Annotated in this window: 52 protein-coding genes (2 of these 52 only partly in view); 18 read left to right on the top strand and 34 right to left on the bottom strand. The window is 64.8% G+C overall.

All coding sequences use genetic code 11. From position 1 onward, the window contains the following. From FB597_RS19045 to FB597_RS19035, 3 genes are all read right to left on the bottom strand, one after another. Positions 1–1,793 carry the 5' portion of an ATP-binding cassette domain-containing protein gene (locus tag FB597_RS19045; RefSeq protein ID WP_144770394.1) on the bottom strand. The gene continues 790 nt to the left of window position 1, outside the view, so the window shows 1,793 of its 2,583 coding nt (coding positions 1–1,793); the start codon lies at positions 1,791–1,793; its stop codon lies beyond the left edge, outside the window. Beyond that, positions 1,790–2,668: a branched-chain amino acid ABC transporter permease gene (locus FB597_RS19040; protein WP_141911534.1), complete on the bottom strand. Its 879-nt coding sequence runs from the start codon at positions 2,666–2,668 to the stop codon at positions 1,790–1,792. Before FB597_RS19040 ends, FB597_RS19045 begins: the two co-directional genes overlap by 4 nt. Positions 2,669–2,807: 139 nt before the next feature. After that, positions 2,808–3,995, bottom strand: coding sequence for an ABC transporter substrate-binding protein (locus FB597_RS19035; RefSeq protein ID WP_144770393.1), 1,188 nt, complete (start codon positions 3,993–3,995; stop codon positions 2,808–2,810). Between the two features lie 278 nt (positions 3,996–4,273). Between FB597_RS19035 and FB597_RS19030 the strand changes: the two genes are divergently transcribed. From FB597_RS19030 to FB597_RS19020, 3 genes are all read left to right on the top strand, one after another. Further along, positions 4,274–5,245 (top strand): polysaccharide deacetylase family protein, encoded by a 972-nt coding sequence (locus tag FB597_RS19030; RefSeq protein ID WP_141911528.1) that lies wholly within the window; start codon positions 4,274–4,276, stop codon positions 5,243–5,245. Positions 5,246–5,260: 15 nt separating this feature from the next. Continuing rightward, complete coding sequence (locus tag FB597_RS19025; protein WP_255517216.1) at positions 5,261–6,481, top strand: amidase; 1,221 nt, start codon at positions 5,261–5,263, stop codon at positions 6,479–6,481. A gap of 80 nt (positions 6,482–6,561) precedes the next feature. Further along, complete coding sequence (locus FB597_RS19020; RefSeq protein WP_144770391.1) at positions 6,562–7,449, top strand: GntR family transcriptional regulator; 888 nt, start codon at positions 6,562–6,564, stop codon at positions 7,447–7,449. Positions 7,450–7,555: 106 nt separating this feature from the next. On the opposite strand, the gene FB597_RS19015 is transcribed toward FB597_RS19020, so the two are convergent. From FB597_RS19015 to FB597_RS19000, 4 genes are all read right to left on the bottom strand, one after another. Beyond that, on the bottom strand, positions 7,556–8,566 hold the full coding sequence (locus FB597_RS19015) for an LLM class flavin-dependent oxidoreductase (protein WP_141911524.1): 1,011 nt from the start codon (positions 8,564–8,566) through the stop codon (positions 7,556–7,558). A 78-nt stretch (positions 8,567–8,644) separates the two neighbouring features. After that, on the bottom strand, positions 8,645–9,673 hold the full coding sequence (locus FB597_RS19010) for an NADP-dependent oxidoreductase (RefSeq protein WP_144770390.1): 1,029 nt from the start codon (positions 9,671–9,673) through the stop codon (positions 8,645–8,647). Between the two features lie 69 nt (positions 9,674–9,742). Then, complete coding sequence (locus FB597_RS19005; RefSeq protein ID WP_144770389.1) at positions 9,743–10,342, bottom strand: TetR/AcrR family transcriptional regulator; 600 nt, start codon at positions 10,340–10,342, stop codon at positions 9,743–9,745. Between the two features lie 224 nt (positions 10,343–10,566). After that, entirely contained in the window at positions 10,567–11,838 is a 1,272-nt protein-coding gene (locus FB597_RS19000; protein WP_144770388.1) for an MFS transporter, read from the bottom strand. 99 nt (positions 11,839–11,937) lie between these two features. On the opposite strand from FB597_RS19000, the gene FB597_RS18995 reads away from it, so the two are divergent. Further along, positions 11,938–12,918 (top strand): GlxA family transcriptional regulator, encoded by a 981-nt coding sequence (locus tag FB597_RS18995; RefSeq protein WP_141911513.1) that lies wholly within the window; start codon positions 11,938–11,940, stop codon positions 12,916–12,918. A 26-nt stretch (positions 12,919–12,944) separates the two neighbouring features. On the opposite strand, the gene FB597_RS18990 is transcribed toward FB597_RS18995, so the two are convergent. Both FB597_RS18990 and FB597_RS20350 read right to left on the bottom strand, forming a co-directional pair. Continuing rightward, positions 12,945–14,102: a metallophosphoesterase gene (locus tag FB597_RS18990; protein WP_141911511.1), complete on the bottom strand. Its 1,158-nt coding sequence runs from the start codon at positions 14,100–14,102 to the stop codon at positions 12,945–12,947. 118 nt (positions 14,103–14,220) lie between these two features. Continuing rightward, positions 14,221–14,394 (bottom strand): hypothetical protein, encoded by a 174-nt coding sequence (locus tag FB597_RS20350; protein WP_183405779.1) that lies wholly within the window; start codon positions 14,392–14,394, stop codon positions 14,221–14,223. A gap of 55 nt (positions 14,395–14,449) precedes the next feature. Between FB597_RS20350 and FB597_RS18985 the strand changes: the two genes are divergently transcribed. Further along, entirely contained in the window at positions 14,450–14,992 is a 543-nt protein-coding gene (locus tag FB597_RS18985; protein WP_141911508.1) for a hypothetical protein, read from the top strand. Positions 14,993–15,095: 103 nt separating this feature from the next. Here FB597_RS18985 and ppk2 read toward each other — a convergent pair whose 3' ends face one another. Continuing rightward, positions 15,096–16,007, bottom strand: coding sequence for a polyphosphate kinase 2 (ppk2, locus tag FB597_RS18980; protein WP_141911505.1), 912 nt, complete (start codon positions 16,005–16,007; stop codon positions 15,096–15,098). Between the two features lie 195 nt (positions 16,008–16,202). Between ppk2 and FB597_RS18975 the strand changes: the two genes are divergently transcribed. Next, a complete protein-coding gene (locus FB597_RS18975; RefSeq protein WP_141911503.1) occupies positions 16,203–17,150 on the top strand; it encodes a LysR substrate-binding domain-containing protein in 948 nt (315 codons plus the stop codon). A 148-nt stretch (positions 17,151–17,298) separates the two neighbouring features. Here FB597_RS18975 and FB597_RS18970 read toward each other — a convergent pair whose 3' ends face one another. The 4 genes from FB597_RS18970 to ugpB all read right to left on the bottom strand — a co-directional run bounded on the left by FB597_RS18970 (position 17,299) and on the right by ugpB (position 21,591). Next, complete coding sequence (locus FB597_RS18970; RefSeq protein ID WP_141911501.1) at positions 17,299–18,387, bottom strand: sn-glycerol-3-phosphate import ATP-binding protein UgpC; 1,089 nt, start codon at positions 18,385–18,387, stop codon at positions 17,299–17,301. A 17-nt stretch (positions 18,388–18,404) separates the two neighbouring features. Beyond that, positions 18,405–19,256 carry a sn-glycerol-3-phosphate ABC transporter permease UgpE gene (gene ugpE, locus FB597_RS18965; protein WP_141911498.1) on the bottom strand — a complete coding sequence of 284 codons (852 nt, stop codon included), beginning with the start codon at positions 19,254–19,256 and terminating at the stop codon, positions 18,405–18,407. After that, the gene (gene ugpA / locus FB597_RS18960) at positions 19,253–20,137 is read right to left on the bottom strand and encodes a sn-glycerol-3-phosphate ABC transporter permease UgpA (protein WP_141911495.1); all 885 of its coding nucleotides are present in this window, start codon (positions 20,135–20,137) and stop codon (positions 19,253–19,255) included. Before ugpA ends, ugpE begins: the two co-directional genes overlap by 4 nt. 134 nt (positions 20,138–20,271) lie before the next feature. Continuing rightward, entirely contained in the window at positions 20,272–21,591 is a 1,320-nt protein-coding gene (ugpB, locus tag FB597_RS18955) for a sn-glycerol-3-phosphate ABC transporter substrate-binding protein UgpB (protein ID WP_370454732.1), read from the bottom strand. Between the two features lie 249 nt (positions 21,592–21,840). Between ugpB and ubiA the strand changes: the two genes are divergently transcribed. Both ubiA and FB597_RS18945 read left to right on the top strand, forming a co-directional pair. After that, positions 21,841–22,695, top strand: coding sequence for a 4-hydroxybenzoate octaprenyltransferase (gene ubiA, locus FB597_RS18950; protein ID WP_144770387.1), 855 nt, complete (start codon positions 21,841–21,843; stop codon positions 22,693–22,695). Positions 22,696–22,742: 47 nt separating this feature from the next. Continuing rightward, entirely contained in the window at positions 22,743–23,402 is a 660-nt protein-coding gene (locus FB597_RS18945; protein ID WP_141911490.1) for a thiopurine S-methyltransferase, read from the top strand. A gap of 384 nt (positions 23,403–23,786) precedes the next feature. Here FB597_RS18945 and FB597_RS18940 read toward each other — a convergent pair whose 3' ends face one another. The 4 genes from FB597_RS18940 to FB597_RS18925 form a co-directional block, all read right to left on the bottom strand. Continuing rightward, positions 23,787–24,014: a hypothetical protein gene (locus FB597_RS18940; protein WP_144770386.1), complete on the bottom strand. Its 228-nt coding sequence runs from the start codon at positions 24,012–24,014 to the stop codon at positions 23,787–23,789. A 17-nt stretch (positions 24,015–24,031) separates the two neighbouring features. Next, positions 24,032–24,772, bottom strand: coding sequence for a peptidoglycan DD-metalloendopeptidase family protein (locus FB597_RS18935; RefSeq protein WP_144770385.1), 741 nt, complete (start codon positions 24,770–24,772; stop codon positions 24,032–24,034). Then, positions 24,772–25,584: a pyrroline-5-carboxylate reductase gene (proC, locus tag FB597_RS18930; protein WP_144770384.1), complete on the bottom strand. Its 813-nt coding sequence runs from the start codon at positions 25,582–25,584 to the stop codon at positions 24,772–24,774. The genes FB597_RS18935 and proC overlap by 1 nt, the downstream gene beginning before the upstream one ends. Before the next feature lie 68 nt (positions 25,585–25,652). Continuing rightward, the gene (locus FB597_RS18925; protein ID WP_144770383.1) at positions 25,653–26,354 is read right to left on the bottom strand and encodes a YggS family pyridoxal phosphate-dependent enzyme; all 702 of its coding nucleotides are present in this window, start codon (positions 26,352–26,354) and stop codon (positions 25,653–25,655) included. Positions 26,355–26,429: 75 nt separating this feature from the next. Here FB597_RS18925 and FB597_RS18920 point away from each other — a divergent pair, with 75 nt between their 5' ends. Together FB597_RS18920 and FB597_RS18915 are read left to right on the top strand one after the other, a co-directional pair. After that, the gene (locus FB597_RS18920) at positions 26,430–27,473 is read left to right on the top strand and encodes a type IV pilus twitching motility protein PilT (protein WP_144770382.1); all 1,044 of its coding nucleotides are present in this window, start codon (positions 26,430–26,432) and stop codon (positions 27,471–27,473) included. Positions 27,474–27,521: 48 nt separating this feature from the next. Continuing rightward, positions 27,522–28,007 (top strand): glutathione peroxidase, encoded by a 486-nt coding sequence (locus tag FB597_RS18915; protein WP_141911477.1) that lies wholly within the window; start codon positions 27,522–27,524, stop codon positions 28,005–28,007. Positions 28,008–28,056: 49 nt separating this feature from the next. On the opposite strand, the gene FB597_RS18910 is transcribed toward FB597_RS18915, so the two are convergent. The 3 genes from FB597_RS18910 to FB597_RS18900 all read right to left on the bottom strand — a co-directional run bounded on the left by FB597_RS18910 (position 28,057) and on the right by FB597_RS18900 (position 31,569). Continuing rightward, a complete protein-coding gene (locus FB597_RS18910) occupies positions 28,057–28,701 on the bottom strand; it encodes a glutathione S-transferase (protein ID WP_144770381.1) in 645 nt (214 codons plus the stop codon). 578 nt (positions 28,702–29,279) lie between these two features. Next, positions 29,280–30,296: a ketol-acid reductoisomerase gene (gene ilvC / locus FB597_RS18905; RefSeq protein WP_141911472.1), complete on the bottom strand. Its 1,017-nt coding sequence runs from the start codon at positions 30,294–30,296 to the stop codon at positions 29,280–29,282. Between the two features lie 154 nt (positions 30,297–30,450). Beyond that, complete coding sequence (locus FB597_RS18900; protein ID WP_144770380.1) at positions 30,451–31,569, bottom strand: sigma-54-dependent Fis family transcriptional regulator; 1,119 nt, start codon at positions 31,567–31,569, stop codon at positions 30,451–30,453. 175 nt (positions 31,570–31,744) lie between these two features. Between FB597_RS18900 and FB597_RS18895 the strand changes: the two genes are divergently transcribed. Beyond that, entirely contained in the window at positions 31,745–32,647 is a 903-nt protein-coding gene (locus FB597_RS18895; RefSeq protein ID WP_144770379.1) for a LysR family transcriptional regulator, read from the top strand. A gap of 435 nt (positions 32,648–33,082) precedes the next feature. On the opposite strand, the gene FB597_RS18890 is transcribed toward FB597_RS18895, so the two are convergent. The 4 genes from FB597_RS18890 to FB597_RS18875 all read right to left on the bottom strand — a co-directional run bounded on the left by FB597_RS18890 (position 33,083) and on the right by FB597_RS18875 (position 37,713). Continuing rightward, on the bottom strand, positions 33,083–33,880 hold the full coding sequence (locus FB597_RS18890; RefSeq protein ID WP_141911465.1) for an SDR family NAD(P)-dependent oxidoreductase: 798 nt from the start codon (positions 33,878–33,880) through the stop codon (positions 33,083–33,085). 14 nt (positions 33,881–33,894) lie between these two features. Further along, positions 33,895–34,665 carry an SDR family NAD(P)-dependent oxidoreductase gene (locus FB597_RS18885; protein WP_144770378.1) on the bottom strand — a complete coding sequence of 257 codons (771 nt, stop codon included), beginning with the start codon at positions 34,663–34,665 and terminating at the stop codon, positions 33,895–33,897. A 100-nt stretch (positions 34,666–34,765) separates the two neighbouring features. Further along, positions 34,766–36,649, bottom strand: a complete 1,884-nt coding sequence (locus FB597_RS18880; RefSeq protein ID WP_141911461.1) for a TRAP transporter large permease subunit — start codon at positions 36,647–36,649, stop codon at positions 34,766–34,768. A gap of 29 nt (positions 36,650–36,678) precedes the next feature. Beyond that, positions 36,679–37,713, bottom strand: coding sequence for a TRAP transporter substrate-binding protein (locus tag FB597_RS18875; RefSeq protein WP_141911459.1), 1,035 nt, complete (start codon positions 37,711–37,713; stop codon positions 36,679–36,681). Between the two features lie 515 nt (positions 37,714–38,228). Between FB597_RS18875 and FB597_RS18870 the strand changes: the two genes are divergently transcribed. From FB597_RS18870 to FB597_RS18855, 4 genes are all read left to right on the top strand, one after another. Continuing rightward, on the top strand, positions 38,229–39,410 hold the full coding sequence (locus tag FB597_RS18870; RefSeq protein WP_141911456.1) for an acetyl-CoA acetyltransferase: 1,182 nt from the start codon (positions 38,229–38,231) through the stop codon (positions 39,408–39,410). A 106-nt stretch (positions 39,411–39,516) separates the two neighbouring features. After that, entirely contained in the window at positions 39,517–41,139 is a 1,623-nt protein-coding gene (locus tag FB597_RS18865; protein ID WP_141911454.1) for an acyl-CoA synthetase, read from the top strand. Then, positions 41,136–41,702: a PCC domain-containing protein gene (locus FB597_RS18860; protein ID WP_141911452.1), complete on the top strand. Its 567-nt coding sequence runs from the start codon at positions 41,136–41,138 to the stop codon at positions 41,700–41,702. Before FB597_RS18865 ends, FB597_RS18860 begins: the two co-directional genes overlap by 4 nt. Further along, positions 41,699–42,154, top strand: coding sequence for a PPC domain-containing DNA-binding protein (locus FB597_RS18855; protein WP_370454731.1), 456 nt, complete (start codon positions 41,699–41,701; stop codon positions 42,152–42,154). The genes FB597_RS18860 and FB597_RS18855 overlap by 4 nt, the downstream gene beginning before the upstream one ends. A 106-nt stretch (positions 42,155–42,260) precedes the next feature. Here FB597_RS18855 and FB597_RS18850 read toward each other — a convergent pair whose 3' ends face one another. The 6 genes from FB597_RS18850 to FB597_RS18825 all read right to left on the bottom strand — a co-directional run bounded on the left by FB597_RS18850 (position 42,261) and on the right by FB597_RS18825 (position 50,480). Continuing rightward, positions 42,261–43,550, bottom strand: a complete 1,290-nt coding sequence (locus FB597_RS18850) for a dicarboxylate/amino acid:cation symporter (RefSeq protein WP_141911449.1) — start codon at positions 43,548–43,550, stop codon at positions 42,261–42,263. 330 nt (positions 43,551–43,880) lie between these two features. Continuing rightward, on the bottom strand, positions 43,881–45,125 hold the full coding sequence (glcF, locus tag FB597_RS18845; RefSeq protein ID WP_144770377.1) for a glycolate oxidase subunit GlcF: 1,245 nt from the start codon (positions 45,123–45,125) through the stop codon (positions 43,881–43,883). A 21-nt stretch (positions 45,126–45,146) separates the two neighbouring features. Further along, positions 45,147–46,220 (bottom strand): glycolate oxidase subunit GlcE, encoded by a 1,074-nt coding sequence (glcE, locus tag FB597_RS18840; RefSeq protein WP_144770376.1) that lies wholly within the window; start codon positions 46,218–46,220, stop codon positions 45,147–45,149. Between the two features lies 1 nt (position 46,221). Then, positions 46,222–47,709 carry an FAD-linked oxidase C-terminal domain-containing protein gene (locus tag FB597_RS18835; RefSeq protein ID WP_144770375.1) on the bottom strand — a complete coding sequence of 496 codons (1,488 nt, stop codon included), beginning with the start codon at positions 47,707–47,709 and terminating at the stop codon, positions 46,222–46,224. Between the two features lie 366 nt (positions 47,710–48,075). After that, the gene (locus FB597_RS18830) at positions 48,076–48,966 is read right to left on the bottom strand and encodes a LysR substrate-binding domain-containing protein (protein WP_141911439.1); all 891 of its coding nucleotides are present in this window, start codon (positions 48,964–48,966) and stop codon (positions 48,076–48,078) included. A 98-nt stretch (positions 48,967–49,064) separates the two neighbouring features. After that, positions 49,065–50,480 carry an FAD-binding oxidoreductase gene (locus FB597_RS18825; protein WP_141911437.1) on the bottom strand — a complete coding sequence of 472 codons (1,416 nt, stop codon included), beginning with the start codon at positions 50,478–50,480 and terminating at the stop codon, positions 49,065–49,067. A 293-nt stretch (positions 50,481–50,773) separates the two neighbouring features. On the opposite strand from FB597_RS18825, the gene FB597_RS18820 reads away from it, so the two are divergent. Further along, positions 50,774–51,331, top strand: a complete 558-nt coding sequence (locus tag FB597_RS18820) for a cob(I)yrinic acid a,c-diamide adenosyltransferase (protein ID WP_144770374.1) — start codon at positions 50,774–50,776, stop codon at positions 51,329–51,331. Positions 51,332–51,404: 73 nt separating this feature from the next. Here the strand turns inward: FB597_RS18820 and dxs are convergent, their stop codons facing one another. The 3 genes from dxs to FB597_RS18805 all read right to left on the bottom strand — a co-directional run bounded on the left by dxs (position 51,405) and on the right by FB597_RS18805 (position 54,555). Next, positions 51,405–53,270 (bottom strand): 1-deoxy-D-xylulose-5-phosphate synthase, encoded by a 1,866-nt coding sequence (gene dxs / locus FB597_RS18815; protein ID WP_144770373.1) that lies wholly within the window; start codon positions 53,268–53,270, stop codon positions 51,405–51,407. A 92-nt stretch (positions 53,271–53,362) separates the two neighbouring features. Further along, positions 53,363–54,295, bottom strand: a complete 933-nt coding sequence (locus FB597_RS18810) for a polyprenyl synthetase family protein (RefSeq protein WP_144770372.1) — start codon at positions 54,293–54,295, stop codon at positions 53,363–53,365. Continuing rightward, positions 54,295–54,555 (bottom strand): exodeoxyribonuclease VII small subunit, encoded by a 261-nt coding sequence (locus FB597_RS18805; protein ID WP_144770371.1) that lies wholly within the window; start codon positions 54,553–54,555, stop codon positions 54,295–54,297. Before FB597_RS18805 ends, FB597_RS18810 begins: the two co-directional genes overlap by 1 nt. A 267-nt stretch (positions 54,556–54,822) precedes the next feature. On the opposite strand from FB597_RS18805, the gene FB597_RS18800 reads away from it, so the two are divergent. After that, positions 54,823–55,941 (top strand): aromatic ring-hydroxylating dioxygenase subunit alpha, encoded by a 1,119-nt coding sequence (locus FB597_RS18800; RefSeq protein WP_144770370.1) that lies wholly within the window; start codon positions 54,823–54,825, stop codon positions 55,939–55,941. Positions 55,942–56,233: 292 nt separating this feature from the next. Continuing rightward, positions 56,234–56,767 carry the 5' portion of a DMT family transporter gene (locus tag FB597_RS18795; protein ID WP_141911422.1) on the top strand. The gene runs 384 nt beyond the window's last position, so only the first 534 of its 918 coding nucleotides appear in the window; the start codon lies at positions 56,234–56,236; its stop codon lies off the right edge, out of view.

Genomic DNA, 56,767 nt, shown 5'->3' with positions numbered 1-56,767 from the left:
TCGTTCTGCACCTCTTGCGGAGTGCCGATGGCCAGGCGCTGGCCGGCGTCCAGCACCACGATGCGGCTGGAGATCTGCATCACCAGCTCCATGTCGTGCTCGACCACCACCACGCTGATGCCCGCGGCGGCGATCTTTTGCAGCAGGCGCGCCAGCATCGACTTGTCCTCGCGCGACAGGCCGGCGGCCGGCTCGTCCAGCAACAGCACATCCGGATCGGCGGCCAGGGCGCGCGCGATTTCCACCAGGCGGCGGTCGACGTGCGCCAGGTCGGCCGCGGCGATATCGATGGCGCCGCGGTAACCGCAATACGCCAGCAGGCTGGCGCAGCGCGCACGCACCGCGGCATCGCCGAAACCGCGCGCCGACAGCAGCCCGCCCAGGCGGCCGCGGCCGCAGGCCAGCGCGACGTTGTCGGCCACGCTGAGGCTGCCGAACAGTTGCGAGGTCTGGTAGGTGCGCGCCACCCCGTGGCGGGCGATGCGAAAGGCCGGCAAGCCCGCCAGCGCCACCCCGCCCAGCGCGAAGCTGCCGGAGGTCGGGCGGTAGAAGCCGGAAAGCATGTTCAGCGCCGTGGTCTTGCCGGCGCCGTTGGGGCCGATCAGGCTGGTGACGGCCGCTGCCGGCACTTCGAATCCCAGGTTGCCGACCGCGCGCACGCCGCCGAACACCATGGTCAGGCCGTCGGCCGAGAGGGTGCGGCGGGTGCGCATTGGCAGCGCCGCCTCATCGCCTGCCGGCGCCAGCGGAGGAATGGCCGCGGCTGGCTGGCGCAATGCGGCCACCAGCTTGCGCAACAGGCCGGTCACGCCGTCCGGCGCGATCCACAGCACCAGCAGCAGGAGCGCGCCGAAGAACAGCAGGCGATAGTCCTCCATGCTGGATAGCAGTTCGGGCAGCGCGCCGACGATCACCGCGCCGACCACCGGCCCCATGATGGAACCGGCGCCGCCGATCACCACCACCAGCACGAACAGGATGGATTGCATGAAACTGAATGTGTCCGGCGTGACGAAGGTCGACAACGGCGCGAACAATCCGCCGGCCAGGCCGGCCAGGGCGGCCGAGATGGCGAAGGCGGCAGCCTTGACCACCAGCGGGTTCAGGCCGATCGATTCGGACGCGGTCTCGCTGTCGCGCACCGCGCGCATGGCAGCGCCCCAGCTGCCGCGCGAGAGCCAGCAGTAGCCGGCCAGCACCACCGCCACCGACGCCAGCCCCAGGATGGCGATGGCGCGCTCGCCCTGCAGCCCGAGGAAGGCGGGAGCGGCCAGGCCCATGATGCCGTTCTGGCCGCCGGTCACATCCCGCATCTCGATGATGGCGTGCTGCACGATGAAGCTGAAGGCGATGGTGATCATGGCCAGGTAGGGACCCTTCACGCGCAGCGCCGGCAAGGCCAGCAGCACGCCCAGCGCCCCCGCGGCCAGCGCCGCCAGCGGCCACGCCAGCCAGAACGAGAAGCCGGCCTTGGTGGTCAGGATGGCGACCGTATAGGCGCCGATGGCGTAGAAGCCGATATGGCCGAACGAGACCTGCCCGGTCAGGCCGATCAGCACGTTCAGGCCGATGCCGACGATGGCCACCAGCGCGATGCCGGCCAGCACGAAGACGTAATAGCTGTTGACCGACAGCGCCAGCGTGGCGGCGGCGATGAAGCCGAGCACGCACCAGGCCAGCGCGGCCGGCGTGCCCAGCCCCAGGCGCACCTGGGCGCGCGGGGCGGCGGCCGGCGGCGCGGGTTGGGTCGCGCGGCGCAGCGCCGCGGTCACGGAATGCGGAAGATTGTTCATACCTTTTTCACCTGTGCGCGGCCGAACAGGCCGTTGGGACGAATCGCCAATACCGCGATCACCAGCGCGAAGGTGATGATCTGGGTATAGCCGGAACCGAGGGTGGCGGTGATCAGCGCCTCGGCGATGCCGAACAGCAGGCCGGCGATCATCACGCCCCAGGCGCTGGTGATGCCGCCCAGGATGGCCACGGCGAAGGCCTTCAGGCCGAACAGCGTGCCCATGTCGGCGTTGACGTTGAACAGCGGCGCGATCAGCACGCCGGCCACGCCGGCCAGCAGGGTCGACAGCGCGAAGGCGGCGGCGATGGCGCGGGTGATGGGGATGCCCATCAGGCGCGCGGCGTCGCGGTTCTGCACCACCGCCAGCAAGGCCGTGCCCCAGCGGGTGCGGCGCGAGACGGTATGCAGCAGCGCCGCCAGCGCCAGGCCGACGGCGGGGATCAGCAGGTGCAGCGGATACACGCCCAGGCCGATGCCGCCCACTTCGATGGACGACAGCGCCAGCGGCGACGGCAGGCTGCGCGGTTCCTTGCCGAAGGTGTGCATGACCAGGTTGTCCAGCACGATGCCCAGCGCCACGGTGGACATCAGCCAAGCGTTCGAACCCTGCCGGGCGAAGGGGCGCACCGCCAGCACTTCGACCAGCACGCCATAGGCGGCGCACAAGGCCAGCGCCAGCACGACGGCCAGCCACATCGGCCAGCCCAGCGTCTGGGCGAAGGTGAAGCACAGCACGGCGCCCAGCATCATGGAGCTGCCCTGCGCGAAATTGACGGTACCGGAGACGGCATACGTCATGTAGAAACCGAGCGCCATCAGACCGTACATGCTGCCCAGTCCGAATCCGCTGATGAGTGCCGACAGCAGCAACATCGTGTTCTCCCTGCCCCGCCGCGTTGCCGGCGGCGGCTGTTGATCGTTGGTATTGCGCTGATGCGTTGCCCGCATTGCGCATGGATTGGCCGCCGCGCAAACCGCTGCTCCCGGCCGGCGCGGCGCTGCCGGGGCGGCCTTATTGCGCCAGGCCTACCGGCAGGATGCGGTTGTCGATGAACTGCGCCCAGACGTAGTCGTCGGCCTGCAGCGCATCGTGCACGGCCGGGCTGAACGGCTTGACGTAGGTCTTGATCAGGCCTTCGTAGCGGTCGATCTTGTAGAAGCCCTCACGCACCGCGTCGCCGTTGGTGGAACCTGCCTTGGCGATGGCCAGCGCGGCCAGCTGCATGCCGTCATAGGCGTTGGCCACGCCGACGGCCGGGGTGATGTCGTCCGGCCCCTTGATCGCGGGGTACTTGGCCTTGAGCTCGCTCACTACCTTCTCGCCCACCGGCGAGAGCTTGCCGAAGAAGCTGAAGGTCTGGATGAAGTGCACGTTCCTGGCGTTGGGGCCGGCCAGTTCGGTGAAGCGGCCGCCGGCCGGGCCCCAGTGCGACACCACCGGCACCTTCCAGCCCATGCGGTCGAGCGACTTGACCACCTGCGCCGAGGGGCCGACGTTGCCGACCAGGTACAAGGTGTCGGCGCCGGCGGCCTTCAGGCGCGTGAGCTGCGGCACAATGTCGACGTCGCTGCCTTCGAACTTCTCCACCCCGGCCGGCTTCAAGCCCTTCTCTGCCAGCGCGGCGACGATGCCCTTCTCGTTGGATTCGCCCCAGGGATTGTTGACCAGGATCAGGCCGGCCTTGCTGCTCTTGAAGGTCTTCTGCGCGTAGTTCAGCATGGCCTTGTCGACCAGTTCATCCACCGCCGACACGCGGAACACGTAGTTCGGGTTGGCGCCGTTCTTGGTCACTCCGGTGCCGGCCGCCCACGGGCCGACGAAGGGCACCTTCTCCTGGTTGACGATGGGCACGATGGCCATCGACACCGGGGTGTCCAGGCCGCCGAACAGCACCGCCACCTTTTCCTTGAAGATCAGTTCGCGCGCGGCCACTACGCCCTTGGCCGGATTGCCTTCGTCGTCGCGGCGCACCAGCTCCAGCTTGCGCCCGCCCAACAGGCCGCCCTTGGCGTTGATCTCGTCGATGGCGATGGACATGCCGCGGGTCAGCGCCTCGCCGGCTTGCGCCGACTGGCCCGACAGCGCGGTGACCAGGCCGATCTTGATGGGGTCGGCGGCCAGGGCCGGCGAGGCAAAGGTAGCAGCGGCGACGGTGGCGGCTGCGGCGGCAATCAGGGTACGGCGGGTGAAACGGATCATGGTGGCTTCCCTCCAGGTTGGCTAAGAGACGGTTGGCATTGTTCCCGGCATGACTTATGCAAGGGCTATGCCAAGCGCCGCATGCGAAGATAATTTTTGCCGACAATATTTACCTTATATAGGCAGCAAATATCTTCATTTATTGCCGCTGATAACCAATCAAGTTTGCAGCCAATAACGCACGACTCTTGTGCAGAAGATGGAGAAAATGATGCACGCCGCACCATCATCAACCACGATCCAGGGCGCCGGCCTGGCCGCATCGTGAGGGAACCGGCATGAACCAGCCCACCCTCCCGCCCACCGTCCCCGCCGTCGAAGGCATCGCCCGCCCCTTCGGCCCGCTGCCCGGCCACGGCCGCTTCGGCTATTCGGCCATCCACCGCCGCCCCGGCTATCGCTGGCCCAACGGCGCGCGGCTGGCGGTCTACCTCGGCTTCAACATCGAGCACTTCGCCTTCGGATCGGGCCTGGGCGCGCGCCTGGGCCCGGCCTGCCCCGAGCCCGACGTGCTCAACTATGCCTGGCGCGAATACGGCAACCGCGTCGGCGCCTGGCGCTGCCTGGAACTATTCGAACAGCTGGCGCTGCCGGCCGGCGTGCTGGTCAACACCGCGCTGTACGACCATTGCCCGGAACTGGTGGCCGCCTTCGCCGCGCGCGGCGACGAGATCATCGGCCACGGCCACAGCAATTCGCAACAGCAGGGCACGCTGCCGGAAAGCGCCGAACTGGCGCTGCTGCGCCACTGCCGCGACCGCATCGCCGCCGAAAGCGGAGCGGCGCCGGCCGGCTGGCTTTCGCCGTGGATCTCGGAAAGCCTGCTCACCCCCGACCTGCTGCGCGAATCGGGTTACCGCTACAACCTGAACTGGGCGCACGACGACCAGCCGGTGCGCATGCGCACGCGCGACGGCGGCAGCCTGTGGTCGATCCCCTATCCGCAAGAACTCAACGACATCCCGATGATCGTGGCGCGCCAGATGGACGGGAAGGATTTCGCGCAGATGATCGTCGACAACTTCGACGAGATGCTGGAGCAATCGACGCGGCAGCCGCTGGTGATGGGTATCGCCCTGCATCCTTACCTGGTGGGCCAGCCCTATCGTCTGCGCCACTTGCGCCGCGCGCTGCAACACCTGGCCGCGGCGCGCGACCGCGGCCAGGTCTGGTTCACCACGCCGGGCGCCATCTGCGCGCACGTGGATGCGCTGGAAGAATTGCAGCAGCCTCCTGCGCTGCTGCCCTGACCATTGGAGAACCGCTTGAACCATCCCCGCTTCGCTCCCGTCCCGGACGGTATCGGCGCCTTCGTGCCGCACGGGCGCTTTCGCATCGCCGGCGCGGCCGCCGGCCCGCTGGCCGGCCTCACCTTCGGCGCCAAGGACCTGTTCGACGTGGCCGGCCACGTCACCGGCGCCGGCAATCCGGACTGGCTGCGCACGCATGCCCCGGCCACCGCCACCAGCCCGCTGGTGACGGCCCTGCTCAACGCCGGCGCCACCCTGGTGGGCAAGACCCTGACCGACGAGATCGCCTACAGCATCCACGGCGACAACCACCACTACGGCACCCCCATCAACCCGGCCGCGCCGGGCCGCGTGCCGGGCGGCTCCTCCAGCGGTTCGGCGGCGGCGGTGGCGGCGCGCCTGTGCGACTTCGCGCTGGGCACCGACACCGGCGGCTCGACCCGGGTGCCGGCCAGCTACTGCGGCATCTGGGGCCTGCGCACCACGCACGGCCTGCTGTCCTGCGAGGCCATGGCGCCGCTCTCCCCCAGTTTCGATACCGCCACCTGGCTCGCGCACGAGGCCGGCGCCTTCGCCCGCGTGGGCGAGGTACTGCTGCCGCAGACCGCCGGCCGCGACTTGCGGCACGTCCTGCTGCCCCTGGATGCGCTGGAGCAGGCCGACCCGGTGTTCCAGCCGGCCGTGCAGCGCGTCTACCAGGCGCTGTGCGCGCGCATGCAGGGCCGGCACTGCCGCCTGTCCGGCGACGCCCCGGATGCACTGGAACAATGGCGCCGCGCCTACGTCGTGGCCTCGGCACACGAGGCCTGGCAAACCCACCGCGACTGGATCGAGCGCGAAACGCCGCGCTTCGGCCCCGCCGTGCAGGGCCGCTGGGACATCGCGCGCGCCATCGACATCCAGGCCGAACGCCAGGCGCGCGAGCGCCAGCAGGTGGTGCGCCGCCAGGTGCATGCGCTGCTGGGCGATGACGCGGTGGCGGTGATCCCGTCCGCGGCCAGCGTGGCGCCGCCACTGGACGCCGCCCCCGGCGAGGTCGACCTGGTGCGCGCACGCACCTTCCGCATCACCTGCATCGCCGGCCTGTGCGGTTTGCCGCAGGTCAGCATCCCGCTGGCCACGCCCGCCGGGCTGCCGATCGGCGTATCATTGCTGGGGCCCGCGGGCAGCGACCTGTCCCTGATCAGGCTGGCCGCCGAGGTATGGCGCATGCTGCAGCAGGGCGCGCCGCACTGACCCGCAACGCATGCCCAACCGGGCGCCGCGCCTTCCGCGCCAAAGGAAGCGCGGCGCGATGAGACACCAAGCACAAGACGATGAGCGAAACCTCCCCCCGCAACGCGGGCAAGCGCACCGCCGGCACGGCCGCCAAGCCGGCGACCAAGAGCGCCAAGAACGCCAAGAGCACCAGGGGCGCGACCGCGCGCCATGCCGACGATGCCCCGGCACCAGCCCGCCAACAGCGCGCCGGCCGCCCGCGCGTGCGCCACGACACGCTGGCCGATGCGCCGGCCCTGCAGCTCGACGCCGAGGCCGGCGACGACATCATCGGCCGCATCTATGCCACCGTCTTCGACAGCGTAATGAGCCAGCGCCTGGCGCCCGGCACCAAGCTGCCCGAGGCGGCCCTGTGCGAATTGTTCGGCGTGGGCCGCACGGTGGTGCAGAAGGCACTGCAAAAGCTGGCGCACGAACACATCGTCGAGCTGCGCCCGAACCGCGGCGCGGTGGTGGCCATGCCGACGCCGGAAGAAACGCGCGAGATCTTCGAGGCGCGACGTTCGCTGGAAGCCGCCATCATGCGGCTGGCGGTACGCAACGCCACGCGCGCCGACCTGGCCCGGCTGCGCCGCCAACTCAAGGAAGAACACCAGGCAATGCACAGCTACGCGCAGACGCGCTGGGCGCGGCTGGCCTCATCCTTCCATATGCAGGTGGCCGAACTGGCGCGCAACGCCACGCTGCAGCGCTACCTGGGCGAACTGGTGTCGCGCTGCTCGCTGATCGTGGCGCTGCACGAACCGGCCGGCTACGCCTCCTGCGAGCATGAGGAACACACCCGCATCGTCGACCTGATCGAGCGCGGCGATACCGAAGGCGCGGTGGCGGCGATGGAGTCGCACCTGGTGACGCTGGAGGAACACATCCACCTGGTCAGCGGCAAGAGCGGGAACAACCTGGCGCGCATGCTGGGGATGGAATAGGGATTTCTCTTCCTCAAAGAAAAAACGGCATTGCCTGTTGCGGGCAATGCCGTTTTTCTTGTCGTGTTCCTTGTCGTTTTCTTTTATCGGAGCCTGAACAGCGAACTCAGATCGCCACCCGGCCCTCCAGCTCCTGGCGCACCTCGGCCACGATTTCAAAGGAATGCAGGCGCGCCGCATGGTCGTAGATCTGGGCGGTGATCATCAGCTCGTCCGGCGCGGTGTCGTCGATGAAATTCTGCAGGCCCTCGCGCACGCTCTCGCGGTCGCCCACCACGGCGCATGCCAGCGAGCGTTCCACGTGCGCCTGCTCGCCCGGCTGCCAGTAGTCGGCGATGTCGTCCACCGGCGGGTTGAGCTGGCCCGGCGTGCCGCGGATCAGGTTGATGAACTGCTGCTGCAGCGAACTGAACAGGCGCACCGCTTCGCGCCCGGTATCGGCGGCGAACACGTTCAGGCCCAGCATCACATACGGTTTTGGCCACGCAGCCGAGGGCTTGAAGCGGGCGCGGTAGATCTCCACCGCCGACTTCATGAAGCCCGGCGCGAAGTGCGAGGCGAAAGCGAACGGCAAGCCGAGTTCGGCCGCCAGCTGGGCGCTGAACATGCTGGAGCCGAGCAGCCAGATCGGCACGTTCAGGCCGGCGCCGGGCACCGCGCGCAGCGACTGATAGTCCGACGGCTCGGCGAAATAGTCCTGCAGCTCCTGCACATCCTGCGGGAAATTCTCGGCGGTGTCGCCGCCCATGTTGCGGCGCAGGGCGCGCGCGGTGCGCTGGTCGGAACCCGGCGCGCGCCCCAGGCCGAGGTCGATGCGGCCGGGGTAGAGCGACTCCAGCGTGCCGAACTGCTCGGCGATCACCAGCGGCGAATGGTTGGGCAGCATGATGCCGCCGGAACCGACGCGGATGCTCCTAGTATTGGCCGCCACGTGCGAGATCACCAGCGAGGTGGCCGCGCTGGCGATGCCGGCCATGTTGTGGTGCTCGGCCAGCCAGTAGCGCCGGTAGCCGAGCTTCTCGGCCAGCTGCGCCAGCTCCTTGGTGTTGTTGAAGGCCTGGGCGGCGGTGCTGCCCTTGTTGATCGGGGACAGGTCGAGGACGGAAAACGGAATCATGAATGAGATCCTTAGAGCGCGTGATCAACTATTTCAGTCGCCACGCCTGGTTGCCGGGGTGTTCGCCCGGATCGATGCTTAATCCAGCTTGACTACCAGCTTGCCGAAGTTCTTGCCTTCGAGCATGCCGATGAAGGCTTGGGGAGCGTTCTCCAGCCCTTGCACCACGTCTTCGCGGTAGCGCAGCCGGCCTTGCTTGATCCAGCCCGAGACATCGTGCTGGAACGCCGCCAGCAGGTCGGGGCGGTTGACGTAGTAGTCGAAGATGATGAAGCCGCGTATCTGGATGCGTTGCGTCAGCACGCGGCGCAGCAGCGCGCTGGCGTCGGACTCGACACGGCCGCCGTTGTAATGCGAGATCAGGCCGCATACCGGGATGCGGGCGTGCACGTTGAGCAACGGCGCCACGGCATCGAACACGGCGCCGCCGACATTCTCGAAATAGACGTCGATGCCCTGGGGGCAGGCCGCTTTCAGTTGCGCGGCAAAATCCGCCGAGCGGTGGTCGATGCAGGCGTCGAAGCCCAGTTCCTTGACCGCGTATTCGCACTTCTGCGCGCCGCCGGCCACGCCGACCACGCGGCAGCCCTTGATCTTGGCGATCTGCCCCACCAGCGAGCCGACCGCGCCGGTGGCGGCGGCCACCACCACGGTTTCGCCGGCGCGCGGCTGGCCGATGTCGATCAGGCCGGCATAGGCGGTATAGCCGGGCATGCCGAGCACGCCCAGCGCATGCGAAGGATGGTCGAAGCCGGCCGGCAACCTGGTGGCGCCGCTGCCGTCGGAGAGGGCGTATTCCTGCCAGCCGGTGTAGGCCATCACCAGGTCGCCCTCATGGAAATCGGCATGGCGCGAAGCCACCACGCGCGAGACGGTGCCGCCGGTCATCACCGCGCCGATATCGACCGAGGGCGCGTAAGACGGCGCGTCGCTCATGCGCCCGCGCATATAGGGATCGAGCGAAAGCCACTCGGCGCGCAGCAGCACCTGCCCTTCTCCAGGCGCCGGCACGGCGGTTTCCTCAAGACGGAAATTGGCGGCCTCAGGCGCACCGGTAGGGCGCGCGGCGAGGACGATCCTGCGGTTGACGGCGTGCTTGGCGTTCATGGGAAGTCCTTGGGAAATTGGGAAACTTAATTGGGAAATTTGAATGCGCAATGAAGAGGAATCACCGGCCTATTGCGGCGGAACCAGCACGCGGCGGGTGACATGCATCGCGCTTTCCATCGGCACACGGTCGCGGCTGAGCTTGGACAGCAGGCTGGCGCCCAGCCACAGCTGGTACAGCATGGTGGCGGTGGCCAGCGGCTCCAGCACGGTATGCAGCGAACCGTCGGCAATGCCGTCCTCGATGCAGCCGGCAATACGGGCGATAAAGCGCCCGGTGCCTTCATGCAAGGCCTCGCGCATGTCGTCGGACAGGTCGGCCACTTCGGCGCTGAGCTTGACCACCAGGCAGCGCTGCTCGAACTCCTGGCAGCACTGGCTTTCCAGCCAATAGCCCCAATAGGTCAGCAAGCGCTCTCGCCCGCTGGCGCCATAGGAGTGATCGCCGAGCACCTTGCCCAGCAGCTCAAGGTAGCCCTCGACATAGTGTTCGATGAGCTCGCGCCCATACTGCTCCTTGGAGCCGAAGTAATGGTAGAACGACCCCTTGGGAATCTCCGCCGCCGCCAGGATCTCGGACAGCCCGACGCCGGAGAAGCCTTTTTGCGCGATGATCGCGCGCCCGGCCATGAGGATGTTGCGTTTGTTTTCGCCGTAGTTTTCTCGCATGGCGACATTCTAACCAAAAATTAGACCGGTCGTCTAAAGAACCTGTTCGGGGCCTCTCCAGGAGTGTCCCAATGCCCTTTCAGGCGGTCTGCGGCGTTGCAAAGCCTCGCCGGGCCACCAGCCCGGCTGCGTTTTGCGCCTTGCATCTCATCCTGAAATGACGTTGGTCCAACTCCCGACGAGACCCCGAACAGGTTCTACTTTTTCAAGCCCCAGCTCCCCCATCAAGGCTTCTCCGGCGGTGGAAATAACGGCCATACCGCCAGCGCCACCAGCGCCATCGCCAGCCAGACGGCGGCCCAGCCCCGCCATTGCAGCAGCGGCGGCACCGCCTGCGCGGTCAGGAAGAACACCGTGAATACGCAGCTGTTGCCCAACCCCAGCGCGGTGCCGATCTGCGCCGGCCCGGCCTGCACCGCCAGTTCGGTATAGGCCACGCCGTGCCAGGCCGACACCGCGATGCCGGCGACGGCAAGCGACAAGGCCAGCGGGACCAGCGTTGCGCCGGAGAACGCCAATCCGCCCAGCAGCGCGAACAGCCCGGCGCTCAATAAGGCGCAACCGCGCAGGAAACCGCGGCGATTGCCGCGACGATCGGTCCAGCGCCCGCTGGCGATGCGCGAAACGGCGGCGCCGACTTGCACCACCGTCATCACCGCGCTGATCAGCACCAGGCCGGCATGGCTAAAGTCGTGCAGGAAGATGCCGCCGAAACTGATCAACGCCACCTGCGGCGCGCACAGCAAACCGGTGCCCAGCGCCAGGCGCCAGACCGTAGCGTTGCGCAAAGCCGGGGTTGCGGCACGTTCCTGGCGGATCGTCTGCTGCGGCGGCGCCGATGGCGGCGGCTCGCGCAGCCACAGCAAGGTCAGCCAGACGCTGGCCAGGCAACCGGCGATCAGCGCGCCATAGACCGCGCCGAAGCCGGCATGGGCCGCCAGCGACGGCAGCAACAGCGCGCCGATGCCGCCGCCCAGCGGCACCGCGGTCTGGCGTATGCTCATCGCCAGGCCGCGCTCGCCATCGTGAAACCATCCCATCACCGCCCGGCCGCTTGAGCCATTGACGCTGCCGCCCAGCAAGCCGGCCAGCATCAGCCCCGCGCACAACCATCGGAACGTGGTGGCGCCCTGCCCCGGCAGCGCGAACAGCACCAGCAGCCACAGCGCGGCAACGGTGCCCAGCAAGCCGGTCAGCAGCACCTTGCGGTCGCCCAGGCGGTCGGTCAATACGCCCCACGGCAGTTCGCCCAGGGCCACGCCCAGGCTCAGCAGGCCCAGCGCCAGCCCAAGCTGGGCATTGCTGAGCTGGTAGTCCGCGCGCAAGACCACCGAGGTCACGGGAATGCCGGAAAAGATGGCCGAGAAACTGGCGTTGGCGGCCACTCCTGCGGCCAGGACTTTCCAGCGGTGGCGCGCGGCGGCAGGGGCAGCAGGGTTGGCGGGAGTGGAGGAAGTGGCGTCGCGCGCTTCGGCGACGGCGGCGGTTCGGTCCATGGCAGGCTCCGGTGATATCGACCTGCGCAGTGTGCGCTGCACGCTTATGTCTAAAATGCCATAATTCACGCATTTCAAGCCATCCCGACGCCTGTCCAGATGCCCATGCGCGATACCGCCTTCCTGATCTTCTCCGATTGCAGCATGCTCGACTTCACCGGGCCGCTCTCGGCTTTCGACGCCGCCAACCGGGTCGCGGGCAAGCAGCTGTACCGCCTGTCGCTGCTGTCGGAGCCGGGCGGCATGATCCGCAGTTCGGCCGGCGCCTGCATCCAGACCGAACGCATCGGCGCGGCCAGTTTCGACACCCTGGTGGTGGCCGGCGGCGGCGCGCCGCGCGAAGGACTGGTATCGGAACAATTGCGCAGCTACATCGTGCGCGCGGCCAAACGCTCGCGCCGCATCGCCGGCGTGTGCACCGGCGCCTTCGTGCTGGCGGCGGCCGGTGTGCTGGATGGCAAGCGCGCCACCACGCACTGGCGCATGGCGGCCAAGCTGCAGAAGATGCATCCCAAGGTGCTGGTCGACAGCGACCGCATTTATTCGCGCGACGGCTCGGTGTGGACCTCGGCCGGCATCTCCGCCGGCATCGACCTGGCGCTGGCCCTGATCGAAGACGACCATGGCGCCGACCTGGCGCGCGCGGTGGCGCGCGAACTGGTGGTCTACCACCGCCGTCCGGGCGGGCAATCGCAATTCTCGGCGCTGCAGGAAATGGATGGCGGCAGCGACCGCATCCGCCGCGCGCTCAGCTTCGCGCGCGAGCATTTGCAGCAAGAATTGACGGTGGATGCGCTGGCCGAAGTGGCATGCCTCTCGCGCCGCCAGTTCGACCGCGCCTTCGCTGCCGAAACCGGCCAGACGCCGGCCAAGGCGATCGAGCAGATGCGCGCCGAGGCAGCCCGCATCCGTATCGAAGAGTCATCCGACTCGCTGGAGCAGATCGCCCGCGCCACCGGCTTTGGCGACGCCGAACGCATGCGGCGCGCTTGCATGCGCCTGTTCGGGCAGCCGCCGCAAACGCTGCGCCGGCTGGCGCGAGGGCATGAAGAACAAGGCCGCCTGGAAACGGCGGCCTGAAGCGTTGATGTCGATGATGCGCGGGATCAACCCGCCGTCAGCCTCACCCGCGTGATTTCGGAAGGCGCCAGCAGCCGCTTGGGCGGCCCCCAGTAGCCGGTTCCGCGGCTAACGTAAATCCACAGCTTGTGCAGGCGGTTCAGGCCGGCCACATAGGGTTGCTGCAGCGGCACGAAAAAATTCCAGGGAAAGAACTGGCCGCCGTGGGTGTGGCCCGACAGTTGCAGGTCGAAGCCGGCCTCGGCCGCGGCCGCCGCCGAGCGCGGCTGGTGCGCCAGCAGGATGCGCGGACTGCCGGCGGGAGCGTTTTCAATGGCGGCCTGCGGGTCGCTGCGCTGGGCCGGGTCGAACTGGTGGGCGGTGAAATCGGTCACGCCGGCCAGCACCAGGCCGGCGCCTTCATGGCTGAGCACCACATGCTCGTTCATCAGCACGGTCAGGCCGAGGCGGCGCACTTCTTCTATCCATTCATGCGCGTTCGAGTAGTACTCATGGTTGCCGGTGACGAAATAGGCGCCATGGCGCGCCCTGATCTGCGCCAACGGTTCGGTATGCGATGCCAGCTGGCGCACGCTGCCGTCGACCAGGTCGCCGGTGATGGCCACCACATCGGGCTGCAGCGCATTGACCTTGTCGACGATGGCTTGCAGGTAGGGGCGCTTGATGGTGGGGCCGACGTGGATGTCGCTGATCTGCACGATGGTGAAGCCCTCAAGCTGCGGCGGCAGGTTGGCGATGGGCACGCTGACGTTGACCACGGCCGCGGTGCGGCGCGCGTTGAGAAAGCCCACCACGGTGGCGGCGGCGGCCAGCGCCAGCACCAGCCAGGCGGTAGCGACGTCGAGCTGGCGCAGGTGGATGGCCGACAGCTCCAGCAGCGGCGCCAGCGCCAGTGCGATGGCGCGCAGCACGGTCAGCAGCAGCGCCGAGGAGAAAGCGCCCATGGCCAGCATGCCGGCCCACGCCAGGCGGTCGGCCGCGCCTTCGGCCATGCCGCGCCGTTTCAGGATGGGCGCGAACAGGGCGGCGGGCATCAGCAAGAACGACATGGCCAGCACGACGGCGCCGGCCGCGATCCAGCCGGCGTCTCCGGTCAGCGCGGGCAATAGTTGCCAGCCTATCCATGCATGCAGGGCGGCGAGGATGCCGAGAAACACGAAGACTCCAATGTAGGTACGGCGCATGAGGGCTTTCTTGTTGTTGGGGAAAGGCGCTGAAGCTCAGCACCGGGACGGCGTGGCCGGGAAAACGCGATTAAATACTTGCATCGAAAGGATGATATGGCGTCCTGATGGCAAGATTTCAACCACAAACCGCACAAATCCCCTGCAAACCCTTGCCCGGCATGGCATTGCCGCCGATTCCCCCGACCGGCGGCGCAGAAAAATTCGGCCTCGGGCATGCAAGATGACGAACAGAGGAGGATAATATTGTCTCGATCCCCGCTTTTTTATTTTGCGCGACCTTGGCGGCCATCGCCGCATCGATCCCATCGATACAAGGACGCGCATGCCTCATTGGAAGATTTATTTTGAGTTCAAGCAAAACCAAGCGCTGGCATGGCAACGTCGAGGCCATCAAGCCTGAATTCCTCAACGGCGTCATCGGGCAGATGGCCGCCTACGGCGACCGCGTGCATTTTTCCATGTTCGGTTCGGTGCAAAAGCCGCACTACGAAGTCATCAACAGCTTCGACAAGAAGATGGCCTTCGACGGCAACCATCATCTGCATCGCGCGGAAGACGACGAATTCGGCGCCGGCAACGTCACGCCCATCTTCACGCTGGAGCAGATCAAGCGCATCATCGCCACCGGCGGCAGCGGCGTGCGCAGCAGCACGCCGCGTTCGGCGCGCGCGGCCTCGGCCCGCAGCGCCGGCGGCGCCCGCCCGATGACCGCGGCCGCACGCGCGCGCGAAGCCATCGACGGCGAGAAGTACGCCTACTTCAAGGCCAACCGCGAGATGCTGCCGGAAGGCATCAACCAGTATTCGGACGACATCAGTGCGCTGATGTTGAAGGGCATGTCCGCCGAACAGGCGTTCGGGGAAATCATCGAAAAGCATTTCGGCTGATCCGTTTTCCTTCAGCCTCACTACCTCACAGACACAAATGACCGGTGCGATGCACCGGCCATTTTCATTTCTGCCGCGGTCGACAATGCCCGCCAGGCAGTGCTCAGTAATACTCGGGCACGATCATGTTGTCCGGCACCGGATGGCGTTCGTAGTCTTCATGGCGCTCGCGCTCCGGCAGGACCACCGGGACATGCGGCACTTCCTGGTAAGGCATCTGCTGCAGCAGGTGCTGGATACAGTTCAGGCGCGCCTTCTTCTTGTCCACCGCCTGCACCACCCACCACGGCGCCTCGGGGATGTGGGTGCGTTCCAGCATCACTTCCTTGGCCTTGGTGTATTCCTCCCAGCGGCGGCGCGACTCCAGGTCCATCGGGCTGAGCTTCCATTGCTTCAATGGGTCGTGGATGCGGGAGAGGAAGCGCAGGTGCTGTTCCTCGTCGGTAATGGAAAACCAGTACTTGATCACCTGGATGCCGGCGCGCGTGAGCATGCGCTCGAACTCCGGCACCGAACGGAAGAATTCCTCGTACTGCTCGTCGTTGCAAAAGCCCATGACGCGCTCGACGCCGGCGCGGTTGTACCAGCTGCGGTCGAACAGCACGATCTCGCCGGCGGCCGGCAGGTGCGATACATAGCGCTGGAAATACCATTGCGTGCGCTCGCGGTCGTTGGGCGCGGGCAGCGCCGCCACCCGCGCCACCCGCGGGTTGAGGCGCTGGGTGATGCGCTTGATCACGCCGCCCTTGCCGGCCGCGTCGCGGCCTTCGAACACGATCACCACCTTGTGCCCGGTCTTCACCACCCAGTCCTGCAGCTTGACCAGCTCGCCCTGCAGGCGGAACAGTTCGCGGAAGTAGCGGCGGCGATAATCCTTCTCGATGTCGCCATGCGCGCTGGAAATCTCGCCGGTTACCGGGTCGACGGTGCGGTCTTCGATTTCCAGCTCCATCTCTTCGTCATAGCTGTCGGCCAGTTCGCGGTGAATGCGCTTGACCAGTTCTTCGTTGTCCATTGTTTCCCTTTGAGCAAGATTAACGATGATCGGCGGACGTTTCCGTCCGCCGTAAAGTGCGTGACAACATACCTGCCGATTATGACCAAGCCGTGACAGCGCCCGCAGGCGCCGCCTGCACGTCGCCTGATGCGGCGCGGAACCTCCGGTTCAAAAATACGCTATAGTCCTTGAAATCGGATTTAGCCTATCAGCATGACACTCACAGAACTCAAATACATCGTGGCGGTCGCCCGCGAAAAGCACTTCGGCCATGCGGCGGAAGCCTGTTTCGTGGCCCAGCCCACGCTGTCGGTCGCCATCAAGAAGCTGGAAGACGAACTGGGCGTGGTGATCTTCGAACGCGGCGGCACCGAGGTATCGGTCACGCCGCTGGGCGCGCAGATCGTAGCGCAGGCCGAGCGGGTGCTGGAACAGACCGCGGCCATCAAGGAAATCGCCAACCAGAACAAGGACCCGCTGTCGGGCCCGCTGCGCCTGGGCATCATCTATACCATCGGCCCCTACCTGCTGCCCTCGCTGGTCAAGACCATGATCGAGACCGTGCCGCAGATGCCGCTGATCCTGCAGGAGAATTTCACCACCCGCCTGATCGAGCTGCTGCGCCAGGGCGAACTGGATGCGGCCATCATGGCCCTGCCCTTCCCCGACCACGGCCTGAACGTGCTGCCGCTGTACGACGAGGAATTCGTGGTGGCCCTGCCGCGCCACCACAAATGGGCCGACCGCAAGGCCATCGACGCCCGCGACCTCAAGAGCGAAACCATGCTGTTGCTGGGCAACGGCCATTGCTTCCGCGACCAGGTGCTGGAAGTCTGCCCCGAGATGTCGCGCTTCTCGACCAGCGGCGACGGCATCGCCCGCACCTTCGAGGGTTCTTCGCTGGAAACCATCCGCCACATGGTGTCGTCGGGCATCGGCATCACCGTGTTGCCCAAGGCCTCTATTTCCGACCTCAACGCGCGCGACGGCATGGTGCGCTACGTGCCCTTCATCGCGCCGGCGCCGTCGCGCCGCGTGGTGATCGCCTGGCGCAAGAGCTTCACCCGCCAGGCGGCGATCGACGCCGTGCAAAAGGCGGTGTTCGCCTGCAACCTCGGCGGCGTGGATATGCTGCACGAGACGGAGTTGGCCGCGGGCTGATACTCCCCCCACCGCCGCTTCGGCCTGGGCCAGCCACACGGTCCGACCGGATTCCTTTTTCGCGCCCGATTGCCGCCTGCAGGGAAAACTACCGTCCAGTTCTCAACAGAACGGACGGCATGCTTGCTTTTCGTCTCCCGCGGCGCGCTTACAAGCGATGCGTAGTCTGCGCATCGAACCAGTGCACATCGGCCGGGCCGAACGCGGCGCCGATGCGCTGGCCGGCGGCGACCCGGAGATGGGCCGGGCAGCGCAGCACCAGCGGCTGCCCGCCGCAACGCCCGTGCACCAGCAGCTCGGCGCCCAACGCCTCGACCAGTTCCACATCCAGCGCCAACTGCGCGGGCGAACCGTCGAACACCGGCAACAGGTGTTCGGGACGCACGCCCCAGATGCGCTCATGCCCCGCCGCGGCCGCCGGCTGCGGCAGTCGGATCGTACCGCGCTCGCCGCCTTGTTCGGCTTCGAACGCCGCGCCGTCGGCCGCCAGCTTGCCGCGCAACAGGTTCATCGGCGGCGAGCCGATGAACCCCGCCACGAAGGTGGTGGCCGGGCGCGCATAGACTTCGGCCGGGGTGCCGATCTGCTCGGCGCGCCCCTTGTTCATGACGATCATGCGCTGGCCCAGCGTCATCGCCTCGACCTGGTCGTGCGTCACGTACAGGCTGGTGGTGCGCAGCGAGGCATGCAGTTTCTGGATCTCCAGCCGCATCTGCACGCGCAGCTTGGCGTCGAGGTTGGACAGCGGCTCGTCGAACAGGAATACCGCGGGCTTGCGCACGATGGCGCGGCCCATCGCCACGCGCTGGCGCTGGCCGCCTGAGAGCTGGCGCGGCGTGCGCTCCAGCAAGGCGCCCAGTTCGAGAATGGCCGCCGCGCGCTGCACGCGATCATCGATCTCGGCCTTGGGCAGGCCGGCGATCTTCAGGCCGTAGGCCATGTTTTCATACACGCTCATGTGCGGATACAGTGCGTAGTTCTGGAACACCATGGCGATGTCGCGCTCCTTGGGTTCCAGTTCGTTGACCACGCGATCGCCGATGACGATCTGGCCGCCGCTGACTTCTTCCAGGCCGGCCACCATGCGCAGCAGCGTGGACTTGCCGCAGCCGGAGGGGCCGACCATGACGATGAATTCGCCGTCGGCAATCTCGGCATCGATGCCGTGGATGACGTCGACCGCCTTGGCGCCGCGGCCATAGGTCTTGCGGACTTGCTTGAGATGGATCGCTGCCATATTCGCCCTGCGTAGGATTATTTCTCGGAATCGACCAGGCCCTTGACGAACCATTTCTGCATCACCACCACGATCAGCCCGGGCGGCAGCATGGCCAGCATCATGGTGGCCATCACCATGTTCCACTCGACGGCCGAATCGCCGCCGGAGATCAGGGTCTTGATGCCGATGCCGATCGGGTACATGTCCTGTTGCGTGGCGATCATCAGCGGCCACAGGTACTGGTTCCAGCCGTAGATGAACATGATCACGAACAGCGCGATCACGTTGGTGCGCGACAGCGGCCACAACACGTCCTTGAGGAAGCGCAGCGGCCCGGCGCCGTCGATGCGGGCGGCCTCGGCCAGCTCGTCGGGCACGGTCAGGAAGAACTGGCGGAACAGGAAAGTGGCGGTGGCCGAGGCGATCAGCGGCACCGTCAGGCCGGCGTAGCTGTTCAACATGCCGAAGTCGGACACCACCTGGTAGGTCGGCGTGATGCGCACTTCCACCGGCAGCATCAACGTGACGAAAATCATCCAGAAGAACAGGTTGCGCCCGGGGAAACGGAAATACACGATGGCGAACGCCGACAGCATGGAGATGGCGATCTTGCCCACGGCGATCACCAGCGCCGTCACCAGGCTGACCCACAGCATGTTGATCACCGGCGGCGCGATGACCTGGCCGGAGGCGCCCTTGAACAGCACGGTGCCGTAGTTGTTGAGCAGCTCGCCGCCGGGCACCAGCGAAATCGGCGACATGGCCGACTGCTCGGCGGTCTGGGTGCTGGCGACGAAGGCGACATAGAGCGGAAACACCACCGCCAGCACGCCCAGGATCAGCACCAGGTGGCTCACCGCGTCCAGGATTGGCCGTCTCTCGATCATGTGTATTGGACCTTCTTTTCAACGTATTTGAACTGCACCACGGTCAGCAGGATCACCACCGCCATGAGCACCACCGACTGCGCCGCCGCGCTGCCCAGGTCGCCGCCCTTGAAGCCGTCCGAGAACACCTTGTAGACCAGGATCTCGGTGTCCTTGCCGGGGCCGCCGCGGGTGGTGGCTTCGACGATGGCGAAGGTGTCGAAAAAGGCGTAAACCACATTGACCACCAGCAGGAAGAACGTGGTCGGCGAGATCAGCGGGAACACGATGGTGAAGAAGCGCTTGACCGGGCCGGCGCCATCGATAGCGGCCGCTTCGATGAGCGACTTGGGGATCGACTGGAGGCCGGCCAGGAAGAACAGGAAGTTGTAGCTGATCTGCTTCCACACGGCGGCGATCACGATCAGGATCATCGCGTGGCGGCCGTTGATCATATAGTCCCAGCCGATGCCGAGCCGCCCCAGCAGGTGCGACAACACGCCCAGCGAAGGACTCAGCAGGAACATCCACAGCACCCCCACCACCACCGGCGACACCGCATAGGGCCAGATCAGGAAGGTTTTATAGATCGACGCGCCGCGGGTGACGCGGTCGGCGAAGACCGCCAGCAACAGCGACAGCGTCATGCCGAAAAACGCCACCAGCAGGGAAAATACCGCCGTGGTGCGGAAGGATTCGAGATAGGTCGGGTCGCCGAACAGGGCGGCGAAGTTGTCCAGCCAGACGAATTCGGAATAGCCGCCGAAGGCGTCCTGCAAGAGAACGGACTGGTACAGCGCCTGCAGCGCCGGCCAGAAGAAGAACAGCAAGGTGACCAGGATCTGCGGTGCGACCAGCAGATACGGCAGCCACTTGGATTTGAATCGCGCGCGTTTTTCCACGTTGGTTCAGGCCAGGAAAAAAGGTTCAGGAAAGCGCAAACCGGCGGCGCCGCGCCCTCCCATCGGAACGGGCGATGCCGCCGGCCGCGCGTGCGCGATGGGCAGCGCGGCCGGCGGCGCAATCAACGCCGGTATTACTGGTTGCCCTTGTTGGCCCGCTCGAAGCGCGTCAGCAATTCGTCGCCGCGCTTGACGGCCGAGTCCAGCGCGTCCTTCGGGGTCTTCTTGCCGCTCCAGACGTTTTCCAGTTCCTCGTCGAACACGGTGCGGATCTGCGCGTAATTGCCCAGGCGCAGGCCGCGCGACTTCTCGGTGGTTTTGACGATCATCTGCCTGGCCGCGACATCGGTGCCGGGGTTGCGTTCATAGAAACCGGCCTGCTTGGTCAGCTCGTAGGCAGCCTTGGTGACCGGCAGGTAGCCGGTGTCCTGGTGCCACTTGGCCGCCACTTCCGGCTTGGAGAGATAGGTGAAGAACTTGGCCACGCCCTTGTACTCATCCGCCTTCTTGCCGCCCATCACCCACAGCGAGGCGCCGCCGATGACGGTGTTCTGCGGCGCGCCCGGCACGTCGTTGTAGTACGGCAGCGCAGCCACGCCGAACTTGAACTTGGCGTTCTTGCGAATATCGGCATACGCGGAGGAGGAGCCGGTGATCATCGCGCACTCGCCGGCATTGAACTTGGCGTTGGCCTCGTCCTTGCGGCCGGCATAGGTGAAGTAGCCTTGCTTGGCCCAGTTCGCCAGGTTTTCGATATGGCGCACGTGCAGCGGGCTATTCATCTTCAGGCGCGCATCGAGGCCGCCGAAGCCATTGTTCTTCGATGCCAGCTCGACGTTGTGCCAGGTTGAAAACGATTCCAAATGCACCCAGGATTGCCAGGTCGTGGTGTATGCGCACGATGCGCCGCTGGCCTTGATCTTGGCGGCCATGCCGACGAACTCCTGCCAGGTCACGGGCGGCTTCTCGGGATCGAGGCCGGCCTTGGCGAACATGTCCTTGTTGTAGAACATGATGGTGGTGGAGCTATTGAACGGGAAGGACATCATGCCCTTGCGCGTGGAGTAGTAACCCGCCACCGCCGGCACGTAGGCATTCTGGTCGAACTTCTCGCCGGCCTGGTGCATGACTTCATACACCGGCTTGACCGCGCCGCGGGCGTAGATCATGGTGGCGGTGCCGACCTCGAATACCTGCAGGATGTCGGGCGCATTGCCGGCCCGGTAGGCGGCGATGGCGGCAGCCATCGACTCATCGTAGGTACCCTTGTAGACCGGAACCACCTTGTAGTCGGACTGGCTCTTGTTGAAGTCGTCGGCCAGGGCATTGACGCGTTCGCCCAGGGCGCCGGTCATCGAATGCCACCAGGAGATTTCGGTTGCGGCATAGGCAGTAGAGGCGGAAGAGGCGATCGTCGCCAGCAAGCCGGCCGCGACCAGTGTTTTGAATTTCATCAGAGACCTCCAGAAAAGGGGTTTTGATGCTAACAATGCTCCATGACAGCCGCGTTACATTAACGGCAGCCAAGGCGCTGCGCAAAGAAAACCGATGTCGCTATGCAGCAGAAAATGATCAATAAGATATTTTTCCCAACCATTTTCTGCCCGGCGGGAATCCGTTGTCAGCCGCACGTCAGCCCCTCAGCCCGGAAGCAGTCGCCACGGCAGCGATTTATAATGCGGCTTTCCTTTTCCGGACCAGGCATGAACAGGCTCAAGCTTTACGCGCTGCTGGTGCGCGCACACAAACCCATCGGTATCCTGCTGCTGCTGTGGCCCACGCTGATCGCCTTGTGGCTGGCATCGAGCGGCGTTCCTGCGCTGGGCGTGCTGGCCATCTACGTGGTCGGCACCGCACTGATGCGCTCGGCCGGCTGCGCCATCAACGACTACGCCGACCGCGACTTCGACCGCTTTGTGAAACGCACCGAGCAACGCCCGCTGACCGCCGGCAAGATCAAGTCATGGGAAGCGCTGATGGTGGCCGGCGTGCTGGCGTTGGTGTCGTTCCTGCTGATCCTGCCGCTCAACGCGCTGACCAAGCAGTTGTCGGTCGCCGCGCTCATCATCGCCGCCACCTACCCCTACTTCAAGCGCTTCTTCGCGATCCCGCAGGCTTACCTGGGCATCGCCTTCGGCTTCGGCATTCCCATGGGCTTCGCCTCGGTGACCGGCGACGTGCCGCCGGCGGCCTGGGTGCTGCTGGTCGCCAATGTATTCTGGGCGGTGGCCTACGACACCGAATACGCCATGGTCGACCGCGACGACGACCTCAAGATCGGCATCAAGACCTCCGCCATCACCTTCGGCCGCCATGACGTGCTGGCGGTGATGCTGTGCTACGCCGTCGCCCTGGCCCTGATCTGGGCGGTAGGCCTGCAATACGGCCTGGGCCTGTGGTTCTCGGCCGGCATGCTGGCCGCCTGCGGCTTCGCCGTCTATCACTACACGCTGATCCGCGAGCGCGACCGCATGCGCTGCTTCGCCGCCTTCAACAACAACAACTGGCTGGGCGCGGCGATCTTCGCCGGCGTGGCGCTGGATTACCTGCTGCGCTGACAACGCAAACGACAACGCCAGCGGATTGACGATAACGAGGAGACACGATGGAAGCAGAATTCTGGCTGGAACGCTGGCGCGAGGGACGCACCCATTTTCACCAGTCGCGCGTGACGCCGCTGCTGCAGAAATACTGGCCGACGCTGGCGCTGCCGGCCGGCAGCACGGTGCTGGCGCCGCTATGCGGCAAGTCGCTGGACATGCTGTGGCTGGCCGAACAGGGCCACAAGGTGCTGGGCGTAGAACTGTCGCAGTTGGCGGTCGAACAATTCTTCGCCGAAAACCAACTATCGCCGCAAGTACGCGAATCCGCGCAAGGAACCCATTACTCGGCCGGCGCCATCGAAATCATCTGCGGCGACATCTTCAGGCTCGATGACGCCACCCTGGCCAACTGCGCCGGCGCCTACGACCGCGCAGCGCTGATCGCCCTGCCGCCGGAAATGCGCGCACGTTACGCCGAACAAGTCTACGGCCGTCTCCCGACCGGCGCGCGCAGCATCCTGATCACGCTGGAATACGCCCAGGAACAAATGGATGGGCCGCCGTTTTCGGTGCCGGAAAAGGAAGTCCTGGAGATTTACGCCTCTCATACGGAAGCGCAGGCAATCGACCGCCGCGACATCCTGGAGAAGGAGCCCAAGTTCATCGAACGCGGATTGAAAAAACTGGATACGGTGGTGTACCGCTTGCAGCGCAAGGACTGAGTACAGCGCGGCGAAACGACGACCGCACAACATCCGTACCAATCCCGATGCCGCAGGCGAGGCAGTTACGCTGCCCCCTTGCGGGCCAGCCGCCGGAGCGCGGTAAAAAATGGATCAGCGAGGCAGTCGGAGCGCAGCGACTCTGCCTCGCCCATTTTTTACCGCGCTCCGGCGGGAACCCCGAAGGGGCTGGCACTTAGGGGCCGCCTTTCTTTGCTTACTTTCTTTGGCGGGCCAAAGAAAGTAAGCGGCTGCCGGGCTGCCCCCGGCGCTCCCCTCCGACCGAAGAAAGAAAAGACTAAAGCCAGAGCACCAACCAGCAGCAAGACCAGACTACCCCCTAAGTACCTTCAGACATCTAATACGACGCAGTAAATTAAAGCATCACACTTCAGCAGTAGTCCGAACCACAGTCACCCGACTGATCAGAAACTCCCCATCCACCACCACCCGAAACGGCGTCCCGGCAACATTGAAACCGGGCCCGCCATCATCGTCCCACACCTGCGCCAGCGCATCGAACTCGCGCGGACTCAACTGCAGCATCTGTGCGCTGATGACAAAGGTCGCCCCCGCCTTCTGCTTCCTGACGATCTCTTCAAGCTTGGCCATGACAATTCCTGAACGGTTCAGCGCGGCGGCAGCAAGGCCATCACATTGACCGGCTTGCCGTTGCGGCGGATTTCGAAATACAGCTTGACCTTGCTGGTGTCGCTGTTGCCCATCGCGGCGATCTGCTGGCCGCGCGCAACCATCTGGCCTTCCTTGACCGCGATGCTCTTGTTGTGCGCGTAGACCGACAGCAACGCAGGCGTGTGCTTGATGATCACCATGTTGCCATAGCCGCGGATGCCGTGGCCGGCGTAGGTCACCTTGCCGGCGGCGGCGGCCACCACTGCCTGGCCATCGTTACCGGCGATGTCGATGCCCTTCTTGTAGCTGTCGCTGCTGGGCGCCGACTTGCCCTGCGTGGGCCAGATCCAGTCAAGCTTGGCATCGGCTGGCACCGGCGCATCGTCGTCGCTGCCCTTGGCCGCCGCTTTGGCCGCGGGCCTGGCGGCCGGCGTGGCCTTGCGCGCCGGGGCCGGCGATGCGCCGCGGCTGGTCTGGCCGGCGCCGGTGCGCGCCACAATCCCGGTCGGCGGCTTCACCAGGATGCGCTGGCCGACTTCCAGGTCGTTGGGATTGCGCAGGCGGTTCCAGGCGGCCAGGTTGGACGGGTTCTGGTCGAAGTCGCGGCCGATGCTGTAGAGGGTGTCGCCGCGGCGCACGGTGTAATAGCCGTCGCTGTCGGCGGTCGAGGCGCAACCTGCCAGCAGCAGCGCGCCCGCCAGCGGCAGCGCCGCAATAATGCTTGCAATTCTCTTCATCAGGCCTTGCCGAATTCGTCGCCAAGTTCCTTGCTGCGGGCGGCGGCGGCCTTGAGCGCGGTGACGATGGAATCCTTGACGCCGGCCTGCTCCATCGACACCAGCGCGGCGTAAGTGGTGCCGCCCTTGGAGGTTACGCGTTCGCGCAAGGTGGCCACCGGTTCGTCGGAGCGGCGCGCCAGCTCGGTCGCGCCTTCGAACGTGACCTTGGCCAGTTGCATGCCATCGACCGGCGACAGGCCCAGTTCGGCGGCCGCCTTTTCCATCGCCTCAAGAAAGTAGAAGACGTAGGCCGGGCCGCTGCCGGAAATCGCGGTGACCGCGTCGAGCTGCTCTTCGGACGACACCCACAGTGTTTCGCCGACCGCCTTGAGAATCGAGTCGGCCTGGGCGCGCTGCAACGTCGACACTTCCTGCCTGGCCGCCACGCCGGTGATGCCGCGACCGATCAGCGCCGGCGTGTTGGGCATGGCGCGCACAATGGCCTGGTAGCCATCCAGCCAGCGCGACATGTCGGCAATGCGGATGCCGGCGGCAATGCTCAGCACCAGCTGCGCGCCGATGAAGGGTTTCAGGGTAGCCACCACGTCATGGATCTGCTGCGGCTTGACTGCCAGCACCACCACGTCGCAGGAGGCCACCGCGCCATCGATGGCGGTGGCTGTAGTGACGCCGAACTTGCCCTGCAGCGCCTGCAGCGAATCGGCATTGAGGTCCACCACGTGGATATTCTGCGGCTCTGCCACCTTGCCGACCAATCCGCCGATCAAGGCGGTCGCCATGTTGCCGCCACCAATAAACGCTATCTTCACTTCCACTCCTTGTGTCGTCGCCGTAAAGCGCTGTTCCAATAAAAAATGCAGGTGCCCCGTAACGCCGCTTACACGTAGTTGCGCGCACCGAAGATGGCGCTGCCGATACGCACGATGGTGGCCCCTTCGGCCACCGCCGCTTCCAGGTCCGCCGACATGCCCATCGACAGCGTGTCCAGCGGCAAGCCAGCGGCGCGCAGCGACTCATACAGGCCGCGCACCGCGGCGAAGGCCGCGCGCTGGCGCGCGACGTCGCCGCTGGGCGCGGGGATCGCCATCAGCCCGCGCAGCGCCAGGTTGGGCAATGCCGCCACCTGCGCCGCGACCGCGGGCAGTTCTTCCGGCGCCAGGCCGCTCTTGCTCGGCTCGCCGCTGATGTTGACCTGCAGACAGATGTTGAGCGCCCCCAGTTCCGGCGGGCGCTGTTCCGACAGCCGGCGGGCGATCTTTTCGCGGTCCACCGAATGCACCCAGTCGAAGCTCTCGGCTATCGACCGGGTCTTGTTGCTCTGGATCGGGCCGATGAAATGCCACTGCAGCTGCGCCGCCGGCGCCAGCGCTTTCATCGCGGCGATCTTCTCCAGCGCTTCCTGCAGATAATTCTCGCCGAAGGCCAGTTGCCCCACCTGCACCGCCGCCATCACCGCATCGGCGCCGAAGGTCTTGGAGACGGCCAGCAATTGTATCGATGACGGTGTGCGATGCGCGCGTTCCGCGGAGACTGCGATCTGGCATTGCACGTGTTGCAAGTTTTTGGCGATTGGCGACATAATCCGGTGCCGGGAGGGGCTCGGCTGCGGGGAATATAAATAGATTGCTGAGTGCTTTCCTTGCAAGGATTATAAATGGACATTGCCGGACTACTGGCATTTGGCGTCAGAAACCAGGCTTCCGACCTGCATCTGTCGGCCGGTTTGCCGCCCATGCTGCGCGTGCATGGCGACATTCGCCGCATCAATCTCAGCCCCCTGTCAGACGAACTGCTGCAGGGGATGCTGCTGTCGCTGATGAACGAGGAACAGCGGCGCGCCTACGCCGAACGGCTGGAATGCGATTTCTCGTTCCAGCACCAGTCCCTGGGGCGGTTCCGCATCAATGCCTTCCGGCAACAGCGCGGCGCGGCCATCGCCATACGGCACATCCCGCAACAGATCCCGACCCTGGACAGTGCCGGCGCACCGGCCATCTGCGCCGACCTGGCAGCGCGCCCACGCGGGCTGGTGCTGGTAACCGGCCCGACCGGTTCGGGCAAGAGCACCACGCTCGCCGCCATGGTCAACCACATCAACGAACATCGCGCGGCCCATATCCTCACCATCGAGGATCCGATCGAGTTCGTCCACGAACCGCGCCGCTCGCTGGTCAGCCAGCGCGAGGTCGGCGTGCATACGCGTTCCTTCGCCAATGCGCTGCGGGCGGCGCTGCGCGAGGATCCCGATGTATTGCTGGTAGGCGAACTGCGCGACGCCGAAACCATCCGCCTGGCGCTGACCGCCGCCGAAACCGGCCATCTGGTGTTCGGCACGCTGCACACCGCCTCGGCCGCCAAGACCGTGGACCGTATCGTCGACGCCTTCCCCGCCGGCGAAAAGGAAAGCGCGCGCGCCATGCTGGCCGAATCGCTGCAGGCGGTGATTTCGCAAACGCTGCTCAAGACGCTCGACGGCAACGGCCGGGTGGCGGCGCACGAGATCATGGTGTGCACCCCGGCGATCCGCAACCTGATCCGCGAAGGCAAGACCGCGCAAATGTATTCGGCCATCCAGACCGCCACCGGCATGGGCATGCAAACCCTGGAAGGCAGCATGGGCGAACTGGTGCACCGCGACCGCATCTCGCTGGAAACGGCCCGCAGCCACGCCCGCTCGCCCGATTATTTCCCCTTGTGAGAAAGGGGTTCACGCTAAAATACGCCCAGCAAAGACTCAGGGGCTGCCATGACAACCGTCTACGAATTCCAGCCGAAACTGGCTGACGATACCGAATTCCCGCTGGAACAGCTGCGCGGGAAGGTAATGCTGATCGCCAATACAGCCAGCAAGTGCGGCTTCACCCCCCAATACAACGGGCTGGAACACATCCACCGCCAGTTCAAGGAACGCGGCCTGGCGGTGATGGCCTTTCCCTGCAACCAGTTCGGTGCGCAGGAACCGGGCAACGCTGAGGAGATCGGCGCCTTCTGCGAGAAAAACTACGGCGTGAGCTTTCCGCTGTTCGCCAAGATCGACGTCAATGGCGACAATGCCGCACCGCTGTTCAAGTTCCTCAAGAAGGAAGCGCCCGGCCTGCTGGGCAGCAAGGCGATCAAATGGAACTTCACCAAGTTCCTGGTGCGCAAGGACGGCAGCGTCTACAAGCGCTACGCGCCGCAGACCCGCCCGGAGGAAATGGTGTCCGACATCGAGAAGCTGCTGGCCGAATAAGCGCGAATAAGCGCAATCACAATAAGCACAACAAGCGCGCCAGCGCGCCTCAGGCGGGCTGGCGGTAAGTCCCTGCGCCATGCGGCGCGGCCGCGAATTCGGGCAACTGCTCGGCCGCCGCCGACAGCGCCGCCAACGCCGGATAGCGTTCCGCCGGCACGACATCGGGCACCATCTTCTGCGTGAATTGCCAGGCCACCGCCGTCGTCAGCGCCGCCTGGTCGATGGTCGCGCTGGCGACGGCGACCTGCTGCTTTTCAAAGACCGCTTCCAGCGCGTCATAGGCGGCCAGCAACTGGCCCGACACGCGCGCCAGCCAGGGCTGGTGCAGCTTCTCCGCCGGACGCAGGTTATGTTCGTAAATGATTTGTACGCTTTTCTCGCTGGCCGCCAAGGCCAGGCCGGTCACGCGCAGCGAGCGCTGCAGGCCGGCAATATCGGACGGCACCAGGCTGTGCCCGGAAACCGAAGCCGACAACGCCTCGGCGTATTCCAGGATCAGGGTGGAGTCCATCAGCACCTCGCCATCGTCGCAAATCAGCGTCGGCGCCTTGACCACCGGGTTGATGTCGCGGAACTGGTCGAAGGTACGGAAAACCGATACCGACTGGTGCTCGAACGGCAAGCCAAGCAGTTGCAGGGAAATCGCGACGCGACGCACGAAGGGCGAATCGAGCATGCCTATCAGTTGCATGGAACACTCCAAAAATGGGAAACAAAACCGGAGTGGCGATGTTACTGCATACAAGCACAACTTGTGCGAGACGGGCACTGTGTGAGGCCATGATGCTACCGGCCGTGATTAAAGCCCTTGATCAGTTCTTGGTCTGGCCGACCAGTTTCACGGCCCCCGTTCGGGCTGAGTAGGCCCGCCAGGGTCGTATCGAAGCCAGCGTGTCACCGTGGTCACTCTTGCCTGCCCTTCGATACGCTGCTTGCGCAGCTACTCAGGGCGAACGGAGTCTGGAGTGCACAAACAAAAATGCCGTTCAGCGTTTAACTGAACGGCATTAACGCCGAAGCGTCCTTTACTTTTTGCGACTAAACCAGCTCGTTGGCATGACAGGGCGCGCTTGCAAGCGCGTCCTGTCATGATGCCGCCGGTCGCGATTAGAGCCGGTATTAGTTCTTGGTCTGGTCAACCAGTTTGTTAGCCTTGATCCAGGGCAGGCTGGCCGGGGTTTCGCGAAGCACCGCTTCGCGCCGGCCTGCCCAGGACGCGCTTGCAAGCGCGTCCTGTCATGATGCCGCCGGTCGCGATTAGAGCCGGTATTAGTTCTTAGTCTGGTCAACCAGTTTGTTAGCCTTGATCCAGGGCATCATGGCGCGCAACTTCTCGCCCACAACTTCAATCTGGTGCTCGGCGTTGATACGACGACGCGACAGCAGGGTCGGCGCGCCCGCCTTGTTTTCCAGGATGAAGCTCTTGGCGTATTCGCCGGTCTGGATGTCGGTCAGCACTTGCTTCATGACCTTCTTGCTCTCTTCATTGATGATGCGCGGGCCGGTCACGTATTCGCCGTACTCTGCATTGTTCGAGATCGAGTAGTTCATGTTGGCGATGCCGCCTTCGTAGATCAGGTCGACGATCAGCTTCAGTTCGTGCAAGCATTCGAAGTAGGCCATTTCCGGCGCGTAGCCGGCTTCCACCAGCGTTTCGAAACCGGCCTTGATCAGTTCCACGGTGCCGCCGCACAGCACGGCCTGTTCGCCGAACAGGTCGGTTTCTGTCTCTTCGCGGAAGTTGGTTTCGATGATGCCGGCGCGGCCGCCGCCGTTGGCGGTGGCGTACGACAGGGCCACGTCACGCGCGGTGCCCGACTTGTCCTGGTACACCGCGATCAGGTGCGGCACGCCGCCGCCCTGGCTGTAGGTCGAACGCACGGTGTGGCCGGGGGCCTTGGGGGCGATCATGATCACGTCCAGGTCGGCGCGCGGCACAACCTGGCCGTAGTGGATGTTGAAGCCGTGCGCGAACGCCACGGTGGCGCCCTGCTTGGCGTACGGCGCGACGTTTTCGGCATAGACCTGGCCGATGTTCTCGTCCGGCAGCAGGATCATGATGACGTCGGCTTCCTTGACCGCGTCGTTGACTTCCGCCACCTTCAGGCCGGCCTTCTCGGCCTTGCTCCACGAGGCGCCGCCCTTGCGCAGGCCCACGGTGACCTTGCAGCCCGAATCCTTCAGGTTCAGCGCGTGCGCGTGGCCTTGCGAACCGTAACCGATGATGGTCACGTTCTTGTTCTTGATCAGGGACAGGTCTGCGTCTTTGTCGTAAAAAACTTTCATGGTCTTCCTAAGCGAAATGGATAAGCCGGGCGCCTGCCCGGACTTTATTGGTTACGGTGGTCTGCCGCGCCGGCGGATGCGGCGAGGTTCCCTCTTGATTCAAACGTATCCGACAGCGTGCGCAAGCTCCCCGGCTTGCGCGCGCCATGCCGGTTCAGGCGACGGCATACGCCGGCATCGCCTGGTCGCGCACATGCGGAATATCCAATTGGCGCAACTTGCGATACAGCGAGGCGCGGCACATCCCCAGTTGCCGCGAGGCGGCGGAGATGTTCCAGCGGCTGCCGACCAGCGCATCGATAACGCGCGTGCGCTCATCCCGGAGCAGGTCGCCTGATTGGCGGGAGGGAAACGCCGCCGCATCGGCTTGTGGCACGATGGGACGGACATTGGCGGCGAGGCCGGTATGGCCCACGATCTGGGTCAAATTCGCCGCCGTGAATTGCATCAGTTCTTCGGGCAAATCGCGCACTTCGATGCGCCCGTCATTCATCACCGCACAGCTGTAGCGGATCACCGCATGCATCTGGCGCAGGTTACCCGGCCACGGATAAGCCAGCATGCGCTGCAAGGCGGCCGGCGCGATCACGTGTTCGCCGGCCTCGCCGCCCAGCTCGTCGGCGATCATCTGCATGATCAGGCGGCGGCGGTCGGCGCGCTCGCGCAACGCCGGCAGGCGCAGCACGCCGCCGGCGATGCGGTAGTAAAGGTCTTCGCGGAAACGCCCTTCGGCGATCAGCGTCTTCAGGTCCTGGTGCGTGGCGCAGATCAGTTGCACATCCACCGGCACCGGATGCGGCGCGCCCAGCGGGATCACTTCGCGCTCGGAGAGCACGCGCAACAGGCGCGTCTGCAACGCAAACGGCATGTCGCCGATCTCGTCCAGGAACAGCGTGCCGCCGTCGGCCTGCTGCACCCGGCCTTTCATGCCGCCCGGCAGCGCGCCGGAAAAGGCGCCCTTGCAATAACCGAACAGTTCGCTCTCGGCCAGGCTCTCGGGAATGGAAGCGCAATTGACCGCCACCCAGGCGGCCCGGCGGCGCTCGCTGTATTCATGCAGGGCGCGCGACAGGTATTCCTTGCCGGTGCCGGTCTCGCCGAGGATAAGAACGGGAATGCCGCGATCGATCAGGCGCTTGCCGCGCTCGACCAGGTCGAGCATGGCCGGATCGCCGCCGGTGAGCTGGTCGATTGAACGATAACGGGGGGAATTCGAACGAGCTGTTCTGACGTCGTTTTTTGCCAAAGGTAACGCTACCGTTTGTGTCGGCATGATTGTCTCCTGTCTTGAACTGCTTTTTCTTCTTATCTACGGCGACGGCGCTTGTGACGCCTGACGATCGCACTGAGGCGATCGCAATGTGTCACCTCTGCGTCGAAGAATAACGAGACAATCCGATGACTTCCAATACAATGTACAGACACAATCAATACCTTCAAGGTATCAAATGATAGAACTGAGACACCTGACCTATTTCCGCACCGTAGCAGAAACGCTCCATTTCGGACGCGCGGCAGCGCTGTTGCATATCTCGCAACCCCCGCTCACACGGCAGATTGCGGCCCTGGAGAAGGAGCTGGGCGCGCAATTGTTCGACCGCAGCAAACGCGCCATCCAGCTGACCCCGGCCGGCAAATATTTTTATCGCGACACAACAGAAATTTTCAAGGCCCTGGAACGAGCGAAACGTAACGTCTCGTCATCCAGCACCGGCAAGAGCGGCTCGCTGAAGGTCGGCTTCATGATGTCCTCGGCCTATAACATCCTGCCCTCGGTCACGCGCCATTACTCGGCCGCCTTCCCCGAAGTCGACATGCGCCTGACCGAATACGTCCCCAACCTGCTCGCCACCGACATCGAAGACGAGCGGGTCGACGTCGGCATCATGTACCGCCCCGAAGACTGCAGCCGCCTGGTCAGTCACACGATCTACGCCGAACCGCTGCTGGCGGTACTGCCGCGCGAGCACCGGCTGGCGGACAAGCCAGAGATTTCGGTAGCCGAACTGGCCGAGGACTCCTTCATCAGCATCCCCCGTAGCATCGCCCCGGTGGTGTTCGACATCATCGTCAGCCACTGCCAGTCCAACGGCTTCCGCCCGCGCATCGTGCTCGAAGCCAACCTGCAGCAAACCATCGTCAACCTGGTCGGCGAAGGCCTGGGCGTAGCGCTGGTACCGACCTCGATGCAAGCGATGCACCTGGAAACCACGGTGTTCAAGCCGCTGCGCAATGCGCCGATGGTGGAAGTGGCCGTGATCTGGAACAAGGAGAATTCGAATCCCTGTATCCGGACATTCGCGGATACGGCGGTGGAGGTATGGAGGAAGTTGCGACCGGTGGGGAGTTGAAGCTGATGTGGAGTGCTGAACGACGCTGGGTCCTGACTTTCGTCAGGACGACGCCTCGCTACGATAGCGATCAACAACACCGAAGCCGCAGGCGAGCAGCAAGCACCGCGATGCCGAAGGCGAGCCGGACCAGAAGTCCGCATCTAACCAGCCGCCGGAGCGGGTAAAAAAATGGATCAGCAAGGCAGTCGGAGCGAAGCGACTCTGCCTTGCCCATTTTTTTACCCGCTCCGGCGGGAACCCCGAAGGGGCTGGGTAGTTGCGTCGCCTTCTTTTGCTTACTTTTCTTGGCGAGACAAGAAAAGTGAGCGGCTGCCGGGCCGCCCCCGGCGCTCCGCTCCGACCGGAGAAAGAAAAGCATAGAGCCAGTACATCGACCAGCAGCAAGACCAGACTACCCCACCACCTCCAATACCAAAACAACAGCCAATAAAATCAGGTGCACTTCAACGACAACCCACCATCCACAATCAAATCCAACCCCGTGATATAGCGCGCATTATCAGAAGCCAAAAACAAGGAAGCATGCGCCACATCCCAGGCATCCCCCATGAACCCCATCGGGCACTGCGCATGCCGCTTGGCCCGCATCGCCTCAATGTCACCGCCATAGGAAGCCTTCAGCGGCTCGCGGATCATCGGCGTATCCATCAGCCCCGGCAGCACGCAATTGGCGCGAATCCCCACCGGCGCATACTGCATCGCCACGTTCTTGGTGAACGCCAGGATCGCCGCCTTGGTCGCGGTATAACCCAGATAAGGAAAGCCGATCCAGCGCAACGCCGCCAGCGACGAAATGTTGACGATGGCGCCCTTCTTCTGCTTCTCCATGATCGGCAGCACGAACTTGTGGGTCAGGAACAGGCTGGTCTGGTTGACCGCCACCAGGCGGTTCCAGCTCTCTTCGCTGGTTTCCACCGGGCCGCCGGTCTCGGCGATGCCGACATTGTTATGCAGCACGTCGACCCGGCCGAAGTAGTCCATGGCCGCATCGGCAATCGCCTTCACGTCCGCCGACTTCGAAACGTCGGCGGCGATCACCTCGCATACGCCGCCTTCGCTGCGGATGATCTCCTGGGTCTGCCTGGCGGCCTCGATGCTGCGGTCCACCGCCAGCACCTTGCCGCCTTCGCGCGCATACAGCGCCGCGGCGGCCTTGCCGTTGCCCCACCCCTCGCCCACCGAACCGGCGCCGGTGACGATGATGACCTTGTCTTCCATCTGTTTCTGCATGTCAGTCTCCTCGTTCAGATATCCAGCACGCCGCCGGCGACAAAGCCGCCGTCGACCGGGATCACATGGCCGGTGATGTAGGACGACTCGTCGCCGGCCAGGAAGGTCACGGCGGCGGCGATCTCGTCGGTGCTGCCGTAGCGGCGCATCGGCACCAGCCGGTAGTAGCTCTGGCGCGTCTCTTCCGAGTGGATGGCCTGCGTCATGGGAGTATCGACCGGGCCCGGCGCCACGCTGTTGACGGTGATGCCATGCTGGGCCAGCTCGATGGCCATCTGGCGCGTCAGGCCGATCACCGCCGACTTCGAGGTGCCGTAGGCGGTGCGTCCGGCGCCGGCGCGGATGCCTGAGATCGACGAAATGTTGACGATACGGCCCCACTTGTTCTTCAGCATCAGGCGCGCCGCCAGTTGTCCCGCCACCAGCACGCCGGTGACGTTGATGTTCATGGTCTGCACCCAGTTGTCGATGGGGAAGTCGAGGAAGGGATAGGTCTTGGCGATGCCGGCGTTGTTGACCAGCACGTCGCAGCGGCCGTAATCCTTCTCGACGGCGGCGAAGGCCTTGGCGATCGACTCCGGGCTGCCCATGTCCATCTGCAGCGGCGCCGCCTTGTGGCCCGCCTCGACCAGGGCAGCGGCGGTCTTGCCGGCAGCCTCCAGGTTGATGTCCGATACCAGGACGGTATAGCCCTTGGCCGCCAGTTGCTGGCAAATCGCGGCGCCGATGCCCATGGCTCCGCCCGTCACGAGCGCCACGCGGGCGCCGCTATCGCTTTGGTTCATGTTGTCTCCGTGAATTGAGGCGGCCCCGGGGAAGAGGTGGGGCCGCCGTTTTTAAGTCGTTACCTTGTCGGTGATCGGTCTCGTGTGACTTGGCAGGGAATCAGAGGAAGCCGATGGAAATCCACGGCACGAAGGCCACCACCAGCAGCGCCACCACCAGTGCGGCCAGGTAGCCCCACACACGGTTGAACACGCCGTCCGGCGAAACCTTGCCGATCGCGCAGGCGGCATAGAAGCCGACGCCGAAAGGCGGCGCGAACAGGCCGATGCCCATGGCCAGGATCACCACCATGGCGTAGTGCACGTCATGCACGCCCAGCGAACGCGCCACCGGGAACAGCAGCGGACCGAACAGCACGATGGCGGGAATGCCTTCCAGCAGGCTGCCCAGCACGATGAAGATGACGATGGTGATCAGCAGGAAACCCGCGCCGCCGCCCGGCACGCCTTGCATCAGCGCCACCAGCTTGGCCGAGAAGCCGGACTGGGTCAGCGCCCAGGCCATCGAGGTGGCCATGCCGATGATCAGCAGGATGGCGCCGGACAAGGCCGCCGACTCGATCAGGATCGGGTAGAGGCGCTTGAAGTCCAGGTGCCCCTTGAACATATGCATGATCAGGCCGACCACGATGGTGTAGGCCACGCCGATCGTCGCCACTTCGGTGGCGGTGGCCACGCCTTCGATCACCGCCACGCGGATGAGCATCGGCAGCGCCAGGGCGGGAATCGCGGCGATCATGGTCTTCATGATCAGCGACATCGGCGCGCGCTTGACGTCCGGCATCGGTTCGCGGCGCGCGCGCATCCAGCACACCACGGCAATGGCGATGGTGGCGATGGCCGCCGGCATCAGGCCGCCGATGAACAGCGCCGTGATCGACACGCTGCAGACCGCGCCGATCGTAATGAGCACCAGGCTGGGAGGAATGGTCTCGGTCATCGCGCCGGACGACGACAGCAAGGCCACCAGCTCTTCCGGCTTGGAGCCGCGCTTTTTCATCTCGGGGAACAATGCCGGCGCAATGGCCGCCATATCGGCCGCCTTCGAGCCGGAGATGCCCGAGACCAGGAACATCGCTCCCAGCAGCACGTATTGCAAGCCGCCGCGCACGTGGCCCAGCAGCGAAGCCATGAAATCGATGAGCGTCTTGGCCAGCCCCGACATTTCCAGGAGCGAGCCGAGCAGCACGAACAGCGGCACCGACAGCAGGATCAGGCTGGACATGCCCTCATCCATGCGGCTGACCACGATCATCAGCGGCGCGGTGGTGGCCAGCGCCAGGTAAGCCATGGTAGCGGTGCCGAAGGCGAAGGCGATGGGAATGCCGCCGATGACGCAGACGCCGATCAGCAGCACGAAGAAGACGATCAGGTTGTAGTTGCCCATGCCCAGCAGGAGCGGCTTGGCCAGGAACAATGCGACGGCGATCACCGCCACCACCGCCAGCGCGGACAGCAACAGCCGGAAGGTGGTCATCGCCGCCATGCGCGAGATCGCCGCCAGCAGCATCAGGATCGCCCCCACCGGCAAGGCCGCGGCGCGCAGGCCATCGGGAATTTCCAGCGCCGGCGTGGTGATCGCCATCTGTTCGACCGCGTGATCCACCGCCGGGTGGATCACCATCAGCACGAAGATGCAGACCACCAGGGCCGCGACCGTCTCCAGCCAGACGCGGCCCTTTTCCGAACACTTGTTGATGACGGCGGTCAGCCGCATGTGCTCGCCCCGGTTCAGCGCCAGGACGGCGCCCAGCATCGACAGCCAGATGAACAGGATCGAGGCCAGTTCATCCGACCATACCAGCGGATCGTGCAGCGCATAGCGATAGATGACGCCGGTCAACAGCACCACCGTCTCGGCCACCACCAGCGCCGCCGCGGCGGCGCCCACCACATGCATCACCATGCGGTTGAGCGCCACCAGGGCGCGCGCGGCCGGGTTCATATTTACCGGCTCGCGGTAAGTCATTGCAGCTTCCATCATCAACCTCCAGCAGATCCAGCGGATTCAGTTCAGGCCAGCTTGCCGGTGTACTTTTCCAGCAATGCCCAGGGCTCATCGCCGAACTTCTTGTGCCATTCGGCGTAGAAGCCAGCGCTGCGCAGCTTGGCGCGGAACGAGTCGTTGTCGGTATCGTTGAAGGCCAGGCCCTTGCCCTTCATCTCGCCGACCAGCGAGTCGTTGAGCTTCTTGACGTCGGCGCGCTGGTTCATGCCGGCTTCGTTGATGTTGCGGGCCATGATTTCCTGCAGGTCCTTGGGCAGGCGCTCGAAGGACTTCTTGTTGCCCAGGAACCAGAAACCGTCCCACATGTGGTTGGTGATGGAACAGTACTTCTGCACTTCGTACAGCTTGGCGGTGGAGATGATCGCCAGCGGGTTTTCCTGGCCTTCGACGATCTTGGTCTGCAGCGCCGAATACACTTCGGCGAAGTTGATGGAAGTCGGCGCGGATTCCACGGCGCGGAACATCGAGGTCCACAGCGGGCTCGGCGGCACGCGCAGCTTCATGCCCTTGAGGTCGTCGGCGCTCTTGATCGGGCGGGTGCTGTTGGTGATCTGGCGGTAACCGTTGTCCCAGATTTTTTCAAAGGCGAACAGGGTCGACTTGGCTTCGATCTGCTTGCGCACGTGCGCGCCCAGTTCGCCGTCCATGGCGGCCCACACCTGGTTGTAGTCCTTGAAGGCGAAGCCGATGCCGGAAATCTGCGCGGCCGGCACCAGGGTGCCCAGGATCAGCGGCGACAGCGTGAAGAAATCGATCGCGCCGGCGCGCACCTGCGACAGCATGTCGGTGTCGGTACCCAACTGGTTGTTGGGATAGATCTGCAAATCGATGCGGCCCTTGGATTGCTCCGCGATCTTGGCGGCCATTTCCTTGGCGCGCGTGTTCATCGGGTGCGACACCGGGAGGTTGTTGGCGTACTTGAAGGTGAACTCGGCGGCATGCGCGGACGTACCGTACAGGCCGGTCGCGGCGGCAGCCGAGGCAACCGAGGCGGTCTTCAGAAAAGAACGGCGCGTGATCTTGCCAGTGGGATTTCCCATCTGTTTATCTCCTGTTTGTAGTTTTATATGAACCGGAAACCCGGATGCCGGAATGCAAACGGTTCCCTTGTTGTCGGCACTGCTTAGCGTCAACAGAGCAATTTGGATGCCAAGCCGCCAATCCTCCCCTGGCGGCGCGTGCGTCCCTTCCCTGTCATCGGCATTGCGCCTGTATTCTCTGCGATAACGGCGCCAAAGGACAAGGGCGGACAGGCCCCCGGCAGCAATTTATTTGATGGAAATTGATGCGACACCTGTCGCATTTTCAGCTGACAACTGTCGCAGCGCGGACAGTTGTTCCATCCAATTTCCACTACATTGGTCTTGCGCATCGCAGCAAATTCACCCGCTGCGCAGTCGTGCTATCTTGGTTCCACCGGCCCCGGCGCAGGCCACCCCGCCCATCCGCGACGAAGCCCACAAGGCCTCTGAAGACAGTTCGGATGCGTGGCACCGATTTTGCATATTGCGTCCACATCAACCGTACCGACCACGTCTTACAAGGACAAATGAAAATGACTTCTTCTGCATCCGCACCCTGCATTACCGGCTGGCACCACTCCCAATTCGGCAAGCTCGACGGCATCGATCCCGAAGTGCTGATCGGCCAGGTCGCCAAGGCCGCCATCGAGCATGCCGGCCTGCAGCCGGAAGATATCGATTCCATCCACGTCGGCACCTTCAATGCCGGCTTCCTGTACCAGGACTTCCCCGCTTCGCTGGTCTTCAACAGCCTGCCGCAACTGCGCTTCAAGCCGGCCGTGCGGCTGGAGAACGCCTGCGCCACCGGCTCGGCGGCGATCCACTCGGGCCTGCAATCGATCAAGGCCGGCGAATCCAAGCACGTGCTGGTGATCGGCTTCGAGAAGATGACCGAACTGGCCACGCCGCAGGTGGGCGAGGTGCTGCTCAAGGCTTGCTACGCCAAGGAAGAGGCAGGCATCCCCGGCGGTTTCGCGGGCGTGTTCGGCAAGATCGCGCAGAGCTACTTCGACCGCTTCGGCGACCAGTCCGACGCGCTGGCCGCGATCGCCGCCAAGAACCACAAGAACGGCATGTCCAACCCTTACGCCCACATGCGCAAGGACTTCGGTTTCGACTTCTGCCGCAACGTGTCGGAGAAGAACCCGTTCGTCGCCGGCCCGTTGAAGCGCACCGACTGCTCGCTCATCTCCGACGGCGCCGCCGCCATGGTGATCAGCGCCGCCGATGTCGCCAAGTCGATGCCGCGCGCGGTGCAGTTCCGCGCCGCGGTGCACGTCAACGATTACCTGCCGCTGTCGCGCCGCGACCCCACCCGCTTCGAAGCGGCCGAGCTGGCCTGGAAGCAGGCGCTGGGCAATGCGCGCCTGTCGCTGGGCGACCTGTCGCTGGTGGAAACGCATGACTGCTTCACCGTGGCCGAACTGCTGGAATACGAAGCGATGGGCCTGGCGCCGCACGGCCAGGGCGCGCGCGTGATCCTCGACGGCGTCACCGCCAAAGACGGCAAGCTGCCGGTCAACCCTTCCGGCGGCCTGAAATCCAAGGGCCACCCGGTCGGCGCCACCGGCGTGTCGATGCACGTGATGGCGGCCATGCAGGCCTCGCACGGCGCCGGCGACATGCAGATCGCCAACGCCAGATACGCCGGCGTGTTCAACATGGGCGGCGCGGCGGTGGCCAACTACGTCAGCATCCTGGAACGCGTCCACTGATCGGTTTCCCTGGAACGTGTTATGTACTTCCCTGCCGCCCGCTGGCATCCGCGGGCGGCAGGCAGCATCCGCATGAGCGCAGCAACGAACTAAAAAAGCAACGCCAATTTCAATTAGAACGAGTGAGACGATGTTAAAGAAAGTCATGAACCTGGGCCGCCTGCTATCGGACGTGGCGCGCCGCTTCCCCGACCAACCGGGCCTGATCCTGAGCCGCGGCGGCGTCAATGGCGAAGACAGAATCATCACCTGGAAGCAGATCAACGACCGCGTCGATGCCCTGGCGCATGCGCTGGCCAAGCGCGGCGTGAAGAAGGGCGACAAGATGCTGGTCCATTCGCGCAACAACCAGCAGATCTTCGAAAGCGCCTGGGCCGCTTTCAAGCTGGGCGTGGTCTGGGTGCCGACCAACTTTCGCATCACGCCTTCCGAAGCGGCCTATCTCGGCCAGTCCAGCGGCGCCTCGGTGATGCTCTACGACCAGGGCTTCGCCAACTACGTGGATGCGGTCAAGGCGGCCTCGCCGGTGCTGGAACACGTGATCGCGCTGGCCGACCCGCGCCCGGGCGAGCTGGATTTCGAGACGCTGGTGGCCGACGCCGGCCGACAGGCCTTCGATGAAGTCGAGGTCGATTACGAAGATCCACTGTGGTTCTTCTACACCTCCGGCACCACCGGCCACCCCAAGGCCGGTATGCTGGCGCACGGGCAGATGGCCTTCGTGGTCACCAACCACCTGGCCGACCTGATGCCGGGCCTGAACCATGAATCGCGCTCGCTGGTGGTCGCGCCCCTGTCGCACGGCGCCGGCATCCATGCCGTGATCAATACCGCGCGCGGCGCGGCCAGCATCCTGCTGTCGTCGGAACGGCTGGTGGTCGAGGAAGCCTGGCAACTGGTCGAGAAATACAAGGTGGACAATCTGTTCACCGTGCCCACCATCGTCAAGATCCTGGTGGAAGACGAATCGGTCGACCGCTACGACCACTCCTCGCTCAGGCACGTGATCTACGCCGGCGCGCCGATGTACCGCGCCGACCAGGTGTATGCGCTCAAGAAACTGGGCAAGGTGCTGGTGCAGTACTACGGCCTGGGCGAAGTGACCGGCAACATCACCTTCCTGCCGCCCTACATGCACCACGAGGACGATGCCCATCCGCAGGCGCGCGTAGGCACCTGCGGCATGCCGCGCACCGGCATGGAAATCGCCATCCTGGACGACGACGGCAACAAGCTCAAGCCTTTCGAGACCGGCGAGATCTGCGTGCGCGGCCCGGCCGTGTTCATGGGCTACCACAACAATCCGGACGCCAACGCCAAGGCCTTCAAGCACGACTGGTTCCACACCGGCGACCTCGGCCATGTGGACCAGGACGGCTTCCTCTACATCACCGGCCGTTCGTCCGACATGTACATCTCGGGCGGCTCCAACGTCTATCCGCGCGAGATCGAGGAGGCGCTGCTGACCCATCCGGCGGTGTCCGAGGTGGCGGTGCTGGGCGTGCCCGATCCCAAGTGGGGCGAGAGCGGCCTGGCCGTGATCGTGCCCAAGGCCGGGCAGCAAGTGGGGCCAGAGGCGCTGCTGGCGCATCTGGAAGAGCGCATCGGCAAGTACAAGTGGCCGCGGCGCTTCGTGTTCTGGGAGACCATGCCGAAGTCGGGCTATGGAAAGATCGTCAAGAAACAGATCAAGGCATTGCTTGAGGAGAAAGGTGACTATCGCTTATGAAACTCTCCAACAAACCCGCTGACGGCCATCCGGGATTTGTCGAGGTCCGCAAGTTCCTGCACGCAGGCCAGCAGAGCTATCCGCGCACGCTGGACCTGGAGGCCAACCCGGCCGAGGAACTGCGCATCACGCTGGCGCCCGGCACCAGGGTCGGAGAGGCGTTGCGCAAGGTATTGGCGCGCTACGGCCAGCGCGGCGGCGTCGGCCGCATGTGCGGCGGCACCGCGCGCAGCCTGCACTACCACCGCATCGAGAACACCCGGGACCAGAACCGCCCGTATGACTACGGCCCGCCGCATGTACTGGAAGGCGCGATCACCTTTGTGACCGGCGCCATCACGGTGGGCCAGAACCAGGAAGGAAAGGTATTATTGCACTGCCATTCGGGCTTCATCGATGGCGATGGCGTCATTCATGGCGGCCATCTTTTGCTTGATACTGTGGAAGTGGGCGACGATCCGCTCATCATCCGCATGTGCTTGTTTTCCCAAGGCGCCTTTGTCGTCAACAGCGATGAAGAGACGCACTTCAGTCTATTGCATCCGACACCCATGGAATCATGATGACGAACCTAAACACAACGACAACAGAGACAGACGACAACATCCAGGTAGAAGAAGGAACCTTGGGCAAGCTGGTGATGGCCCGCCTCAAACCCAACCAGGACCTGACTGAGAGCGTGGAAGCGCTGTGCCGCCAGCACGGCATGAAAACCGCCATCGTGCGCGGCGCCATCGGCAGCCTGGTTGATGCCCAATTGCAATACGCCACCGCCGGCGGCCTGCGCGTGATGGAAATCAACGGCCCCGGCGTCGAGATCCTCAACGTCTTCGGCGAGATCGGTTTCTCGGACGGCAAGTCCAACCCCAATCCGCTGCAAGGCGTGGTGGCCGACACCGACGGCAAGATCTTCGCCGGCCGTTTCCTGCGCGGCGCCAACCTCTCGTTCATCACCATCGAGATCACGCTGCAGGAATGGATTCCGGCCAAGGTGCGCGAAGCCGTGCCGGCCTGAACGCCCTCCCTTTTCCAAAGAACCTGTTTCAAAAAAAAGGAGCAGGCCGGTTTTATCCGGCGTGCTCCTTTTTTGCTTGCCTGCCGCGCAGATGGCGGCAAGCGGTTCAACCGTGCAGCTTGAGTTCGGCTTCCCGCTCGATATCCTGCTCGGCGGCGCGCGCTTCTTCTTCGCTCAGCAAGCCGCCTTCCCACTTGGCGACCACTGCCGATGCGATCGAGTTGCCCACCGCGTTGGTGGCCGAACGCCCCATGTCGAGGAAGGTGTCGATCCCCAGGATCACCAGCAGGCCCGCTTCCGGGATGTTGAACTGGTGCAGCGTGGCGGCGATCACCACCAGCGAGGCGCGCGGCACGCCGGCGATGCCCTTGGAGGTCAGCATCAGCACCAGCATCATGGTGATCTGGGTCGACAGCGGCATGTGGATGCCGTAGGCCTGGGCGATGAACAGCGTGGCGAAGGTGCAGTAGATCATCGAGCCGTCGAGGTTGAACGAGTAGCCCATCGGCATCACGAAACTGGAAATCTTGCGCTTGACGCCGAAGCGGTCCAGCGCGTCCAGCAGCTTGGGATAGGCCGCTTCCGAACTGGCCGTGGCGAAGGCCAGCAGGAAGGCTTCCTTGATCAGCGCCAGCAGGTGGAAGATGCGTTTTTTCAGGAACACGAAGCCGGCGGCGATCAGCAATGCCCACAGCAGCACCAGCGAGAAATAGAAGTCGCGCATGAAGACCGCGAAACTGACCAGGATGTCCAGGCCGTTGACCGCGACAGTGGCGGCCATGGCCGCGAACACCGCGACCGGCGCCATTTTCATCACATAGCCGGTGATCTTGAGCATGGCGTGCGACAGGTCGTCCACCACCGCCAGCAGGTTCTTGCCGCGCTCGCCCAGCGCCGCCAGCGCCACGCCGAAGAACATCGAGAACACCACGATCTGCAGGATCTCGTTTTGCGCCATGGCTTCGGCCACCGACTTGGGCACCAGGTGGTTGAAGAATTCCTTGACGGTGAACTGCCCGGTCGCCAGGCCGGCGCCGGCCGCGTCGGGCGGCGGCAACGATACGCCGGCGCCCGGCTGCAGCAGGTTGGCCATGATCATGCCCAGCGCCAGCGACACCAGCGAGGCCAGCATGAACCAGGCCAGCGATTTGCCGAAGATGCGGCCCACCGACTTGGCATCGCCCATGTGGGCGATGCCGACCACCAGCGTGGAAAACACCAGCGGCGCGATCACCATCTTGATCAGGCGCAGGAACATGTCGGAGGCGATCGAGATGTAGCCGGCCAATTCCTTGGCTTCGGCCTTGCCGTAATGGGTGAAGATCAGGTAGCCGACCAGGATGCCAAGGAGCATGGCGACGAAGATGTAGACGGCGGGTGGGATGCGTTTTTTCAAGATGGTCTCCAGCCCCAACGCGCAGGCGGGCCAAACAGTCTGGCGCCGTCAGCGACGGGGGCTTTTGTTGCTTGCTGCTGCTGGTCGTTGCGCCGCCCGCTGTCAGGCGGATGCGCATCGGATTGTCGTGGATCGCGTCGGTTTCCGATGAGAAATACCCAAGGCTTTTTCCCGGCGAGCGATAAAAAGCACGAAGCTTATTGATTTATGGGGCCGTCCGTCAAGCCGGGATAGCCCGAATGCCGCCAAAATGCGCAGAGTGTGAGCATTTTGACCATAAAAAAGCCCCGCATCGCGGGGCTTGGGGAAAGTGAAGCCGGAATCGCCCGCTCAGGCGCGCTCCCGCAAGGCGGCGTCGAGCAGCTCGATCCAGTGCTTCACCGGTGTTTGCGTGCCGGACTGCAAGTGCGTGACGCAACCGATGTTGCCGGTGACGATCATGTCCGGATCGGTGGCGGCCAGGTTCTTGAGCTTGTTGTCGCGCAGCTGGTACGACAGCTCCGGTTGCAGCAGCGAATAGGTGCCGGCCGAACCGCAGCATAAATGGCTGTCGGCGCACAGCTGCACGTCCACGCCGGCCGCGCGCAGGATCGATTCGACCTTGCCGCGGATCTTCTGGCCGTGCTGCAGCGTGCAAGGCGGATGGTAGGCCACGCGGCGGCCGGCGTAATCCTTGAGCTTCTCCTGCAGCTGCGCTTCGAAGTCGGGCAGGATTTCGCTGATGTCGCGCGTCATGTGCGAGATGCGGCGCGCCTTTTCGGCATAGGCATGGTCATGCTGCAGCAGGTGGCCGTATTCCTTGACGGTGACGCCGCAGCCGGAGGCGTTCATCACGATGGCCTCGGCCTTGATGCCGTCCTTTCCTTCCACATACGGCCACCAGGCGTCGATGTTGCGGCGCATGTCGTCCAGGCCGCCGTCCTGGTCGTTCATGTGGAAACGGATGGCGCCGCAGCAGCCGGTCTTGGGCGGCACGAACAATTGCACGCCGAGCGCATCGAGTACGCGCGCGGTGGCGCTGTTGATGTTGGGCGACATCGACGGCTGCACGCAACCGTCCAGCAGCAGCATCTGGCGCGCATGCGAACGCGCGGGCCACACGCCGGCATCCTGCGGCGCCGGCACCTTGTCCTGCAAGGCCTTGGGCAACAGCGGGCGCACCATTTGCCCGGCTTTCATCGCGGAACGGAAGATCCATTTGCGCGGCACCAGCTCCTTCAGGGCGGTGCGCATCACGCGCTGCGACAACGGACGCGGCACCTGCTGCTCCACCACCTTGCGGCCGATATCGACCAGGCGGCCGTACTGCACGCCGGACGGGCAGGTAGATTCGCAGTTGCGGCAGGTCAGGCAGCGGTCCAGGTGCGATTGCGTGGCCGCCGTGGCCGGCTTGCCTTCGAGCACCTGCTTGATCAGGTAGATGCGCCCGCGCGGGCCGTCCAGCTCGTCGCCCAGCAACTGGTAGGTCGGGCAGGTGGCGGTACAGAAGCCGCAATGCACGCAGCTGCGCAGGATGCTGTCGGCTTCCTGGCCTTCGGGAGTGTGGCGGATGAAATCGGCTAAGTTGGTTTGCATGATTGTCTGTTGGCTTTCGGCTTACAGGCCGGCGTACATGCGACCGGGATTGAAGATGCCGGCCGGATCGAACTGGGTCTTGAGATTGCGGTGGATCTTTTCCACCGCAGGCTGCAGCGGATGGAACACGCCGATCGCCTTGTCGCCGCCGCGATGCAGGCTGGCGCTGCCGCCCGCGGCCAACGCCGCGGCGCGGATGGCCACCGCGTCAAGCGGGCCTTGCGGACGCAGCCAGCGCTGGGCGCCGCCCCACTCCACCAGTTGCGCGCCGGGAAGATCGACCGGCGGCGCCACCGAGGGCAGCGACAGGCGCCACAGCGGCGCATCCGGGTCAGCGAAGTAGGCATGCGTCTGCTCGCGCAGGTCGCGCCAAAAGTCGTCGCCGTTGGAGAGCTCGCTGCCTCCCAGTTTCTTGACGGCCGCATCGACCGCGGCCTGCGCGCCGGCCAGGCGAATGGTCAGCACGTTGTTGCTCCAGGCGCTGGCGGCCAGCGGCAGCGATTGGCCGCCCCACTGGTTCAGCAGGCGCAGCGCGCCCTCCTGGTTGATCTCGAACACGCGCGTGCTGCTGGCGAAAGGCTTGGGCAACACCTTGAGCGAGACCTGCAGGATCAGGCCCAGGATGCCGAGCGAACCGGCCAGCAGGCGCGAGACGTCATAACCGGCGACGTTCTTCATCACCTGGCCGCCGAAGTGCAGCTGCTCGCCCTGCGCATCCATCAGCACCGCGCCCAGCACGAAGTCGCGCACGGCGCCGGCCGAACCGCGCGCCGGGCCGGACAGGCCGGCGGCCACCATGCCGCCCACGGTGGCCGCGCCGCCGAAGCGCGGCGGCTCGAAGGCCAGCATCTGGTTGTTCTGCGCCAGCGCGGCGTCGATCTCGGCCAGCGGCGTGCCGCAACGCGCGGTGATCACCAGTTCGGTCGGCTCGTAGTCGATGATGCCGCTGTAGGCGCGCGTATCGAGCACCTCGCCTTGCGGCGCCTGGCCGTACCAGTCCTTGGTGCCGCCGCCGCGGATCTGCAGCGGCTGGCCCTGCGCGATGCGCTGGCGGAAAGTGTCCAGCACCGCATTCATATGTTGTTGCTCGCTCATCTCAGAATCTCGGCAAATCGGGGTGGCTCAGCTGACCGCGCTGCACGTGCATCTTGCCGTACTCGGCGCAGCGGTGCAGGGTCGGGATGGCCTTGTCGGGGTTGAGCAGGAAGGCGGTATCGAAGGCGCGCTTGACCTTGAAGAAGGCCTCGCGCTCGGCCGGCGCGAACTGCACGCACATGGAGTTGATCTTTTCGATGCCCACGCCATGCTCGCCGGTGATGGTGCCGCCCACTTCCACGCACAGCTCCAGGATCTCGGCGCCGAACAGTTCGGCGCGGTGGAATTCGTCGGCGATGTTGGCATCGAACAGGATCAGCGGATGCAGGTTGCCGTCGCCGGCGTGGAACACGTTGGCGCAGCGCAGGCCGTATTTCTTTTCCATCTCGGCGATGCCCAGCAGCACCTGTGCCAGCTTCTTGCGCGGGATGGTGCCGTCCATGCAGTAGTAGTCGGGCGAGATGCGGCCGGCGGCGGGGAAGGCATTCTTGCGGCCGGACCAGAAGCGCAGGCGCTCGGCCTCCGACTGCGAACAGGCGATGGCAGTCGCCCCGCTGGCGTTGAGTACCTCGGTCATGCGGCCGATCTCTTCTTCCACTTCTTCCATCGTGCCGTCGGACTCGCACAGCAGGATGGCTTCGGCATCGACGTCGTAGCCGGCCTTGACGAAGGGCTCGACCATGCGCGAGCTGGTCTTGTCCATCATCTCCAGGCCGGCCGGGATGATGCCGGCGGCAATCACGTTGGCCACCGCATTGCCGCCCTTCACCACATCGTCGAAGGACGCCATGATCACGCGCGCGGCCTGCGGCTTGGGCACCAGCTTGACGGTCACTTCGGTGACCACGCCCAGCATGCCCTCGGAACCGATGAACACCGCCAGCAGGTCCAGGCCCGGCGCATCCAGCGCTCCACCGCCCAATTCAACCACGTCGCCCTCGATGGTCACCATGCGCACGCGCAGCACGTTGTGCACGGTCAGTCCGTACTTCAGGCAGTGCACGCCGCCGGAGTTCTCGGCAACGTTGCCGCCGATGGTGCAGGCGATCTGCGAGGATGGGTCGGGCGCGTAGTACAGCCCGTGCGGCGCGGCCGCTTCGGAAATGGCCAGGTTGCGCACGCCGGGCTGGACCACGGCGGTGCGCGAATACTTGTCCATCTTCAGGATCTTGTTCAACTTGGCGGTCGACAGCACCACGCCGTCGGCGATCGGCATGGCGCCGCCGGACAGGCCGGTGCCGGCGCCGCGCGGCACGATCTGCACCCGCAGGTCATGGCAGACCCGCATGACGGCCACCACCTGCGCCTCGTTCTCGGGCAGCACGACCACCATCGGCAATTGCCGGTAGGCGGCCAGGCCGTCGCATTCGTAGGGGCGGGTGTCTTCCTCGTCGGCCAGCACGCAATGCGCGGGCACGGCGCGGCGCAGGGCGTCGACGACTTCGCGCTGGCGGGCGGGCGCGAAGGATGGATGGGCGGGAGCATTCATGCTGGACCTCGGCGTTGGGCTAGGGGGACCGCAGGACATCGTTGGCATCGTTGAGATCGTCCAACGGCGACGGCCCGGAGGCTGCCGGAGTGCGACGGCGGTCCGCCTGCCGGCTGCACCACGCCTGCTGTCTCGCTTGTTCTTGGCCGCGCCGATGCCGTTTTCCAGCCGGCGGCGCGGGCCTTTATCAAGGTTCCAAGTGTAACGAATTTCACTGGCGCCCAGCCGGATTGTTGCTGGGGCGCGCACTGAAAAGAATTTTTGGCGGGAATGAATTATTTTCAGCGGGACAACCCGCGCCAGCAGGCAGCCATGCTGCCGGGACGATGGCAGCAATGGCGCAGCGGAAAAAGGAGGAACCGCGCGTCAGATATTCTTGAACGCGTTCTGCATCCAGTTGATGAAGGCGTCGACCTCGGGCCGTTCGCGCACCGAGCGCTCGTAGACCACGTAGTAGGCATGCGGCGGCGTGCGCAGGCGCACGTCGAACAGTTCGACGATCTCGCCGCGCGCCAGCAGTTCTTCGGCGAAGTGCTGGCGGGTCAGGCCGATGCCGTAGCCGTGGCGCACCGCTTCCAGCAACAGGCCCAGGTCGTCCACGCGCAGGCCGGCAGACGGCTCGGTCCAGTCCTTCAGGCCGGCCGCTTCGAACCACGGCTGCCAGGGCTCCAGCGCCGAGCGCAGCAGGTTGGCGTGCTGCAGGTCGGCCGGCGTCTTCATCGGCGGCAGGGTCTTGAGGTAGTTCGGGCTGGCGACCGCGAAGGCCGGCTCTTCGAACAGCTTTTCGGTGACGATGTTGGGATAGTTGCCGGCACCGAAACGGATCTCGACGTCGCTTTCCGACAGCGACAGGTCGTACAGCGGCACCGACAGGTAAAGCTCGACCACGATCTCCGGATGGCGCTGGGTGAAGTCGACGATGCGCGGCATCAGCAGGTGGCGCGCGAAAGTCGGCGGCAGCATCACCTTGATCTTGGGCTGCACCGCGGCGTTGCGGTGCGGCATCGGGAAGTCGGTCAGCGTGCGCAGCGCCGAACGCACCACGTCCAGGTAACGGCGGCCGAACTCGGACAGGCCGATGGAGCGGCCGTCGCGGTAGAACAGGCGTTCGCCGACAAACTCTTCCAGCAGGCGGATGCGGTGCGACAGCGCCGAGGGAGTGATGCAGAGCTCTTCCGCGGCGATGGCGAAGGAGTTATGCCGGGCTGCCGCTTCGAATGCGGACAGGGCGTGGACGGGTGGAAGGCGGGTGGCCATGGAATCTTTCGTACTGGTGATGCGGAAAAACGGACTGCTGCCGACGGGTGAAGACAAACCTGACAGATACCGGCGGCAGGCCGCCGGCATCGCGCCGCTTACTGCTCCCAGCGCAGGATCTTGCCGGGGTTCATGATGTTCTTGGGATCCAGCGCATGCTTGATCGCGCGCATCACGTCAATGGCGCCGTTGCCATGCTCTTGCACCAGGAAGTCCATCTTGTGCAAACCCACGCCGTGCTCGCCGGTGCAGGTGCCGTCCATGGCAATGGCGCGCGCCACCATGCGTTCGTTGACGCCTTCGGCACGGGCGACATCGGCCGGGTCGTTGGGGTCGACCATCATCTGTACGTGGAAATTGCCGTCGCCGACGTGGCCGATGATGGCGTGGATCAGGCCTTGCGCCTCGCAGTCGGCCTTGGTTTCCAGCACGCATTCGGCCAGGCGCGAGATCGGCACGCAGCAGTCGGTGGAGATGGCGCGCGCGCCCGGGCGCAGCTGCAGCAGCGCAAAGTAGGCGTTATGGCGCGCAGTCCACAGGCGGGTGCGGTCCTCGGGACGGGTGGCCCATTCGAAGCCGGTGGCGTTGTTGTCGTTGGCGATGTCCTGCACCACCTCGGCCTGTTCCTTGACGCCGTTTTCGCTGCCATGGAATTCGAACAGCAGCAGCGGATTGACCGGCAGGCTCAGTTTGTCATGGGCGTTGATGGCCTTGACGCCGTTCTCGTCGAGCAGCTCCACGCGCGCCAGCGGCACGCCGACCTGGATGGTCTGGATCACGGTGTTGACGGCGTCGGCCACGCTGGGGAAGGAGCAGATCGCGGCCGAAATCGCTTCCGGCTGCGGGTACAGGCGCACCGTGACTTCGGTGATGATGCCCAGCGTGCCTTCGCTGCCCACATACATGCGGGTCAGGTCGTAGCCGGCCGAGGACTTCTTGGCGCGAGTGCCGGTCTTGATGATGTTGCCGTCGGCGGTGACCACCGTCAGGGTCAGCGTGTTTTCCTTCATCGTGCCGTAGCGCACGGCATTGGTGCCGGAGGCGCGGGTCGAGGCCATGCCGCCCAGCGAGGCGTCGGCGCCCGGGTCGATCGGGAAGAACAGGCCGGTGTCCTTGATTTCCTGGTTCAGTTGCTTGCGGGTCACGCCGGCCTGCACGGTGGCGGTCAGGTCTTCCGGATTGATCGCCAGCACGCGGTTCATCTGCGACAGGTCGATGGTGATGCCGCCTTGCAGCGCCAGGATGTGGCCTTCCAGCGAGGTGCCGGCGCCATAGGGAATGATCGGGGTTTCGTAGCGGCTGCACAGCTTGACGAAGGCGGCGACTTCCTCGGTTGTGTGCGCGAACACCACCGCGTCGGGCAGCATCGGGTCGTACGAGGATTCATCGCGGCCATGGTGTTCGCGCATGGCCATGGAGGTCGACAGGCGGCTGCCGAAGAGGGTCTGCAGTTCATCCAGCAAAGCCTGGGGAACCGGTTTCTTGAGTTTCTGGGCGTCAACGATGTGATTCATGGGTCTCTCTCGGGTGTCTCTGTCGTCCCTTTTATTAGATTTGCAACTACGGCGCCATGACCGGCATCCCCTGCCGGCGAATTGGCCTTACCACTGATTCAACTGATGAATTTTACTCTCTTGCGGCAAAGTGATTCGGCAAATCTCCGATGCCTTTTCGGCTCGCCCGCCAAATCAAGTGAATTCTTTATCTTTTTTTGCTTGCCGGCCAGGCCAGGCAAGATGCCGTGCCGGCCTTGCACAAGCGCTGCGCGCAGCTTAAGCTCGCGCAACTTCACACAGGGAGAAATCACATGGGCAACCGCCTCTCAAAGATCGCCACCCGCACCGGCGATGACGGCAGCACCGGCCTGGGCGACGGCAGCCGCGTCGGCAAGGACAGCCTGCGCATCCAGGCGCTGGGCGATGTGGACGAACTCAATTCGCAGTTGGGACTGCTGCTGTGCGAGGACTTGCCGGACGATGTGCGCCAGGCACTGCTTTCGATCCAGCACGACCTGTTCGACCTCGGCGGCGAACTGTGCATCCCGGGTTATACGGTACTGGCCGACGCCCATCTGGCGCGACTGGATGCGCTGCTGGAACAGTACAACGGCGCCTTGCCGCCGCTCAAGGAATTCATCCTGCCCGGCGGCTCGCGCGGCGCGGCATTGGCGCACGTCTGCCGCACCGTCTGCCGCCGCGCCGAGCGCAGCGTGGTGCTGCTGGAGAAGGCCGAAGCCGGCACCGTCAACGCTCCGGCGCGGCAATACCTGAACCGCCTGTCCGACCTGTGCTTTGTGCTGGCGCGGGTGTTGAACCGCGCCGCGGGCGGACAGGATGTGTTGTGGGAAAAGGATCGGGCGCGCTGATCGCCGATCGGTATGCGCCAAACAAAACGCCCCGCATTCGCGGGGCGTTTTGTTTGCAACGGATAGATCTCAATCAGCCGTTGCTGACCACCAGCCTCGGCTGGTCCTTGCCGAAACGCTGCACGATGGACTGGGCGATGCCGGAGGCATCCAACCCGCATTGCGCCAGCAATTGGCCGGCATCGCCGTGGTCGATGAAGCGGTCGGGCAAGCCCAGGTGCAGCACCGGCCTGGAGATGCCGGCGGCGGCCAGCGCTTCGGACACGGCGGCGCCGGCGCCGCCCATGATGCAGCCCTCTTCCACCGTCACCAGCGCTTCGTGGGTGGCGGCCAGTTGCTTGACCAGCTCCACGTCCAGCGGCTTGATGAAGCGCATGTTGGCGACCGTGGCGTTGAGCTTGTCGCCCGCGCCCAGGGCCGGCGCGACCATGGTGCCGAAAGCCAGGATGGCAATGCCCTTGCCCTCGCGGCGGACTTCGCCCTTGCCCCAGGGCAGCACATCCAATGTCTTTTTCACGGCGGCGCCAATGCCTGCGCCGCGCGGGTAACGCACCGCGGCCGGGCCGTTGTGCTGGTAGGCGGTGGACAGCATCTTGCGGCATTCGTCCTCGTCGGACGCGGCCAGCACCGCCATGTTCGGGATACAGCGCAGGAAGGCCAGGTCGTAGTTGCCGGCGTGCGTGGCGCCGTCGGCGCCGACCAGGCCGGCGCGGTCCAGCGCGAAGGTCACGTCCAGGTTCTGCAGCGCCACGTCATGGATCAACTGGTCGTAGGCGCGCTGCAGGAAGGTCGAATAGATCGCCACCACCGGCTTCATGCCCTCGCAGGCCATGCCGGCGGCGAAGGTCACCGCGTGCTGCTCGGCGATGCCGACGTCGTAGTAGCGTTCGGGGAATTTCTTTTCGAAGCCCACCATGCCCGAGCCTTCGCGCATGGCCGGCGTGATGCCGACCAGCTTGTCGTCGGCCGCGGCCATGTCGCACAGCCAGTCGCCGAACACTTGCGTATAGGTCAGCTTGCCGCCGGCGCTGGGCTTGATGCCTTCGCTGGGGTTGAACTTGCCGGGGCCGTGGTACAGCACCGGGTCAGCCTCGGCCAGCTTGTAACCCTGGCCTTTCTTGGTGACCACGTGCAGGAACTGCGGCCCCTTGAGGTTCTTCAGGTTCTGCAGCGTGGGGATCAGCGAGTCGAGGTCGTGGCCATCGATGGGGCCGATGTAGTTGAAGCCGAATTCCTCGAACATGGTGGCCGGCACGATCATGCCCTTGGCATGCTCTTCCAGGCGCTTGGCCAGTTCCAGCATCGGCGCCGGCAGCACCGATTTGCCCATGTCGCGCGCACGGGCGTAGAACTTGCCCGACATCAGGCGCGCCAGGTAGCGGTTGAGCGCGCCCACCGGCGGCGAGATCGACATGTCGTTGTCGTTGAGGATCACCAGCAGGTTGATGTCGTCATGGACGCCGGCATTGTTGAGCGCCTCGAAGGCCATGCCGGCGGTCATCGCGCCGTCGCCGATGACGGCGATGGAATGACGGTCCGAACCCTGCGTCCTGGCGGCCAGGGCCATGCCCAGCGCCGCCGAGATCGAGGTCGACGAATGCGCGGTGCCGAAGGTGTCGTAGTCGCTTTCCGCGCGGCGCGGGAAACCGGAGATGCCGTCCTGCTGGCGCAGCGTTGACATGCGGTCGCGGCGGCCGGTGAGGATCTTGTGCGGATAGGTCTGGTGGCCGACATCCCACACGATGCGGTCTTGCGGCGTGTTGAACACGTAATGCAGCGCGATGGTCAGCTCCACCGTACCGAGGTTGGACGACAGGTGGCCGCCGGTCTTGGACACCGAGTCCAGCACGAAACCGCGCAACTCCTCGGCCAGCGGCTTGAGTTGGGGGCGGGACAGGCGGCGCAGGTCGGCCGGGTCGTTGATGGTATTGAGCAGCATACTGTGTTGTTACCGTTGTTACCGTTGTTACCGTTTGATTGGGTCTGAAGACCGTGCGCCCATGCACGAATGCGATGGCTGCGCGGTCGGCCTCATGCCTTACGTTGCACGATCAGGTCGGCCAGTTCGCGCAGGCGGCGCGCCTTGTCGCCGAACGGCGCCAGCGCCTGGTGCGCGTTGCCGCGCAGCTTTTCGGCCAGCGCCTGCGATTCGCCCAGGCCGAGGATCGAGACATAGGTCGGCTTGTTGTCGGCCGCGTCCTTGCCGGCGGTCTTGCCCAGCGTGGCCGAGTCGGCAGTGGCGTCGAGGATGTCGTCGACCACCTGGAACGCCAGGCCGATGGCGCGCGCGTAGTCGTCCAGCGCCGCGCTCTCCCCGGCCGTCAGCGCCTTGCCGCCCAGCGCGCCCAGCAGCACCGCCGCGCGCAGCAGGGCCCCGGTCTTGAGGCGATGCATCTGTTCCAGCTCGGACAGCGACAGCGTCATGCCGACGCTGGCCAGGTCGATCGCCTGGCCGCCGCACATGCCGACCGAACCGGCGGCCTGCGCCAGCAGGTTCAACATGCGCAGCTGGCGCGCCGGCATGCCGGCGTCGGCGACGCCCAGCTCGGCCTCCAGCGGCGCCGACAGCGTGTCGAAGGCTTGCGCCTGCAAGGCATCGCCCACCAGCAGCGCGGTGGCCTCATCGTACTGGATGTGGACGGTGGGCTTGCCGCGGCGCAGGGCGTCGTCGTCCATGCAGGGCATGTCGTCATGCACCAGCGAATAGACGTGGATCATCTCGACCGCGGCGGCGGCGCGCTCCAGCAGCGGCAGCGGCGTATCGAACACGTCGCCGGCGGCGTATACCAGCAGCGGGCGCACGCGCTTGCCGCCGTCCAGCGCGGTATAGCGCATGGCCTCATGCAGGCGCGCCGGCACCACCGACAGCGGCGGCAGGAAGCGGTCGAGCACGGTTTCCATGCCGGCCTGCACTTGCTGCATCCAATCGAGGAAAGACAAGAAGGCTCCCAGGCGCGCTGTCATCAATCCTCCTCGTCGGTATTGGGCTCGGCGCTGAAGGGCTTGAGCATCTCGCCTTCGAGCACCTTGACCTGGCTGTCGACCTTGTCCAGTTGGGCCGCGCAGAACTTCACCAGCTCCGAGCCGCGCTTGTAGGCGGCCACCGAAGCTTCCAGCGGCAGTTCACCGGCTTCCATCTGCGCCACGAGCTGCTCCAGCTCTTGCATGGCTTGCTCAAAGGACGCGGGCGCATTGGCGGCGGCAGTGGCTGAGGTTCTTGGCATATCGACCCATTTGAAAATCTAACCTGCTATTTTAGAACAAACCGCCGGTTCCAAAATCAATTCAACATAGGAATTGCAGCGGCACGGCAGGTTCAACAGCGCGAACTCAGCCGAAATGCTGTCTAAATGACCTCAAAACCGGGAACCTTATGGGGGTTTTGAGGTATAATCCCCGGTTCTGTCCAAAATTTCCTCTTCATATTATTTGAACACAGGTTTTTGCGGATTTTCTTCCTTAGGTTGGTGCAAATTAATTTGGGGGCGGAAATGTCCGATCTTGCTACTTTTGCCAAATTGGCGCGCTCAAACGCGCAACTTCCGGTCAACGTCTACTTCGACGAGCCGCTTTACCAGCGGGAACTCCACACCTTATTCCAGCAAGGACCACGCTACGTCGGCCATGAGCTGATGGTGCCGGAAACCGGCGACTACGCCACGTTGCCTTGGGAAAACGAAGGCCGCATGCTGGTGCGCAACGCGCACGGCATCGAGCTGGTATCCAACGTATGCCGCCACCGCCAGGCCAAGATGCTGGACGGCCGCGGCAATGCGCGCAATATCGTGTGCCCGCTGCACCGTTGGACCTATGACCTCAAGGGCGAGCTGATCGGTGCTCCGCATTTTGGCGAAACGCCCTGCCTGAACCTGTCCAAGACGCCGCTGCAGAACTGGAACGGCCTGCTGTTCGAGGCCAACGGCGCCAATGTGGCGCAGCAGTTGAAGCACCTTGGCGTGGCCCGCGACCTGGATTTCTCGGGCTACCTGTACGACCACACCGAAGTCCACCAGTGCGATTACAACTGGAAGACCTTCATCGAGGTCTACCTTGAGGATTACCACGTCGAGCCCTTCCATCCGGGCCTGGGCAACTTCGTCAGCTGCGACGACCTGACATGGGAATTCGGCCGCGACTACAGCGTCCAGACCGTGGGGGTGAACCACGGCCTGGCCAGATCCGGCTCGCCGACCTACGCCAAGTGGCAGGAAAAGCTGCTCAAGTTCGGCAATGGCACGCCGCCCAAGTACGGCGCGATCTGGCTCACGCTCTATCCCAACATCATGGTCGAGTGGTATCCGCATGTGCTGGTGGTGTCGACGCTGTGGCCCAACGGCCCGCAGAAGACCACCAATGTGGTCGAGTTCTACTATCCGGAAGAGATCGCCCTGTTCGAACGCGAGATGGTGGAGGCCGAACGCGCCGCCTACATGGAGACCTGCATCGAGGACGACGAGATCGCCCTGCGCATGGATGCAGGCCGGCGTATACTGCTGGATCGCGGCACCAGCGAAGTCGGCCCCTACCAGTCGCCGATGGAAGACGGCATGCAGCACTTCCACGAGTGGTACCGCACCCAGCTCGAGGTGCCGGCAGGCGCGCAAGAATAGATAAATAGACAGACATGCCCGCGCATGACGCGGGCTCTCCAGGGGAGGCGGCACATGCAGGCGCAGCGGCAGGGATCAGGCAAGACCGAACCTTACTGTCGCAGCTGCCCCGCCATGGTTGCCAAAACGCCAACCTCGATTGCAGTTGCAGTATCGGATCGGCAGCATCGGACTCGTCCGGCGCTGCCGATTTTGTTTTTGCGGGCGCGGGACGGCAGTCCTTCAACCGGCCGCCCCGCGCCGCGCACCGATAACGTAAAAACCGCCCCATCCACAACCAACCATCACCGCCATGCAATCGCTCTGGATGCTCGTCGCTTCTTTCCTGTTTTCCATCATGGGGGTGTGCGTCAAGCTGGCTGGCGACTACTACACCACCGCTGAGATCGTCCTGTGCCGCGGGCTGGTGGGCGTGGCCGTGATCTGCGGCATCGTGTTCGTGCGCGGCGGCACCTTCCGCACGCCCTTTCCCAGGGATCACCTGATCCGCGGCGGCGTCGGCGTAGTCTCGCTGTGGATGTGGTTCTATTCGTTCAGCCTGCTGCCGATCGCCACCGCCACCACGCTCAACTACATGTCCTCGATCTGGATCGCGGCCATGCTGTTCGCCGCCAACTGGTGGAAAGGCGCCAAGAAATTCGAATGGGGCCTGGCCGGCACCGTGCTGATGAGTTTCATTGGCGTGGCGCTGCTGATGCGCCCATCGCTCGACGCCAACCAGTTGCTGGGCGGCATGGTGGCGCTGGTATCGGGCGTGCTCTCGGCGCTGGTCTACCTGCAGGTGCGCAAGCTGGGCCTGCTGGGGGAACCCGAATACCGCGTGGTG

Source organism: Herbaspirillum sp. SJZ099, assembly GCF_007828355.1.
Taxonomy (GTDB): Bacteria; Pseudomonadota; Gammaproteobacteria; order Burkholderiales; family Burkholderiaceae_D; genus Herbaspirillum.
The sequence above is the reverse complement of the archived record's forward strand: the minus strand, read 5'-3'. Positions and strand labels throughout refer to the sequence as shown.

Coding starts and splice junctions, on each gene's coding strand:
- FB597_RS19040 (WP_141911534.1), bottom strand. CDS start 2,668: ATGTTGCTGCTGTCGGCACTCATCAGCGGATTCGGACTGGGCAGCATG.
- FB597_RS19035 (WP_144770393.1), bottom strand. CDS start 3,995: ATGATCCGTTTCACCCGCCGTACCCTGATTGCCGCCGCAGCCGCCACC.
- FB597_RS19030 (WP_141911528.1), top strand. CDS start 4,274: ATGAACCAGCCCACCCTCCCGCCCACCGTCCCCGCCGTCGAAGGCATC.
- FB597_RS19020 (WP_144770391.1), top strand. CDS start 6,562: ATGAGCGAAACCTCCCCCCGCAACGCGGGCAAGCGCACCGCCGGCACG.
- FB597_RS19015 (WP_141911524.1), bottom strand. CDS start 8,566: ATGATTCCGTTTTCCGTCCTCGACCTGTCCCCGATCAACAAGGGCAGC.
- FB597_RS19010 (WP_144770390.1), bottom strand. CDS start 9,673: ATGAACGCCAAGCACGCCGTCAACCGCAGGATCGTCCTCGCCGCGCGC.
- FB597_RS19005 (WP_144770389.1), bottom strand. CDS start 10,342: ATGCGAGAAAACTACGGCGAAAACAAACGCAACATCCTCATGGCCGGG.
- FB597_RS19000 (WP_144770388.1), bottom strand. CDS start 11,838: ATGGACCGAACCGCCGCCGTCGCCGAAGCGCGCGACGCCACTTCCTCC.
- FB597_RS18995 (WP_141911513.1), top strand. CDS start 11,938: ATGCCCATGCGCGATACCGCCTTCCTGATCTTCTCCGATTGCAGCATG.
- FB597_RS18990 (WP_141911511.1), bottom strand. CDS start 14,102: ATGCGCCGTACCTACATTGGAGTCTTCGTGTTTCTCGGCATCCTCGCC.
- FB597_RS20350 (WP_183405779.1), bottom strand. CDS start 14,394: ATGGCCGCCAAGGTCGCGCAAAATAAAAAAGCGGGGATCGAGACAATA.
- ppk2 (WP_141911505.1), bottom strand. CDS start 16,007: ATGGACAACGAAGAACTGGTCAAGCGCATTCACCGCGAACTGGCCGAC.
- FB597_RS18975 (WP_141911503.1), top strand. CDS start 16,203: ATGACACTCACAGAACTCAAATACATCGTGGCGGTCGCCCGCGAAAAG.
- FB597_RS18970 (WP_141911501.1), bottom strand. CDS start 18,387: ATGGCAGCGATCCATCTCAAGCAAGTCCGCAAGACCTATGGCCGCGGC.
- ugpE (WP_141911498.1), bottom strand. CDS start 19,256: ATGATCGAGAGACGGCCAATCCTGGACGCGGTGAGCCACCTGGTGCTG.
- ugpB (WP_370454732.1), bottom strand. CDS start 21,591: ATGAAATTCAAAACACTGGTCGCGGCCGGCTTGCTGGCGACGATCGCC.
- ubiA (WP_144770387.1), top strand. CDS start 21,841: ATGAACAGGCTCAAGCTTTACGCGCTGCTGGTGCGCGCACACAAACCC.
- FB597_RS18945 (WP_141911490.1), top strand. CDS start 22,743: ATGGAAGCAGAATTCTGGCTGGAACGCTGGCGCGAGGGACGCACCCAT.
- FB597_RS18940 (WP_144770386.1), bottom strand. CDS start 24,014: ATGGCCAAGCTTGAAGAGATCGTCAGGAAGCAGAAGGCGGGGGCGACC.
- FB597_RS18935 (WP_144770385.1), bottom strand. CDS start 24,772: ATGAAGAGAATTGCAAGCATTATTGCGGCGCTGCCGCTGGCGGGCGCG.
- FB597_RS18925 (WP_144770383.1), bottom strand. CDS start 26,354: ATGTCGCCAATCGCCAAAAACTTGCAACACGTGCAATGCCAGATCGCA.
- FB597_RS18920 (WP_144770382.1), top strand. CDS start 26,430: ATGGACATTGCCGGACTACTGGCATTTGGCGTCAGAAACCAGGCTTCC.
- FB597_RS18915 (WP_141911477.1), top strand. CDS start 27,522: ATGACAACCGTCTACGAATTCCAGCCGAAACTGGCTGACGATACCGAA.
- FB597_RS18910 (WP_144770381.1), bottom strand. CDS start 28,701: ATGCAACTGATAGGCATGCTCGATTCGCCCTTCGTGCGTCGCGTCGCG.
- ilvC (WP_141911472.1), bottom strand. CDS start 30,296: ATGAAAGTTTTTTACGACAAAGACGCAGACCTGTCCCTGATCAAGAAC.
- FB597_RS18900 (WP_144770380.1), bottom strand. CDS start 31,569: ATGCCGACACAAACGGTAGCGTTACCTTTGGCAAAAAACGACGTCAGA.
- FB597_RS18895 (WP_144770379.1), top strand. CDS start 31,745: ATGATAGAACTGAGACACCTGACCTATTTCCGCACCGTAGCAGAAACG.
- FB597_RS18890 (WP_141911465.1), bottom strand. CDS start 33,880: ATGCAGAAACAGATGGAAGACAAGGTCATCATCGTCACCGGCGCCGGT.
- FB597_RS18885 (WP_144770378.1), bottom strand. CDS start 34,665: ATGAACCAAAGCGATAGCGGCGCCCGCGTGGCGCTCGTGACGGGCGGA.
- FB597_RS18880 (WP_141911461.1), bottom strand. CDS start 36,649: ATGATGGAAGCTGCAATGACTTACCGCGAGCCGGTAAATATGAACCCG.
- FB597_RS18875 (WP_141911459.1), bottom strand. CDS start 37,713: ATGGGAAATCCCACTGGCAAGATCACGCGCCGTTCTTTTCTGAAGACC.
- FB597_RS18870 (WP_141911456.1), top strand. CDS start 38,229: ATGACTTCTTCTGCATCCGCACCCTGCATTACCGGCTGGCACCACTCC.
- FB597_RS18860 (WP_141911452.1), top strand. CDS start 41,136: ATGAAACTCTCCAACAAACCCGCTGACGGCCATCCGGGATTTGTCGAG.
- FB597_RS18855 (WP_370454731.1), top strand. CDS start 41,699: ATGATGACGAACCTAAACACAACGACAACAGAGACAGACGACAACATC.
- glcF (WP_144770377.1), bottom strand. CDS start 45,125: ATGCAAACCAACTTAGCCGATTTCATCCGCCACACTCCCGAAGGCCAG.
- glcE (WP_144770376.1), bottom strand. CDS start 46,220: ATGAGCGAGCAACAACATATGAATGCGGTGCTGGACACTTTCCGCCAG.
- FB597_RS18835 (WP_144770375.1), bottom strand. CDS start 47,709: ATGAATGCTCCCGCCCATCCATCCTTCGCGCCCGCCCGCCAGCGCGAA.
- FB597_RS18830 (WP_141911439.1), bottom strand. CDS start 48,966: ATGGCCACCCGCCTTCCACCCGTCCACGCCCTGTCCGCATTCGAAGCG.
- FB597_RS18825 (WP_141911437.1), bottom strand. CDS start 50,480: ATGAATCACATCGTTGACGCCCAGAAACTCAAGAAACCGGTTCCCCAG.
- FB597_RS18820 (WP_144770374.1), top strand. CDS start 50,774: ATGGGCAACCGCCTCTCAAAGATCGCCACCCGCACCGGCGATGACGGC.
- dxs (WP_144770373.1), bottom strand. CDS start 53,270: ATGCTGCTCAATACCATCAACGACCCGGCCGACCTGCGCCGCCTGTCC.
- FB597_RS18810 (WP_144770372.1), bottom strand. CDS start 54,295: ATGACAGCGCGCCTGGGAGCCTTCTTGTCTTTCCTCGATTGGATGCAG.
- FB597_RS18805 (WP_144770371.1), bottom strand. CDS start 54,555: ATGCCAAGAACCTCAGCCACTGCCGCCGCCAATGCGCCCGCGTCCTTT.
- FB597_RS18800 (WP_144770370.1), top strand. CDS start 54,823: ATGTCCGATCTTGCTACTTTTGCCAAATTGGCGCGCTCAAACGCGCAA.